54 protein-coding genes (1 of these 54 cut by a window edge) are annotated in these 49806 nt (G+C 74.7%); 29 read left to right on the forward strand and 25 right to left on the reverse strand.

What is annotated here, in order from left to right:
• Nucleotides 1-380: the 3' portion of a DUF2079 domain-containing protein gene (locus M3148_RS05775; RefSeq protein ID WP_251303727.1), read on the forward strand. 1024 nt of this gene lie to the left of the window's left edge; only the last 380 of its 1404 coding nucleotides appear in the window; the start codon falls outside the window, past its left edge; the stop codon is at nucleotides 378-380.
• Nucleotides 381-401: 21 nt separating this feature from the next.
• Here M3148_RS05775 and M3148_RS05780 read toward each other — a convergent pair whose 3' ends face one another.
• On the reverse strand, nucleotides 402-773 hold the full coding sequence (locus M3148_RS05780; protein ID WP_251303728.1) for a fluoride efflux transporter FluC: 372 nt from the start codon (nucleotides 771-773) through the stop codon (nucleotides 402-404).
• Complete coding sequence (locus tag M3148_RS05785; protein WP_251303729.1) at nucleotides 770-1165, reverse strand: CrcB family protein; 396 nt, start codon at nucleotides 1163-1165, stop codon at nucleotides 770-772. Before M3148_RS05785 ends, M3148_RS05780 begins: the two co-directional genes overlap by 4 nt.
• Nucleotides 1166-1225: 60 nt before the next feature.
• Here M3148_RS05785 and M3148_RS05790 point away from each other — a divergent pair, with 60 nt between their 5' ends.
• Nucleotides 1226-1846 (forward strand): copper resistance CopC family protein, encoded by a 621-nt coding sequence (locus M3148_RS05790; RefSeq protein ID WP_251303730.1) that lies wholly within the window; start codon nucleotides 1226-1228, stop codon nucleotides 1844-1846.
• A 141-nt stretch (nucleotides 1847-1987) separates the two neighbouring features.
• The gene (locus tag M3148_RS05795; protein WP_251303731.1) at nucleotides 1988-2467 is read left to right on the forward strand and encodes a hypothetical protein; all 480 of its coding nucleotides are present in this window, start codon (nucleotides 1988-1990) and stop codon (nucleotides 2465-2467) included.
• On the opposite strand, the gene M3148_RS05800 is transcribed toward M3148_RS05795, so the two are convergent.
• The 5 genes from M3148_RS05800 to M3148_RS05825 all read right to left on the reverse strand — a co-directional run bounded on the left by M3148_RS05800 (nucleotide 2455) and on the right by M3148_RS05825 (nucleotide 10112).
• Entirely contained in the window at nucleotides 2455-3351 is an 897-nt protein-coding gene (locus M3148_RS05800; protein WP_251303732.1) for a hypothetical protein, read from the reverse strand. The two genes, M3148_RS05795 and M3148_RS05800, sit on opposite strands and share 13 nt — an antisense overlap.
• Nucleotides 3352-3489: 138 nt before the next feature.
• On the reverse strand, nucleotides 3490-4233 hold the full coding sequence (locus tag M3148_RS05805) for a 2,3-bisphosphoglycerate-dependent phosphoglycerate mutase (protein WP_251303733.1): 744 nt from the start codon (nucleotides 4231-4233) through the stop codon (nucleotides 3490-3492).
• Between the two features lie 17 nt (nucleotides 4234-4250).
• Nucleotides 4251-4880 (reverse strand): hypothetical protein, encoded by a 630-nt coding sequence (locus M3148_RS05810; protein WP_251303734.1) that lies wholly within the window; start codon nucleotides 4878-4880, stop codon nucleotides 4251-4253.
• A 93-nt stretch (nucleotides 4881-4973) separates the two neighbouring features.
• Nucleotides 4974-9110: a S8 family serine peptidase gene (locus M3148_RS17760; protein WP_285883301.1), complete on the reverse strand. Its 4137-nt coding sequence runs from the start codon at nucleotides 9108-9110 to the stop codon at nucleotides 4974-4976.
• A gap of 96 nt (nucleotides 9111-9206) precedes the next feature.
• Entirely contained in the window at nucleotides 9207-10112 is a 906-nt protein-coding gene (locus tag M3148_RS05825; RefSeq protein ID WP_251303735.1) for an EamA family transporter, read from the reverse strand.
• A gap of 166 nt (nucleotides 10113-10278) precedes the next feature.
• On the opposite strand from M3148_RS05825, the gene M3148_RS05830 reads away from it, so the two are divergent.
• The 4 genes from M3148_RS05830 (at nucleotide 10279) to M3148_RS05845 (ending at nucleotide 13222) form a co-directional block, all read left to right on the forward strand.
• On the forward strand, nucleotides 10279-10857 hold the full coding sequence (locus M3148_RS05830; RefSeq protein WP_251303736.1) for a winged helix-turn-helix domain-containing protein: 579 nt from the start codon (nucleotides 10279-10281) through the stop codon (nucleotides 10855-10857).
• A 146-nt stretch (nucleotides 10858-11003) separates the two neighbouring features.
• Nucleotides 11004-12248, forward strand: a complete 1245-nt coding sequence (locus tag M3148_RS05835; protein ID WP_251303737.1) for an MFS transporter — start codon at nucleotides 11004-11006, stop codon at nucleotides 12246-12248.
• A gap of 14 nt (nucleotides 12249-12262) precedes the next feature.
• Nucleotides 12263-12406 (forward strand): hypothetical protein, encoded by a 144-nt coding sequence (locus M3148_RS05840; protein ID WP_251303738.1) that lies wholly within the window; start codon nucleotides 12263-12265, stop codon nucleotides 12404-12406.
• Between the two features lie 138 nt (nucleotides 12407-12544).
• Complete coding sequence (locus tag M3148_RS05845; RefSeq protein WP_251303739.1) at nucleotides 12545-13222, forward strand: DedA family protein; 678 nt, start codon at nucleotides 12545-12547, stop codon at nucleotides 13220-13222.
• A 5-nt stretch (nucleotides 13223-13227) separates the two neighbouring features.
• On the opposite strand, the gene M3148_RS05850 is transcribed toward M3148_RS05845, so the two are convergent.
• Nucleotides 13228-13689, reverse strand: coding sequence for a GNAT family N-acetyltransferase (locus M3148_RS05850; RefSeq protein ID WP_251303740.1), 462 nt, complete (start codon nucleotides 13687-13689; stop codon nucleotides 13228-13230).
• Between the two features lie 81 nt (nucleotides 13690-13770).
• On the opposite strand from M3148_RS05850, the gene M3148_RS05855 reads away from it, so the two are divergent.
• Complete coding sequence (locus tag M3148_RS05855; protein WP_251303741.1) at nucleotides 13771-14271, forward strand: helix-turn-helix domain-containing protein; 501 nt, start codon at nucleotides 13771-13773, stop codon at nucleotides 14269-14271.
• Nucleotides 14272-14410: 139 nt separating this feature from the next.
• Here M3148_RS05855 and M3148_RS05860 read toward each other — a convergent pair whose 3' ends face one another.
• The 4 genes from M3148_RS05860 to M3148_RS05875 all read right to left on the reverse strand — a co-directional run bounded on the left by M3148_RS05860 (nucleotide 14411) and on the right by M3148_RS05875 (nucleotide 17662).
• Nucleotides 14411-15307 (reverse strand): D-hexose-6-phosphate mutarotase, encoded by an 897-nt coding sequence (locus M3148_RS05860; RefSeq protein WP_251303742.1) that lies wholly within the window; start codon nucleotides 15305-15307, stop codon nucleotides 14411-14413.
• A gap of 42 nt (nucleotides 15308-15349) precedes the next feature.
• Nucleotides 15350-15571 (reverse strand): CDGSH iron-sulfur domain-containing protein, encoded by a 222-nt coding sequence (locus M3148_RS05865; RefSeq protein WP_251303743.1) that lies wholly within the window; start codon nucleotides 15569-15571, stop codon nucleotides 15350-15352.
• Nucleotides 15568-16632, reverse strand: coding sequence for an iron-containing redox enzyme family protein (locus M3148_RS05870; protein ID WP_440136903.1), 1065 nt, complete (start codon nucleotides 16630-16632; stop codon nucleotides 15568-15570). The genes M3148_RS05865 and M3148_RS05870 overlap by 4 nt, the downstream gene beginning before the upstream one ends.
• 97 nt (nucleotides 16633-16729) lie before the next feature.
• Nucleotides 16730-17662, reverse strand: a complete 933-nt coding sequence (locus M3148_RS05875) for a PfkB family carbohydrate kinase (protein ID WP_251303745.1) — start codon at nucleotides 17660-17662, stop codon at nucleotides 16730-16732.
• A 182-nt stretch (nucleotides 17663-17844) separates the two neighbouring features.
• Between M3148_RS05875 and M3148_RS18120 the strand changes: the two genes are divergently transcribed.
• Nucleotides 17845-18213, forward strand: a complete 369-nt coding sequence (locus tag M3148_RS18120; protein ID WP_251303746.1) for a transferase — start codon at nucleotides 17845-17847, stop codon at nucleotides 18211-18213.
• A gap of 97 nt (nucleotides 18214-18310) precedes the next feature.
• Nucleotides 18311-19213 (forward strand): glycosyltransferase family 2 protein, encoded by a 903-nt coding sequence (locus M3148_RS05885; protein WP_251303747.1) that lies wholly within the window; start codon nucleotides 18311-18313, stop codon nucleotides 19211-19213.
• A 5-nt stretch (nucleotides 19214-19218) separates the two neighbouring features.
• Here M3148_RS05885 and M3148_RS05890 read toward each other — a convergent pair whose 3' ends face one another.
• Nucleotides 19219-20679 carry an aldehyde dehydrogenase family protein gene (locus M3148_RS05890; protein ID WP_251303748.1) on the reverse strand — a complete coding sequence of 487 codons (1461 nt, stop codon included), beginning with the start codon at nucleotides 20677-20679 and terminating at the stop codon, nucleotides 19219-19221.
• A 98-nt stretch (nucleotides 20680-20777) separates the two neighbouring features.
• Between M3148_RS05890 and M3148_RS05895 the strand changes: the two genes are divergently transcribed.
• The 8 genes from M3148_RS05895 to M3148_RS05935 are packed head-to-tail and all read left to right on the forward strand — an operon-like array spanning nucleotide 20778 to nucleotide 31069.
• A complete protein-coding gene (locus M3148_RS05895) occupies nucleotides 20778-22472 on the forward strand; it encodes a carbamoyltransferase family protein (protein ID WP_251303749.1) in 1695 nt (564 codons plus the stop codon).
• A complete protein-coding gene (locus tag M3148_RS18270) occupies nucleotides 22469-23983 on the forward strand; it encodes an HAD-IIIA family hydrolase (RefSeq protein WP_251303750.1) in 1515 nt (504 codons plus the stop codon). Before M3148_RS05895 ends, M3148_RS18270 begins: the two co-directional genes overlap by 4 nt.
• Complete coding sequence (locus M3148_RS05905) at nucleotides 23980-25125, forward strand: glycosyltransferase family 9 protein (protein WP_251303751.1); 1146 nt, start codon at nucleotides 23980-23982, stop codon at nucleotides 25123-25125. The genes M3148_RS18270 and M3148_RS05905 overlap by 4 nt, the downstream gene beginning before the upstream one ends.
• Nucleotides 25122-26081: a glycosyltransferase gene (locus M3148_RS05910; protein WP_251303752.1), complete on the forward strand. Its 960-nt coding sequence runs from the start codon at nucleotides 25122-25124 to the stop codon at nucleotides 26079-26081. The genes M3148_RS05905 and M3148_RS05910 overlap by 4 nt, the downstream gene beginning before the upstream one ends.
• Nucleotides 26078-27304 carry a glycosyltransferase gene (locus M3148_RS05915; RefSeq protein ID WP_251303753.1) on the forward strand — a complete coding sequence of 409 codons (1227 nt, stop codon included), beginning with the start codon at nucleotides 26078-26080 and terminating at the stop codon, nucleotides 27302-27304. The genes M3148_RS05910 and M3148_RS05915 overlap by 4 nt, the downstream gene beginning before the upstream one ends.
• On the forward strand, nucleotides 27301-29424 hold the full coding sequence (locus M3148_RS05925; RefSeq protein ID WP_306469902.1) for a PfkB family carbohydrate kinase: 2124 nt from the start codon (nucleotides 27301-27303) through the stop codon (nucleotides 29422-29424). Before M3148_RS05915 ends, M3148_RS05925 begins: the two co-directional genes overlap by 4 nt.
• The gene (locus tag M3148_RS05930) at nucleotides 29421-30113 is read left to right on the forward strand and encodes an SDR family oxidoreductase (RefSeq protein ID WP_251303754.1); all 693 of its coding nucleotides are present in this window, start codon (nucleotides 29421-29423) and stop codon (nucleotides 30111-30113) included. Before M3148_RS05925 ends, M3148_RS05930 begins: the two co-directional genes overlap by 4 nt.
• Entirely contained in the window at nucleotides 30104-31069 is a 966-nt protein-coding gene (locus tag M3148_RS05935; RefSeq protein WP_251303755.1) for a glycosyltransferase family 9 protein, read from the forward strand. Before M3148_RS05930 ends, M3148_RS05935 begins: the two co-directional genes overlap by 10 nt.
• Nucleotides 31070-31152: 83 nt before the next feature.
• On the opposite strand, the gene M3148_RS05940 is transcribed toward M3148_RS05935, so the two are convergent.
• The 3 genes from M3148_RS05940 to M3148_RS05950 all read right to left on the reverse strand — a co-directional run bounded on the left by M3148_RS05940 (nucleotide 31153) and on the right by M3148_RS05950 (nucleotide 34282).
• Nucleotides 31153-32115, reverse strand: coding sequence for a UDP-glucuronic acid decarboxylase family protein (locus tag M3148_RS05940; RefSeq protein ID WP_251303756.1), 963 nt, complete (start codon nucleotides 32113-32115; stop codon nucleotides 31153-31155).
• Entirely contained in the window at nucleotides 32112-33023 is a 912-nt protein-coding gene (locus M3148_RS05945) for a glycosyltransferase family 2 protein (protein ID WP_251303757.1), read from the reverse strand. The genes M3148_RS05940 and M3148_RS05945 overlap by 4 nt, the downstream gene beginning before the upstream one ends.
• Before the next feature lie 62 nt (nucleotides 33024-33085).
• Nucleotides 33086-34282, reverse strand: a complete 1197-nt coding sequence (locus M3148_RS05950) for an MFS transporter (protein ID WP_251303758.1) — start codon at nucleotides 34280-34282, stop codon at nucleotides 33086-33088.
• A gap of 101 nt (nucleotides 34283-34383) precedes the next feature.
• On the opposite strand from M3148_RS05950, the gene M3148_RS05955 reads away from it, so the two are divergent.
• The 3 genes from M3148_RS05955 (at nucleotide 34384) to M3148_RS05965 (ending at nucleotide 36545) form a co-directional block, all read left to right on the forward strand.
• Complete coding sequence (locus M3148_RS05955) at nucleotides 34384-34611, forward strand: LapA family protein (RefSeq protein WP_251303759.1); 228 nt, start codon at nucleotides 34384-34386, stop codon at nucleotides 34609-34611.
• A gap of 75 nt (nucleotides 34612-34686) precedes the next feature.
• Nucleotides 34687-35148, forward strand: a complete 462-nt coding sequence (locus M3148_RS05960; protein ID WP_251303760.1) for an SRPBCC family protein — start codon at nucleotides 34687-34689, stop codon at nucleotides 35146-35148.
• A gap of 425 nt (nucleotides 35149-35573) precedes the next feature.
• On the forward strand, nucleotides 35574-36545 hold the full coding sequence (locus tag M3148_RS05965; RefSeq protein ID WP_251303761.1) for an NAD(P)/FAD-dependent oxidoreductase: 972 nt from the start codon (nucleotides 35574-35576) through the stop codon (nucleotides 36543-36545).
• Here the strand turns inward: M3148_RS05965 and M3148_RS05970 are convergent.
• Entirely contained in the window at nucleotides 36530-37357 is an 828-nt protein-coding gene (locus tag M3148_RS05970) for a siderophore-interacting protein (RefSeq protein ID WP_251303762.1), read from the reverse strand. The genes M3148_RS05965 and M3148_RS05970 overlap by 16 nt on opposite strands.
• Nucleotides 37354-38400, reverse strand: a complete 1047-nt coding sequence (locus M3148_RS05975; protein WP_251303763.1) for an iron-siderophore ABC transporter substrate-binding protein — start codon at nucleotides 38398-38400, stop codon at nucleotides 37354-37356. Before M3148_RS05975 ends, M3148_RS05970 begins: the two co-directional genes overlap by 4 nt.
• A gap of 25 nt (nucleotides 38401-38425) precedes the next feature.
• On the opposite strand from M3148_RS05975, the gene M3148_RS05980 reads away from it, so the two are divergent.
• The 4 genes from M3148_RS05980 to M3148_RS05995 are packed head-to-tail and all read left to right on the forward strand — an operon-like array spanning nucleotide 38426 to nucleotide 41793.
• Nucleotides 38426-39475 carry a FecCD family ABC transporter permease gene (locus M3148_RS05980; RefSeq protein ID WP_251303764.1) on the forward strand — a complete coding sequence of 350 codons (1050 nt, stop codon included), beginning with the start codon at nucleotides 38426-38428 and terminating at the stop codon, nucleotides 39473-39475.
• Nucleotides 39472-40521: a FecCD family ABC transporter permease gene (locus M3148_RS05985; RefSeq protein WP_308203216.1), complete on the forward strand. Its 1050-nt coding sequence runs from the start codon at nucleotides 39472-39474 to the stop codon at nucleotides 40519-40521. The genes M3148_RS05980 and M3148_RS05985 overlap by 4 nt, the downstream gene beginning before the upstream one ends.
• Nucleotides 40518-41357: an ABC transporter ATP-binding protein gene (locus M3148_RS05990; protein ID WP_251303765.1), complete on the forward strand. Its 840-nt coding sequence runs from the start codon at nucleotides 40518-40520 to the stop codon at nucleotides 41355-41357. The genes M3148_RS05985 and M3148_RS05990 overlap by 4 nt, the downstream gene beginning before the upstream one ends.
• A gap of 31 nt (nucleotides 41358-41388) precedes the next feature.
• Nucleotides 41389-41793 carry a hypothetical protein gene (locus M3148_RS05995; RefSeq protein WP_251303766.1) on the forward strand — a complete coding sequence of 135 codons (405 nt, stop codon included), beginning with the start codon at nucleotides 41389-41391 and terminating at the stop codon, nucleotides 41791-41793.
• Between the two features lie 3 nt (nucleotides 41794-41796).
• Here the strand turns inward: M3148_RS05995 and M3148_RS17780 are convergent, their stop codons facing one another.
• The 6 genes from M3148_RS17780 to M3148_RS06020 all read right to left on the reverse strand — a co-directional run bounded on the left by M3148_RS17780 (nucleotide 41797) and on the right by M3148_RS06020 (nucleotide 45345).
• Complete coding sequence (locus M3148_RS17780) at nucleotides 41797-41931, reverse strand: hypothetical protein (RefSeq protein ID WP_285883312.1); 135 nt, start codon at nucleotides 41929-41931, stop codon at nucleotides 41797-41799.
• An 86-nt stretch (nucleotides 41932-42017) separates the two neighbouring features.
• Nucleotides 42018-42710 carry an NADPH-dependent F420 reductase gene (locus M3148_RS06000; RefSeq protein ID WP_251303767.1) on the reverse strand — a complete coding sequence of 231 codons (693 nt, stop codon included), beginning with the start codon at nucleotides 42708-42710 and terminating at the stop codon, nucleotides 42018-42020.
• 128 nt (nucleotides 42711-42838) lie between these two features.
• Nucleotides 42839-43276: a PH domain-containing protein gene (locus M3148_RS06005; protein WP_251303768.1), complete on the reverse strand. Its 438-nt coding sequence runs from the start codon at nucleotides 43274-43276 to the stop codon at nucleotides 42839-42841.
• A gap of 56 nt (nucleotides 43277-43332) precedes the next feature.
• Nucleotides 43333-43668 carry a 2-polyprenylphenol hydroxylase gene (locus M3148_RS06010; RefSeq protein ID WP_251303769.1) on the reverse strand — a complete coding sequence of 112 codons (336 nt, stop codon included), beginning with the start codon at nucleotides 43666-43668 and terminating at the stop codon, nucleotides 43333-43335.
• Nucleotides 43669-43705: 37 nt separating this feature from the next.
• Nucleotides 43706-44551 carry a hypothetical protein gene (locus M3148_RS06015; protein ID WP_251303770.1) on the reverse strand — a complete coding sequence of 282 codons (846 nt, stop codon included), beginning with the start codon at nucleotides 44549-44551 and terminating at the stop codon, nucleotides 43706-43708.
• Nucleotides 44548-45345 (reverse strand): ferritin-like domain-containing protein, encoded by a 798-nt coding sequence (locus tag M3148_RS06020; RefSeq protein ID WP_251303771.1) that lies wholly within the window; start codon nucleotides 45343-45345, stop codon nucleotides 44548-44550. Before M3148_RS06020 ends, M3148_RS06015 begins: the two co-directional genes overlap by 4 nt.
• 124 nt (nucleotides 45346-45469) lie before the next feature.
• Here M3148_RS06020 and M3148_RS06025 point away from each other — a divergent pair, with 124 nt between their 5' ends.
• Both M3148_RS06025 and M3148_RS06030 read left to right on the forward strand, forming a co-directional pair.
• On the forward strand, nucleotides 45470-46834 hold the full coding sequence (locus tag M3148_RS06025; RefSeq protein ID WP_251303772.1) for a cryptochrome/photolyase family protein: 1365 nt from the start codon (nucleotides 45470-45472) through the stop codon (nucleotides 46832-46834).
• A gap of 91 nt (nucleotides 46835-46925) precedes the next feature.
• Nucleotides 46926-47858: an aldo/keto reductase gene (locus M3148_RS06030; RefSeq protein WP_251303794.1), complete on the forward strand. Its 933-nt coding sequence runs from the start codon at nucleotides 46926-46928 to the stop codon at nucleotides 47856-47858.
• A gap of 169 nt (nucleotides 47859-48027) precedes the next feature.
• Here the strand turns inward: M3148_RS06030 and M3148_RS06035 are convergent, their stop codons facing one another.
• On the reverse strand, nucleotides 48028-48483 hold the full coding sequence (locus M3148_RS06035) for a hypothetical protein (RefSeq protein ID WP_251303773.1): 456 nt from the start codon (nucleotides 48481-48483) through the stop codon (nucleotides 48028-48030).
• Between the two features lie 506 nt (nucleotides 48484-48989).
• Here M3148_RS06035 and M3148_RS06040 point away from each other — a divergent pair.
• Together M3148_RS06040 and M3148_RS06045 are read left to right on the forward strand one after the other, a co-directional pair.
• On the forward strand, nucleotides 48990-49550 hold the full coding sequence (locus M3148_RS06040; protein ID WP_251303774.1) for a hypothetical protein: 561 nt from the start codon (nucleotides 48990-48992) through the stop codon (nucleotides 49548-49550).
• Nucleotides 49551-49613: 63 nt separating this feature from the next.
• Nucleotides 49614-49806: hypothetical protein (locus M3148_RS06045; protein ID WP_251303775.1), on the forward strand; the 193-nt coding region annotated here is incomplete at its 3' end.

The following is a 49806-nucleotide window of genomic DNA, read 5'->3' on the forward strand; positions in this document are numbered from 1 at the left end:
TCGCGCTCGGGGCCGCGGGCCTCGCCGTCGTCCTCACCGCGCCGGACCTGCCCGTCGTGCGCCTGGCGAGCCCGGACACGTGGCAGGCCTCGCCCCGCACGGAGGCGGCCCGGCAAGTGGTCGAGGCGGTGCCGGAGGGCGCCGTCGTCGCCAGCGACATCTCCCTGCTCGCGCGCCTCGTGCCGACGACGACGGCGCTGTGGTCCGGGACGGGCGACAACCCGGCCGCGGACTACGTCGTCATCGACCGCGAGGGCGGGGCGTGGCGCGGTAACGCGCCCGAGGACGCCGCGCGGTACGCGGAGGAGAAGCACCCGGGGACGGACTACGAGCTCGTCCTGGACCGCGAGGGCTACCAGGTGGCGCGCCGCGTCGGCTGAGCCGGCTGCCCCCGCGCGGGCTCAGCCGAGGAGCGCCCCGGTGGCCGCGGCGCCGAGGGCGGCCGCCGCCACGGTGCCGAGGAGGCTGCCCAGCGCGTACCCCGCCGCCCGCCAGGGACGGCCGCGCTGGAGGAGGCGGACGGCCTCGAGGGACGCCGTCGAGAAGGTCGTGTAGCCGCCGCAGAACCCCGCGAGGGCGACGACGTAGGCCCCCGGGTCCACGCAGCCGGCGGCGAGCGCGCCGACGAGGCAGCCCGCCAGCAGGCTGCCGCTGAGGTTGACGGCGGTCGTCCCGCGCGGCACCCGGTCCGGCCCGGCGGAGGGCAGCAGGGAGTCCAGCACGTAGCGGGCCGCGGCGCCGAGGGCGCCGCCGAGGGCGACGAGGAGGATCACCGCGCCGCCCTCCGCGCACCGACGAGGACGCCGGCCCCGCACGCGGCGAGCCCGGCGAGGACCGTGCCGAGCCCGTAGCCGGCGGCGCCCGCCCAGTGGCCGGCGTCGAGCCGGGCGAGGACCTCGACGGCGATGCCGGAGTAGGTGGTGAAGCCGCCCAGCGCGCCGGTGCCGAGGAGGAGCCGCAGACGGCGGCGGTGGCCCGTGTCGGGACCACCGCGGGTGAGCCGCTCGAGGAGGAGGCCGAGGAGGAAGGCGCCGGCCGCGTTGACGGCGAGCGTCGCCGCCCACCCGGACGAGCCGGCCGCACCGACGAGGAGGTGGCGGGCCACGGCGCCCGCCGCCCCGCCGGCGGCGACCGTGCCCACCGAGCGGACGTCCAGCTGCCTCATGAGCGCGATCGTACGGACACCCGCCGCGCCCGCGTCCCGGGTCTGCCTAGCATGGGCCCCATGATCACGACCGTTGCCGCTCGCCGTCCCGCCCGCGCTCTCACCCTCGCCCTGCTCGTCCTCCTCGGGACGCTCGGCCTCGGGACCGCGGCCCAGGCGCACGACATGCTCGTCGCCTCCGACCCTGCCGAGGGGGCGGTGCTCGACGCGCCGCCGGAGTTGATCACGCTGAGCTTCAACAACCCGCCGCTCGAGGTGGGCTCGGTGATCACCGTCGTCGACGCCGACGGCACGACCGTCGCCGAGGGCGAGGGGACCCTCGACGGGGCCGACGTCGTCCTCGCGCTCGACACCGAGCTGCCGGCCGGGCAGCTCGAGGTGCGCTGGCGCGTGGCCTCCAGCGACGGCCACCCGATCGACGGCGTCATCCCCTTCGAGGTCACCGCGCCCGCCGAGCCGACCGAGCCGGCCACCAGCGAGCCCGCCGCCGCCCCGGCCACCACCGAGCCCGCCGAGCCGACGAGCGAGCCCACGACGAGCGCGCCGGCGCAGACCGCCGAGGAGTCCGGGCCGTCCGGGCTGCCCACCGCCGCCAAGGTGGCCATCGCCGTCGCCGCGCTCGGCGCGGTCGCCGCGATCATCGTCCTCATCGTCCGGCGGCAGCGCACCGACCGCGTGTGAGGAACGTCTCCGGCCGTCCCGGCACGGCCGGAGCCGCGGTGCGCGGTGTCACGAAACCGCTCCAACGCGCGGAAAAACGAGCGGTAGCGCCTCATCCGTGGCCGCCCGGGCCGCCTCGCTCACAGGCTTAACGTGTCTGGCATGACACGTCGACTCATTCTTCCCGCAGTCCTCCTGCTCGGTCTCACCGCCTGCAGCTCCAGCACGTCCGACGACGAGTCCACCCCGGCGGCGTCCGCCTCGCAGAGCCCCGAGCAGGTCACCTGCGAGGGCTTCTACGAGGGCACGGGCACGCCGCTCGCCGAGCGCACCGAGAGCGCGCGCACCGCCCTGTCCGGTGGCGAGGTCGTGGACGACACCACCTACACCGAGGTCAACGCCCTCGAGCAGCGCCTCACCGAGCTGGGCCGCAACGCCCCGGCCGACCTCACCGCCCTCCTCGAGGACCTCAAAACCCCGTTCACCGAGGCTGTCGCCGCCGTCAACGAGGCCCGCGCCCAGGCCGACCCGGAGACCGGTGAGGTCACCTTCCCCGACCTCACGCAGATCGACGTCGCCGGCTCCGAGGCCGCGCAGGGCGAGATCGACAGCGCCTGCTCCGCCGCCGGCTACGAGGCCTGAGCCGCCTCGTCCGGACGCGCCGCTGCCGCCTCGAGGACGTCCTCCCGCAGCCCGTCGGGCTCGCCGGGGTGGGCGATCGTCCAGGCGGCAGCGGTGGCCGCGTGCTCCATCGCGGTGCGTGCGTCGCAGCCGCGCGCGAAGACGTAGTGCGCCAGGGTGGCGGCGTAGGTGGCTCCCACCCCCGGCGGCCGCGGCCCTCCGCCCAGCTGCCGGGCCGGCACGCGGAGGACCTCCTCGGAGTGGGGCACCATCCCCACGGCGCCACGCTCGCCGAGCGTGAGGACGACGAGCCGGGCGGCCGAGCGGCGCCGCCACGTCCGCAGGAGGTGCTCCTCGTCGTGCCCGCCGTAGCCCATGACGAGCAGCTCGGCGCCGAGGTAGGGCTGCTGCTCGAGGAGCGGCGGCTCCCGGACCGTGCCGAGCGCAGCGGCCACGGGAACGCCCGTCGCCTGCGCCGAGGCGATGAGTGCTGCCGTCGGGAGCACGCCGTCGACCATGACGAGCTCGGAGGTCGCCAGCGCCCCGAGGTCGAGGTCGACGCGCGCGGTGGGCGCCTCGCCGAGGTCGCGGCTCATCTGGCGCCGGCCGTCACACTCGAGGACGACGGCGCGGGGTGAGCGGGGCAGCGAGCGCGGGCACATCGCCGAGTTGACGCCGTAGCGGTAGGCGGCGACGTCCACGGCCACGCCCTCCGCGTCCTCCCCGAGCGGCGCGGCGAGGTAGACCTCGTCACCCAGCGCCGCGAGCGTGCGGGCCGCGGCGAAGCCCGACCCGCCGACGGAGGCGGAGATCGGCACGTCCCGCACCGCCCGGTACTCGACCGGGAAGGTGTCGACGGGCAGCGTGAGGACGGCGTAGGCCATGCCGACGACGACCACTCTCATCGCTTCCCCCTCACCGCGACCCTGCGGATCTCCAGCGAGCCTAACCGCCGCCTCCGCCGACGCACCTCGGGCGGAGAGACGATCGGGCAGCCCGGAGGGCGGACCGACGGGCACCGGGAGGCGGAGGGGCCGGTGGCCTCAGGTACCGCCCTGCGCGGCGATGGCCGCGGCCTCCGCGGCGGCCGGCCGGGGGTCGAGGTAGCGCCCGCCGCGCACGCGGGGCACGAGCCCGGGGCCGAGCTCGTACAGGAGCGGGCGGGCGTTGGGGAGGTTGAGCTCGCGCAGCTCGGCGGCGTCGAGGTCGTCGACGAGCGCGCACAGCGCGCGCAGGGAGTTGCCGTGGGCGACGACGAGGACGTGGCGGCCGGCGCGCAGCGCGTCACCGAGCTCGCCCTCCCACAGCGGGCGGACCCGCTCGACGACGTCGGCCAGCGACTCCGTGGGCGCCAGGGCCTCGGCGGGCAGCCCGGCGAAGGGTGGCAGGGAGCGCCACAGGGTGACGGTGTGCTCGGGCAGCGGATCGGGTCGGCCGTCGAGGGAGCGGCGCCAGTGGAGGAAGAGCTCCCGGCCGTACCGCTCGGCGACCTCACGCTTGCCGTACCCGCTGAGCGCGCCATAGCTGCGCTCGCCCAGCCGCCAGTGCCGCGTGACCTCTCCCCCGACCACCTCGGCGACGATGTCCGCGGTGTGCCAGGAACGGACGAGCTCCGAGGCGATGACGAGGTCGGGCCGCCAGCCGGTGTCGCGCAGCCGGGTGGCGGCGTCGTGGCAGGCCTGCTCACCGCGGGGGGTGAGCCCGACGTCCAGCACCCCGGTGAACAGGCCCAGGGCGTTGGCGGCGCTCTCGCCGTGACGGACGAGGACGAGGGACCCGGGAGCCATGGGCGACGGCGCGCGGGTCAGCTGGGCAGGCCGAGCTGGTTCGTGCCGAACTCGGTGAGGAAGCGCGGCCCGTCCGTCTCGAGCTCGCGGCCGTAGTCCGCGCTCCAGTGGCTGTACGGGCTGGTGGCGAGGGCGTCGTTGGCGAAGCGGGCGTCGTCGGTGACCTCGCTGCGGCAGAAGTCGGGGATGGCGAGGTCCGTGACGGGCCCGCCGCGCTCGCACTCCGCGACGACGAGCGGCTCGTTGCGGCCGAGGAAGGAGTCGACGACCCAGCCGTCGGCGCCCAGCCACAGCGAGTAGCGCAGCTTGGCCACGAGGTCGCCGCCGAGCCGGACCATCGCCAGGCCGGCGGTGACGTCCAGCTCCCGCTCGGCCTCGTAGCGGGTGCCGCCCACGTAGGGGCCCTTGGCGGTGAGCGCGCAGAAGGTGAAGGTGTCGGCCGCGGCCTCGAGGAGCTCTCGCTCGTCACCCCAGGTGGGCAGCGTCCCGGCCGGCGCCGCGCCCTGCAGCCGGATGCGCAGGGCGTAGCCGTCGGCGGCGAGGAAGTAGCTCTGCACGATGAGCACCGGGTGCGGCTCCCGCAGAGCCGCGGTCGGCAGCTCGGGGACGAAGAACTTTCGCTCGAACTCGAAGTCGCCGTCGCTCATGCCCTGACCGTAGCGCGCGCCACCTTCGGGGCGCCGCATTTGGCGTGGGGGCGCGGCAGTCGCCTGCCGCGCCCCCGCCCTCGTGCCGCCCGGTCAGCGCGGCGTGACGGTGGCCAGGTCGATGCCGGGCAGGTACCCGGCGTCGCCGCCGTAGGTGGCGGTGAGGATCGTGAGGAAGCGGACGGGCGGCAGCTGCACGGTCGCCCCTCCGTCCTCGTCGAGCTCGACCCGGTCGATGATGCGGAAGCCCGCGGTCACCGTCACCGAGCCCGTGGGCACCGGGGCGCCGCCCCGGCCCAGGACCTCGATGCCGACCTGGGGGGAGCTGCCCCTCGGCACCCGGGACTCGGCGTCGATATTGACCCGCGGCAGCGCCGGCAGCACGACGTAGGTCGCGGCGCGGCTCGTCGACCCGGCGACGTCGGCGCTGCCGGCGTACACCGCGGTGAGCCGGTGCCCGCCGGCGGCGAGGTCGCGGGGCAGGGTGACCGTGGCGGTGCCGCGGGTCCCGTCGCCGGCGAGCTCGCCGGTGGCGACGACCTCCCCGTCGCGGCGGAGCTCGACAGTGCCCGACGGCGCCGCCCCCGCGGCGTCGACCGTCACCGTCGCCGTCGTCTCGGTCCCGTACGTCGCGAGGCTGCGCGCGAGGCGCAGCGACGTCGTCGAGGCGGCCTGAGCCACCTCGACGGTGACGGGCACGGACACCGAGGCCTCCCACCGCGGGGCGTCCGGCGTGAAGGCGGCGCTCAGCGTGCGCGGGCCGGCGCCGAGGGTGACGGCGGCGCGGGCCGTGCCGTCCTCGACGGTCGCCGTGGCGAGCTCGGTGTCCCCGTCCCGGAAGCTCACGGTGCCGGTCGCCCCGGCCGGCTCCACGGTGGCGGTGAGGGTGACCTCGGAGCCGACGGCGGGCTCACCGCCGACGGTGAGGGTGGTCGTCGTCGGGACGGCGACGACCTCCGGGACGGTGACGTCCACGACCTGCGCCCGGGCGCCGTCGGCGTTGTGCGAGTGCAGGACGAGCAGCGGCCCGACGTCCGCGCCGGCCTCCGGCGAGCGGTGGACGGTGATGTCCGTGCCCGAGGGGTCGAAGACGTCGTTGAGCGCCCCGCCGCTGGTCCACAGGTCCGGGGCGAAGGGGTCGTAGGTGAAGGGCTCGACACCGTCGACGATGTTGAGGCCGTTCGGCGCGTACTCGGAGAACGTCCACACGCTGAAGGTCGGGACGACGCCCGGCTGGAACAGGCTCAGCGGGATCGGGGCGACGAGGACGTTGTTGTCGTAGACGGTCGTGTCGACGTCTCCCCAGGCACCGTTGACGGCGCTCTGCGAGTAGGGCTCGCCGGTCCAGTAGTCGTAGGTGTAGGCGATCGTCACGTCGAGCGACGGGTCGAGCTTCTGGACGGCTGTCTGGATGTCCGGGATGCCGTCGCCGGTGACGTCGGTGTCGATGACCGGGACGGTCTTTGTGCCGAGCGTGGGCCACTCTCCCTGCACGGCGATGCCGATGCCGAGGTAGCCGAGGGCCGGGTCGTAGCCGGCCTCCACCAGGCGCGGCGCCGTCGACATCGCGCCGACGTACCGGATGTCACCGGCGGCCACCTGGCTGGGCGAGGTGAGGTCTGCGCCGGCGTCCTCCAGACGCGGGCTCGTGGCGACGAGCTCGAGCACCGAGGTCAGCGAGGACCAGCCGCCGGAGTCGACGTGACGCCCGGTCAGCTCCAGCGGCGCGGTGAGCGCGTCCACCGAGGCGAAGTCCACGGGCTGGGCCTCGAGGTCGGAGACGAGACGCGGGGCCGCGTGCACCGGGACGTGGAGGGTGGGTCCGGTGCCCGGCCGCGGCGGCTGGAGGACGAGCTGGCCGGACAGTGCCGCGACGTACTCGCGTGGCACGCCGACGCCGGAGTCGGCCGACTGCGTGGGGTCGATGTCCCGGGACAGGGTCTTGGGGTCCGCCGTGAGCGTGACCGTGACGGTCCTGCTGCGGCCCGGCGGGACGGTGATGGACGACGGCGACGTCGTGATCGTCGCGCCACCGGTGGTCGTGGCCGCCTCGAAGGTGGGACGGAGGACGACAGGTCCGCGGTTCTCAAGGTTCTCCACGGTCACCGTGCGGCGCAGGGTGACCGTCTCGGCACCGACGTCGACGACGCCAAAGGCCACCGAGACGCCGTCCGGCGCGCTGGAGTCGTAGGCGATGACGCCGGTGCTCACGGCGGCGACCGCGTCGACACGTCCCGCACCCACCCGCTCCGGGCCGTAGACCGGGCCACCGGGGCCCGGCTGGGAGTAAACGGGGTTGGTGGCGGTGTTCATGATGCCGGCCTTGACCTCCTGGGGACTCCAGCCCGGGTTGGCGGCCCGTACGAGGGCGGCGATGCCGGCGACGTGAGGGGAGGCCATCGAGGTGCCGGACAGCGTGTGCGCCATGGTGCCCGCGCCCGCCGCGGCGGAGGAGATGCGGGTGCCGGGTGCCGCGACGTCGGGCTTGACGACGCCGAGCGAGCCGTGGGCGCCGCGCGAGGAGCCGGCGTTGAGGATGTCGGCGACGGACTCGTCGGTGACGAAGGTGGCGTCACGGTAGGACGGACCAAGGCGCACGCTCAGCGTGCCGGCCTGGATTTCGGGCAGGAGCAGGTCGGTGGCGGCGGCGGTGAGCTGGGCGCCGGGGGTCTCGGCGTCACCGGCGATGCCGGCGGTGAAGATCGCGTTCTCGGTGCCGATGAGGACGCCGGCCGCGCCCGCGGCCGTCGCGTTCGCCCAGCGGGCGCCGCTGCCGCACGCGCGCGTGTTGTCGTTGTCGTCCCAGTGCAGCCACACGATGGCGCCGTCGATCTGCTCGGCGTACTCGGTGAGAGGCTGGCAGCCGTCGACGCCCTCGCCGAGGTAGACGACGGGGCCCTCGGCGTCCTCACTCCCCGCGTAGGAGACGGTGTTCTGGGCGGCGTGGCGGCCGAGGAGGGACTCGTCCGCGGCTCCGGTGACCTCGACGGCGTCGTAGGTCATCGTGTCGGAGACGGAGTTGGCGACGGACAGCGCGGTGCTCGCGTTGCCGGGCGAGCCGCCGACGTCGGTGACGTCGCCGGCGTTGCCCGCGGCCATGACCGAGAGGGTGCCGAGGTCGCTGAGCCGGTCGACGAAGAGGTTCTCGGGGTCGTCGACCGGGGCGGCGTCGCCGCCGAGGGAGAGGTTGACGATGTCGAGGCGGTCGCTGAAGTCGAGGTCGCCGTCGGGGTCGGCCGCCCACTCCAGCGCGTTGATCGTCACGCCGGTGGAGCCGCCGTAGTCGCCGAAGACCTTGAGCGCGTAGATGCCGGCCTCCGGGGCGGCGCCGGGCCCGACCTTCCAGTCGCTGATGTCCTCGAGGTCGCCGTAGTCGCCGCGGAAGGTCTCGCCCTCGGCGGTGACGCCGTAGCCGGCGGCGCTGCCGGCGACGTGCGTGCCGTGGCCGCCGTGGTCGCGGGTGTAGAGGCCGTCGATGGGGTTCGGGTCGGGCTGCGGCACGGTGGTGGAGCCCGGCAGGCGACCGGCGGCGTCGTAGTAGGTGCCGGCGAAGTCGTAGCCGCCGAGGAACTTGGCGCCGTCGAAGGTGCCCTCGGGCACGGGGGCGGCGCCGTCCTCGCCGTAGGCGGTGGCGTAGGCCTCCGCGGTGCCGGGCCCGCCGAAGTCCGCGTGGGTGTAGTCGACGCCGGTGTCGATGATGCCGATGCGGACGCCCTCGCCCGTCTCGCCGTAGGACTCCCAGACCTCGGCCGCGCGGGTGAAGAAGTCGACGCCCTTGTTCCTCGGCTCCTTGAGCGGGACGAGCGCCACGGAGACGACGTCGTCGGACTCCGCGAGCTCACGTACCTCGGTGGCGTCACCGGTGACGATGGTGCCGGCGACGAGGGTGCTCGTCACCGAGACCCGCTGCGGACCGGCGCTGCGGGCGCGGGCCCCGGCCTCGGCCGGGACGACGTCCTCGGCGAGGCTCTCGACGTCCTCGACCGCCTCGCCGGCGTCGGAGGCGGAGCCGCCGGACTCGACGACGTCGAGCGCCGACGGCGCGTCGAGCCGGACGAAAGCGGTGACGGTGCCCTCGGCCGCCCTGAGCGTCTCGCCCACCTTGTCGGGGAGGTCGAGGCTCGGCAGCGGCTCGGGGGCCGCGGGGTCGGCGCCCGCGGGGACCGCCCCCAGGACCCCGACCGCGCCGAGGACGAGGGCACTGGTGGCGGCGGTCAACGATCGACGCATCGACAGTCTCATTTCGTCGTAACCATCCGCGACGACACCGTCACGGGGGCACCGGGGTGGTGGCGTGGGACACGCTAGCGCCCGGCGCCGACATCGTCACCCAGCGGCCGGTGGGGCGGGCGGGCCGTCCTCGCTCGGACGCGGTGTCACGGCACGCGCCCCGCTCGTCGCCCCGGCGGTCGCGACGGCGACAAGCGCGATGCCCACCAGCTCGATCCGGCCGAGCCGCTGACCGAGGACGAGCCAGCCCGCCAGGGCCGCGATGACCGGGTAGAGGCTCATCATCACCGCGAAGCTCCCCGCCGTGACCCGTCGCATCGCGGCCATCTCCAGGGAGTAGGGGATGACCGAGGAGAGCAGCGCGACGGCCGCGCCGAGCGCGAGGACCCGCGGGTCGAGGAGCGCATCTCCCGCGGTGCCCAAGCCGAGGGGGACGGCGACGACGGCGCCCACCGCGAGGGCCAGGGCCAGCCCCTGCGCGCCGGTGAAGGCACGGGCCAACCGCGCCCCGACGGCGATGTAGGCGGCCCACGCGGCGGCCGCGCCCAGGGCAAGGAGGACACCGACCGGGTCGAGCCCCGCGACGCTCCCCCCGCCGAGCGCGGCGACCCCGACGAGCGCGAGGACCGCCCACAGGAGGTTGCGCAGGCGGCGGCCGAGGACGACGTACAGGGTGAGCGGGCCGAGCACCTCCAGCGTCACCGCCGGGCCCAGGGGGATCTTGTCGATCGCGTGGTAGAGCAGGCTGTTCATCGCGACGAGCGCGAGCCCGAAGGCGACGACGAGCGCCCAGTCCCGCCGGGTGCGGCCGCGCAGCGAGGGACGCAGGACGGCGAGGAGGACGAGGGCCGCGAAGGCCAGACGGAGGGCGACGACGCCGGAGGGCCCCGCCGCGGGGAACACGAGAGCCGCCACGGCCGAGCCGAACTGCACCGACACGGCGGCCCCGAGCACGAGCGGGGCGGCCGGCCCGGGCACGAGAGGACCGCGCGACTCGCTCACCGCTGCACCGTACCCCTCGCGCGCCGCGTCCCCTCGTCCTGCCACCCGTCAGCACCACCCCGGGCGTGCCTGCGCCGACCCTGGCCGCCGTCGCCCTCGCCGCCCGCTGACGGGAGCGACGGCGGTGGCACAAGGTTCCTTGCGCACGGCCGCCTAAGGTGGCCGCATGGCAGCGCGCGAGCAGCAGCTCATCAACGAGCCCGAGCGCATCCGCGCACTCTCCCACCCCCTGCGGCTGCGGCTGCTCGACCTCCTCGGGGAGCGCAGCGAGCTCACCGCCACCGAGTGCGCCGAGCTCACCGGGGAGTCCGTGGCGAGCTGCTCCTTCCACCTGCGGATGCTCGAGAAGTACGGCTTCATCGAGCGCGCGGAGGCGCGCGGCCGGGAGAAGCCCTGGCGGACCGTCTCCCGCGGCGGCTACGCCACGGAGATCGACCCGGAGGTGCCGGGCTCGGTCCAGGCGACCGCCGAGCTGGCCCGCCTCACCTTCGAGCAGCGCGCCCAGGGGCTGTGGGCGGCGGTGGAGCGGCTCGGCGATGAGCCCGAGGAGTGGATCGACGCGACCCGGCTCATGGGCGGGAGCTTCTGGGCCACCGCGGCCGAGGCCGCGGAGGTGGCGGACCAGATCCAGGAGCTGCTCGCGCGCTTCGAGGAGCGCGACGATCCTGCGCTGCGCCCCGAGGGTGCGCGTCGTGTGCGCGTCATGTCGACGATCTTCTCCGAGCCGCCCACGCCGCAGGCCTGAGGGCCTCGCTCCGGCCGCCGCCGCACGCGGCGGGAGCTGTGGCGCGTCCCTGGGACGCTCTCGAAACACTCGTTGCGCAAGGTGTCTTGTGCAAGCATTCTTTAGCGTTTACTCTCGGAGCCATCAGCCGAGAGAAGGACGGACCGATGGCCCAGCTCGACACCGCCCCGCAGCGTCGTCGCGGTCCGGCCGCGCTGGACCGGCGCGGGTTCCGGCAGCTCACGGTCGCGTGGGTCTTCACCAACGCCGCCGACAGCGCCCTGTGGCTCATGCTCGCCGTCTGGGTCAAAGACCTCACCGGCTCCGACGGCGCCGCCGCCGCCGTCTTCGTCGCCCTCGGTCTGCCGACCCTCCTCGCCCCCTTCATCGGCCACCTCGCCGACCGGGTGTCCCGCAGGTCGCTGCTTGCCGCGGGCAACGCCGTCATGGTGCCCGCGGTCCTCGCCCTCGTCCTCGTCCGGGACGCCGACGACGTCTGGCTCGTCTACGCCGTCACCTTCGTCTACGGCGCGATGGGCTACGTCACCGCGTCGGCACAGTCCGGCCTCGTGCGCGACCTCCTGGACGACGACGAGCTGCCCGGCGGCAACGGTCTCCTCTCGACGGTGGACCAGGCCTTCCGCCTGGTCTCCCCGCTCCTCGGCACGGCGCTGTACGTGGCGGCCGGCCCGCTCGCCGTCATCGCGCTGACCGGGGCGTGCTTCGCGACCACCGCCGCGCTCCTCACCCGGGTCGAGGTCCTCGAGACACCACCCGAGCCGTCGACGGGCGCCCGCTTCTGGTCCGAGCTGTCCCTGGGGCTGCGCCACCTGCTCACCACCGCACCGCTCGGCGCGCTCACCGTGGCCCTCGCCGTCGCCACCGGGGCCACGGGCCTCGTCAACGTCGCCGTCTTCCCGCTCATGGAGCAGGGACTGGGCGTGGACCCGGCGCTGCTCGGCGTATTCGTCAGCCTCCAGGGCGTCGGAGCCGTCGTCGGCGGGCTCACCGCCGCCCGGGTCCTCGGCCGCCTCGGCGAGCCGCTGGCCGTCGCCCTCGGGCTCGGCACGATGGCGGTGGGGATGCTGCCCCTGCTCCTCGTCGGCGTTCTCGACGCCCCCGCAGCCGTCACCCTCCCCCTTGCCGCGACGGGCCTCGCCGTCCTCGGGCTGGGCGTGCCGTGGGCGATCGTCGCCTTCATCACCCTGCGTCAGCGGCTGACCCCGGCCCGGCTGCAGGGTCGGGTGTCCGCGGCGACGAACATCGCGCTCAACCTGCCCCAGACCCTCGTCACGCTCGCCGCGGCGGCGGTCGTCGGCGTCCTCGACTACCGCGTCCTCGTCGCCGTCACCATCGCCGGCGTCCTCGCCGCCGGTGCGCTCGCCCTGCGCGCCGGCCGCCCGACCCACTGAGAGGAGGAACCGTCATGGAACCGCACCTGCTCCACGACCTCGCCGCCCACAGCTCGGGGCGCACGATGGCCGACTTCGCCCTCGTCCAGCACCTGCCCCCGAGCCGGCCCCGTAAGCCGCGTACGACCATCGGCTGGCCCGGCCGCCGGCGCCGCTGACGAAAATCCGTTGTCCGCCCGTCGCGCCGCCCGCCAGGCTGGGCACGCGGCCCTGACCACGCCCCTGAGGGCACTCCAGGGTCGGACCAGGGTCACCCCGGATACCGACGACCCACCCACTCACGATCTGCTGGGACCATGGTGGACCTCATCACCGCGCTGCCCGAGGCCTTCAGCCCCGTGCTCCTCGCCCTCACCGCCCTGCTCGCGCTGGCCGAGTCCGCTCTCGGCCTGGGCGTGCTGGTGCCGGGCGAGCTCGCGGTGCTCGTGCTCGGAGCGGCCGCGCAGACCCCGGTCCAGGTGGCCCTCGCGCTCGTCGTCGTCACGGTCGCGGCCTCGACGGCCGACCACATCGGCTACGTCGTCGGGCGCCGCTACGGCGCCCAGCTCCGCGGATCGCGCGTGGTGCGCCGGATGGGCACCGCGCACTGGGACGGTGCGGCGCGGCTTGCCCGACGGCGCGGCGCGACCGCGCTCGTCGTCAGCCGGCTGCTCCCCCTCGTCCGCACCCTCATGCCGGCCGCTGCCGGCGCCGCCCGGATGCGCTACGGCCGCTTCCTCGCCGGCTCGGTCGCGGGCAGCCTGCTGTGGGCCGCGCTCTGGCTCGCCGCCGGCGGGCTGGCCGGCCAGGCACTGCCGGTCGTGGCGGGCTCGCTCGGCCGCGCGGGCTGGGTCGTGCTCGCGGCCGTCGTCCTCACCGCCGGGCTGCTCGTGCTGCACCGCCGCGCCAGGGCCCGCACCGCGGCCCTCGCCGCGCCCGAGCCGTGCCCCGCCGAGCAGCTGCGGACCGAGCGGGTGCTCGAGGGCGCCCGCTGAGCCAGTCAGCCGCGCAGCACGCGCAGGAGAAGCAGCCCCGTCCCGCCGTCGAGGGACCGCAGCGCACCGGTGTCGCGGTAGCCGAGCCGCTCGTAGAGGCGGCGGGCGTCCCGGTTGTCCTCCGCGACGACGATCGCGGCCGCGGCGGCCCCGCGCTCGCGCACCCGCTGCTCGGCCGCGGCGACGAGGAGGCTCCCGATGCCCTCCCCGCGCCGTGCCGGCACGACCTCGAGCGAGCCGATTTCCGGGACGGCCCCGTGGCCCTCGACGAGCACCCCGGTCCACCGGAGGACGACGGTCCCCACCGGCTCCTCGCCGCACCAGGCGGCGAGGAAGCTGCGCCGGCCCGCGGCGGCGTTGGCGAGCTGCTGGGCGTGGTTCCCGGGCACCGTGGCCTCGAGCAGCGGCAGCGCGTCAGCCGTCGCCTCGCGCACCTCCGCGCGTGCCTCGCTTCCCCGCTCCCTCACAGGGGCAAGTGTGCACACCCCTGTCCCCATGTGCGTGCCCGGGCCACCGACGCCAGCCGACAGGCGGGGCACCGTGGCGGCATGCGAGAGTACGAGCGCCCCGCGGAGGCTGTCCCCGTCGACGAGCAAGTCGGCCTTGCCCTCCGGGCCTACCGGCGCGAGCACAGGCTGAGCCAACGGGCTCTGGCGGAGCTGGTGAGCGTCCCTCAGGCGACGATCGCGCGGGTCGAACGCTCAGCGCTGTCGTCCACGTTCGTCACCGTCGTGAGCCTGCTCGCCAGGACCCCGTACTCGCTCGCAGTCGTCGACGCCGACGGGCATCCGGTCACGGCATGGGACGCCACTGACCTGCGGGCTCGCGACCGCTCGGGCCGCCGCTTCCCCGCGAACCGGGAGGTTCAGAAACTCCGCGTGGTCGCCGCCGGCGGCCCACAGTGGTGGGTGTTTCACGAGTTCCTCGGCACCGGGCCCTGCGGCCCCCAGCCCGAGTGGACTGCCGAGGGCTTCGTCGCCCCGGCCGGCACACGATACGGGCGCAAGCCGCGACCCAGAGCGCCAGGTGAGAAGCGGGGCTGGCTGTGAAGCGGCCGATCCGCCCGGGAAGGGGACGTGTTCGCGAGACGTTAGATTGATCCGCCTGGTGGATCAATCTAACGTCCCCCGACAGAGTCTCCCTTCCCGCCACCGGGGGTGGGTACCGGCCCGGCGGGAGGCGAGCCGCCTACCGCGTGACGGCGTAGCGGGCGGTCATCGTGTGCCGCGCGCCGGGCGCGAGGGAGATCGCGGCGTCGAGGGCGTTGGCGGTCTCGACGCACACCATCGAGGGCCACTCGTCGTCGCCGTAGTCCGGCATGGCAGCGGCCTTGTCCACCCACGGGTTCCACACGACGGTGTTCGCGGAGCCGTCCTTGTCGATCCCGATCCGGCGGCCGGCGGACTCGTCGACGACGACGACGGTCCCGGTGCTGCCGTAGACGCGGTCCGTCTCGGCGGTGAAGGCGACGTCCCCTCGCTGAGTGACGTGGTCCGGCGCCCCGCCTGGGGCCTTGTCGAGGTAGGTGGCGCCGTCGAGGCCCTGGACCGTCGTCGTGCGGGCGTCGGCGACGGCGAGGTAGGTGTGGAGCGCCTCCTCGTAGGAGATCTCGCCCTCGCCGGTGTTCTCCACGGTCAGCGCCAGGGTGAGCTCGCGACCGAACGTGACGGTGTAGGTGGCGGTGAAGGCGTGCGGCCAGGCCTGCGCGGCGGGCACGTCGGCGACGTCGGCGTCGGTGAGCTCGAGGGTGAGGGTGACCGCGCCGCCGTCGTCCTCCTCGGCGGCGACGAGCCGCCACGGTGCCAGCCGCGCGAAGCCGTGCGGGGGCGGGGCGAGGCCCGGTTCGCGGCCGGCCCCGAACCAGGGGAAGCAGATCGGCACGCCGCCACGGATCGCCTCGCCCGGGACGAAGCGGGAGGCGTTGCTCACCCACAGGACGGGGTCGGCCCCCGCGGGCGTCCACGCGGTGACGTGCGCGCCGTGGAGGTAGACCTCCCCGGTGGCGAGGGCGGTGGCCACCCGCAGGACGGGCAGGCCACCCTCCCCCTCGGCGGCGGTGACGGAGTCGGGCAGCGCGGTGCTCATGGCCCGACGCTACCGGCGTCCCGCTGCCGCCCGCTCGTGTTGTCAGGACTTGCCCGCGGGCTCCTCCGTGCAGAAGCCCACGAGCTTGTGGCTGCCGTCGCACAGCGGCTTGATCGTCGAGGCCCCGCAGCGGCAGAGGGCCACCGTCTTGCGGGTGCGGGGCATCGCCCGGCCCTCGACGTCGAGGATCGTCACGTCCCCACGCACGATGAGCGGGCCGTTGGGGTAGGCGGTGATCGTCACGCCCTCGTCCCGGTCGGTCATGCGGCGCCCTCGACGGTCAGCGGGCGGACGAGGGAGGAGGTCCCGGCCTTCCACGCCTGGAGGATGCGGTCGCCCATCGCGCCGTCGACGGCGAGGCACGCGGCCGCGCCGAACATGATGTCGGCGGTGAGCTCGGGGCGGTCCTCGGCCAGCGCGCCGGCGAGGTCACGGGCGGCGATCTGCTCGTGGACGGCGTCGGCCTCGACGTGCTCGTCGAAGTAGTGGGTGACCTCCTCGGGGATGCCGTGGCGGCGCATCCCGTCGGCGTAGAGGCGGCAGGGGATCGAGGCGGTCATCTCGTAGGCGGTGAGGTGCCCGACGATCGCGCCGAGGAAGCGGCGGCTGAGCCCGAACATCGACATGACGTTGAAGGAGGCGAGGGTGATCGCGGGGACGTGGTCGACGTAGGTGCCGTACTCCGCGCTCAGCCCCATCCCGCGCAGGGTGGCGGCATAGATCGACTGGTGGACGCGGTCGGGGTGGCCACCGCCGTACTCGTCGGCCTGGATCTCCACGAGCGCGGCCTTGGCACGGCCGGTGAGGCGCGGGATCGCCCAGGTGTGGGGGTCCGCCTCGCGCAGCGTGTAGACGCTGCGCTGGACAAGCATCTCGACGATCTGCTCGTAGCTCGCCTTCTTGGCCACGAACTTGGCCAGCGACGGGCCGCTCGGCTGAGCCGTGAGGGCGAAGAGCGCGTCGGCGACGGCGGAGACCCGCGGCTCCGGGGTGGGCGGCACGGGCACCTGCTCGCGCAGGGCGGCCTCGAACGCGTCCTCGAGGTCGGTACGCAGCCGCACGAGCTCGGGGGTCCACTCGTGCTCGGCGCCGAGCTGGTCGAAGGTGCCGTAGCTGAGGGCGTAGAGGAGGAAGAGGCTGAGCTGGATGTCGTCGTCGCGCACGGCGTCGGTGGTGCGGGTGGCCGCCGCGCGACCGAGGTTCTCCAGCGTCTCCGGGTCCGCCCCGCGGAGCAGCACGTCGAGGAGCGTCGCGCTCACCTCGCCGCGTGGCGTCACGGGCAGCGCCGGCGCTCCCCTGCCGGGCTCGGTCGGGGCGTACGACATCACGGCGCTGCTCAACGGGCGTTCTCCTTCGGGCTCCCGGGGCCCTCCCCGGTCGCACGAGAGTGCCACCGCTCCCACCGGCCCGCACGTCGGGCCGTCAGCCCGCGGCGGCGCGCTCCGCCTCCCGGGCGACCGTCGCGGCGTCGAGGTCCGGGCGCCCGCCGAGCCTCGTCACGGTGAGCGCGGCGGCGGCCGATGCCCACCACCCCGCGGTCTCCGGGTCCGCGCCGTCGAGCAGGCCACGCACGAGCCCGACGACGAAGGCGTCACCGCCACCGGTCACGTCGACGGGGTCCTGCCCGAGCAGCGGGAAGACGCGCGCCCCGCCACGCCAGGCGACGACGTTGCCGGCCTCCCCCGCGCCGAGGGCGACGACGCCGGGCCCTGTCGCGACGAGCTCCCGGGCCGCGTCGAGGACGGCGTCGGCCCCGTCGGGGACGCTGCCGACGTAGGCGGCGAGCTCGTCGTCGTCGGCGCGCAGGACCGAGACCCCGCCCCAGACGTCGGCGAGCGCGCCGGGCTCGTCCGGTGCGCCGTCGAGGACGACGAGGGCGCCGGCCGCGGCACCGAGGCGGACCGTCTCGGCGACGGCGTCGTCGGGCTGCTGGAGGTCGGCGACGACGGCGCGGGCGGCGCCGAGGAGCCGGGCACCGGCGCGGACGTCCGCCGGGGTGAGCAGCGACCCGTCCGGCACGTGCTCGAGCAGCCGGTGGGTGGAGTCGGCCTCGACGACGCCGACGACGAGCGGCGTCGTGCCACGGCGGACGACGGCGGAGACGTCGATCCCGTCCCGCTGCGCCTGGCGCAGGACGAGGTCTGCCGCTGCGTCCTGGCCGACCACCCCCAGGAGCCCGGCGGACAGTCCGAGCTGCCGCGCGCCGACGGCCTGGTTCGCAGCGCCCCCGAGCGTCTCGATGCGCCTCCTCACCGGGACGGACCCGCTCTCCGGCAGCTTCTCCACAGCGACGACGAGGTCCCGGCAGACCAGCCCCACGACGACGACGTCGACCATCGCTCCTCCTCGTCCCACGCGGGCGACGGTGCGCCGCCCGACCCGGCCAGGGTGCGGCACCCCGAACGGGTCCGCCAGCCGCGAGCCGGAGCGAAGAAAAGCGACCGATCTCACACCGCTGCGCGGCTCCGACCCGGAATCGGCACGCCCGGCCGGTCGTTGACCTGGCTGACACCAGACGTACATCCGGGAGGAGAACCGTGTCCCGCCGCAAGCAGGTCGAGTTCGAGGACGACGAGGGGACCACGCTGCGCTACGTCCAGCACCCTAACGGTGGCGGGCTCGTCGAGCGCAGCGCCAAGGTGCACCCGACCGCCTGGGTCTCCCCTACCGCTTACGTCGACCCCGGTGCCCGCGTCGGTGCCGAGGCGCACCTGGACGGCGGGGCCTGGGTGGACCGTGAGGCCGTCGTGGCCGCCCGGGCCCGGGTGGGCAAGAACGTCCATGTCGGCCCGCGTGCCGTCATCGGGCGCGGAGCCCGGCTGCGTGAGGGCGTCAAGGTCGCCCGGGGCGTGCGCGTGCCCGACTTCGCCGTCGTCGAGCCCGACGCCGTCGTCCGCGCCGCCTGACGCCCTGCCTGCCCCCGCCCGCAGCGAACCTCACGCCCGCGAACCGGCCCGCGGTGCGCGTCGTGCGAGGAGCGGGACGGCAGGCTCAAATAGGGCTATGACCACCTCCGAGCAGGACCCGCGCGTCGGCGTCGTCGTCATCACCCACAACCGGCGCACCGAGCTGGACCGCACCCTGCGCCTGCTGCGTGAGCTGCCCGAGGCGCCGCCGGTCGTCGTCGTCGACAACGGCTCGAGCGACGGGACGGCGCAGGCGGTGCGCCGCGACCACCCGTGGGTGACGCTCCTCGAGAGTCGCCGCAACCTCGGTGCGGTGGGCCGCAACCTCGGCGTCCAGCTCCTCGACACCCCCTACGTCGCCTTCTGCGACGACGACACGTGGTGGGACCCGGGCAGCCTCACGGCCGCGGCGGACGCCCTCGACGCCCATCCGGACGTCGCCGTCCTCACCGCGCGGATCGTCGTCGAGCCCGCCGGGACGGAGGACCCCATCGTCGCCGAGCTGCGCGACTCCCCGGTCGAGGGACGCCCTGGTCTGCCCGGGCCGGCGCTCGGCAGCTTCCTCGCGGGCGCGTCCGTCGTGCGGCGCACCGCGTTCCTCGGCGTCGGCGGCTTCCACCCCCGCCTGTGGCTCGGCGGGGAGGAGGAGCTCCTCGCCGCCGACCTGGCCGCCGTCGGGTGGGAGCTGTGCTACCTGTCCACCGCCACCGTCCACCACCACGCCTCGACGGTGCGAGACACGACCAAGCGACTACGCGACGGCGTGCGCAACACGCTGTGGTTCACCTGGCTGCGGCGGCCGCTGCCCGCCGCCCTGCGCCGCACCGTCGTGGTGCTCGGCCAGCTGCGCTCACGCCCCGCGCTCGAGGGCGTGCTCGCCGCGCTCCGCGGGGCACCCTGGGTGCTGACCGAGCGGCGGGTGCTGCCCGCGCACGCCGAGGCACGCTTCCGGGCCCTCGAGCGCTCCCAGGCCGAGTCGACGGCGCGCAGCTACGGCTGACCGGGTCAGGCGCCGGGGGCCTCGAGGTGCACCGTCTTGAGGACGGTCATCTCGGTGAGCAGGTCCGGGCCGTAGCCGGCGCCGGTGCCGCTGTCGCGGCGCGGGTCGGCCGAGCCGCCCGGCGCGCCACCGAAGACGCCGTTGACCTTGACCGTGCCCACCTCCAGCTCTTCCGCGGCGTGCAGCGCGCGACCGAGGTCCGGGGTGAGGACGGTCGCGGCCAGCCCGTACCGGCTCTCGCCCGCGAGCGCGAGCGCCGTGTCGAAGTCCGGCACACGCACGATCGCGGCCACCGGCCCGAAGGTCTCCTCGGCGACGGCGTCCACCTCCGGCGCGCAGTGGTCGAGGACCGTGGGCGGGTAGAAGCTGCCCGGCCGGTCCAGGGGCGCGCCGCCGGTGATGCACCGGGCGCCGGCGTCCAGCGCCGCACGCACGTGACCGTCGACGACGGCGAGCTGCTCGGCGTCGACGAGGGGACCGAGCGTCGTGGCCAGGTCGGCCGGGTCCCCGACGACGAGCTCGCGCGCGACGTCGGCGAGCTGGGAGACGACGGCGTCGGCGACGTCGTCGTGGACGTACACGCGCTCGACGGAGGTGCAGATCTGCCCGGTGTTGGTGAAGGCGCCGGTCGCGATCTGCTCGGCCGCCCACCGCGGGTCGACGCCGGAGTCGACGACGATGGCGTCCGCGCCGCCGTTCTCGAGGAGCACCTTCGCCCCGCGCGCCCCGGCAACGGCGGCGATGCGCCGGCCGGCCACCGTCGAGCCCACGTGCGCGACCAGGGCCACGCGCTCGTCGGCGACGAGCGCGGCACCGGTCTCGCCGTCACCGTTGACGATGTTGAGGACCCCGGCGGGCAGCGCGTCGGCGATGAGCCGGGCCATCTCCCAGCCCGGCGCTGCCGAGCGCTCCGAGGGCTTGTGCACCACGGTGTTGCCGGTGACGAGCGCGGCGGCCAGCAGGCCTGCCGCGGCCGGGAACGGGTCGTTCCAGGGGGTGATGACGGCGACGACGCCGCGCGGCTCGCGGCGCACGACGTCCAGCGCCGCCGTGGCCCCGGCGAGCGTGCGGCCGGCCGGGCCGAGGCCCGTCGTCGCCGCCTCCTCCAGGAGGTCGGCGGCCACGGTGGCCGACTCGACCGTCTGGCCGAGCAACCGGCCGGTCGCCGCGGTGAGCAGCGCGCCGAGCCGGTCGGCATCGGCGCGGACGGCGGCCGCAGCCGCGCGTAGCGCTGCCGCGCGCTCCGCCGGTGCCGTACGGCGCCAGTCGGAGCGTGCCCGCCAGGCGGCGTCGACCGCGGTGGACACCTCCTCCGCCGTCGCCGGCACGAGCGTCGTCACCGCTCCCGAGCCGCTCGGGTCCTCGCGGCGCAGGCGCCGCGACCCGGTGGCCTCCGCGACCCGTCCATCCACCAGGTGGACGGCAAGCTCTGCGGTGCGGACGGGGGCGGTCTCGGTCGTCGTCACGGGTGGGGTCTCCTTGTCGAAGTGCGAGAAGTGCTTCTCTCGGGCAGCGTGAGCAGCGAATCACCTATAGGTGACTCCGACCAGCCAGGAGGCCACGTATGCGAGTTCTCGGCGTCAACGCGCTGTTCCACGACCCTTCAGCCACTCTCGTCATCGACGGCAAGGTCGTCGCCGCGGCAGAGGAGGAGCGCTTCAGCAGGCGCAAGCACGGCAAGCGTCCGGTGCCGTTCTCGGCGTGGGAGCTGCCCGAGCTGTCGATGCGCTGGTGCCTCGAGCAGGCCGGCCTGGAGCCCAAGGACCTCGACGCCGTCGCCTACTCCTTCGACCCCTCCCTCGCGCGGCCCGCGCACGAGATGGGCCTGGACGACCCGTGGGACCACCTGCGCCTCACCTACGCCGAGCGCGCCCCGCAGTTCCTCGCCGCCGCGCTGCCGGGGCTCGACCCCGACAAGGTCGTCTTCGTCCCCCACCACGTGGCCCACGCCGCCTCCGGCGCCCTCGCCTCCCCGCACGCGAGCTCCAGCGTCCTCGTCCTCGACGGCCGCGGCGAGCACGCCTCCCACCTCGCCGGCCGCTACACCAAGGGCAAGCTGGAGACCCTCGCCGGGCAGCAGCTGCCCCACTCCCTGGGCCTGCTGTACGAGTCGCTCACCGAGCACCTCGGCTTCCTGCGCTCCTCCGACGAGTACAAGGTCATGGCCCTGGCCTCCTACGGCCGGCCCCGCTTCCTCGAGGAGCTGCGCGAGACCATCCACGCCACCGAGGACGGCGGCTTCCAGGCCCCCGTCCCGGACTGGTCGCGGTGGGTGGAGCCGCGCGTCGATGACGGCACCTGGGGTGGCCCTCACGCCGACCTCGCCTGCTCGGTCCAGGCACGCCTGGAGGAGGTCCTCGTCGACCTCGCGACCTGGCTCCACGAGCAGACCGGCGACACCGCGCTGACGATGGCGGGCGGCACCGCGCTCAACTGCGTGGCCAACTCCCGCATCTGGCGCGAGACCCCCTTCGAGGACGTGTGGGTGCAGCCCGCTGCCGGCGACGCCGGCACCTCGCTGGGCGCCGCCCTGCAGGTGGCCGCGGACCGCGGGTCCGAGCCGCGCCCGATCGCCGGCGCGGACCTGGGCCGCGGATGGAGCGACGACGAGCTCGCCGAGTGGCTCACGACGGCGAAGGTCCCCTTCACCACCCCCGACGACCTCCCCGAGCAGGTGGCCGAGGTGCTCGCCGGCAACGGCGTCATCGCCTGGTTCGACGGCCGCAGCGAGTTCGGCCCGCGCGCGCTCGGCCACCGCTCCCTGCTCGCCCACCCGGGCCTGGAGGAGAACCTCGAGCGCATCAACGACGTCAAGGGCCGCGAGCAGTTCCGTCCCGTCGCGCCCATGGTCCTCGCCGACCGCGCCGAGGAGATCTTCACCGACGGCCCCATCCCCAGCCCCTACATGCTCTTCGTCCACTCCGTGCGCCCGGAGTGGCGCGACCGGATCCCCGCGGCCGTCCACGTCGATGGCACCGCGCGCATCCAGACCGTCGACCCCGAGCGCCAGCCCCGCCTCGGTGCGACGATCGCGGCCTTCGCCGAGCGCACCGGCCTGCCGGTCGTCATCAACACAAGTCTCAACACGGCCGGACGGCCCATGGTGGACGACCCCCGCGACGCGCTGGAGCTCTTCGGCTCCGCGCCGGTCGACCTCCTCGTCCTCGGCCCCCACGTCGTCCGCCGCTCCGAGCTCTTCGCCGCCCACGAGGCGGCCGGGGCGGCGGTGACGGACGACGCCGCGATGGCTGTCGCGTGAGCGACTACACCGTCGTCCTGCCGACAGTCGGCCGCCCATCACTCCGGGAGGTGCTCACCGACCTCCTCGGCCAGGACGGGCCCGCCCCTGGACGCGTCGTGCTCGTCGACGACCGTCCCCTCGACCAGGCCGAGCCCCTGGACCTGCCCGAGGGTGAGGTCCCGCTCGACGTCATCCGTTCCGGTGGCCGCGGCCCCGCCGCCGCCCGCAACGCGGGCTGGCGGGCCGCCACCACCGAGTGGGTCGCCTTCCTCGACGACGACGTGCGCCTCCCCGCCGGCTGGGCCACCCGCCTGGCCGCGGACCTCGCGGCTGCCGGGCCGCGGGTGGGCGCCACGCAGGGCCGGATCACCGTCCCGCTGCCCGAGCACCGCCGTCCGACCGACTGGGAGCGCAACACCGCGGGTCTGGAGACGGCGCTGTGGGCGACGGCGGACATGGCCTACCGCCGCGCCGCCCTCGCCGCGGTCCACGGCTTCGACGAGCGCTTCCCCCGCGCCTACCGGGAGGACGCCGACCTCGCCCTGCGCGTGACCCAGGCCGGCTGGGAGCTGGTCCGCGGGGAGCGCGAGATCCTCCACCCGGTCCGTCCCGCGGACGACGCCGTGAGCCTGCGGATGCAGGCGGGCTCGGGCTCCGACGCGCTCATGCGGGCGCTGCACGGCCCCACCTGGCGTGAGATCGGCGGGACCGGGCGCGGCCGGTTCCGGTGGCACGTCGCCACCGTGGCTGCGGGAAGCGCCTCCGCCCTCCTCGCGGCAGCCGGTCGCCGTCGCGCCGCCACCGTGGCCGCCGCGACGTGGGCGGCGCTCACCGCCGACTTCGCCGCGCGCCGCGTCGCGCCCGGGCCCCGTCCGGGCGAGGAGGGCTGGGCCGCGGAGTGGCGGCGCATGGCCTGGACGAGCGTGGCCATCCCGTGGTCCGCGGTGTGGCACCGGCTGCACGGGACGGTCCGCTTCCGCGACGTGCCCGCGTGGCCACCACCGGTGCGCGCCGCCCTGCTCGACCGCGACGGCACGATCGTCGAGGACGTCCCCTACAACGGAGACCCGGCCAAGGTCCGCACCGTGGCCGGTGCCGCGGAGTCGCTGCGCCGGTTGCGCGCGGGCGGGCTGCTCATCGGGATGGTGACCAACCAGTCGGGCATCGCCCGCGGCCTCATCGCGCCCGAGGACGTCGGGCGGGTCAACGAGCGCGTCCAGGACCTCCTGGGCTCCTTCGACGTCGTCGAGCACTGCCCGCACGGTCCCGAGGACGGGTGCACCTGCCGCAAGCCCGGCCCGGGCATGGTGCTGCGCGCCGCGCGTGCGCTGGGCGTCGAGCCGCACGAGTGCGTCGTCGTCGGGGACATCGGCGCCGACGTCGGTGCCGCCCGAGCCGCCGGCGCCCGCTCCGTCCTCGTCCCCACACCGGTCACCCGGGAGGAGGAGGTCGAGCAGGCCGAGCACGTCGCCGCGGACCTCTCCTCCGCCGTCGACCTCGTCCTCGCCCTGGCGGGTGAGGGCCGGTGACGACCCTGGCCGTGCGCCTCGACAACGACGGCGACGTCCTCCTCACGGGGCCCGCCGTCCGCGCCCTCGCCGCCCACGACGACGTCGACCTCCTGGCCGCCCCGTCCGGGGCCGCGGCCGCGCGGCTGCTGCCGGGGGTGCGGGACGTGCTCGTCGTCGCGGCCCCCTGGTCCGGCTACCGCCCGCCGGCGGTCGACCCGGCAGCGATCGAGGAGCTCGTCGCGACCCTCGCGGAGCGCCGCTACGACCGGGCGGTCATCTTCACCTCCTTCCACCAGAGCCCGCTGCCGATGGCGCTCCTGGCGAAGCTGGCGGGGATCGGGCACGTCGCCGCGACGAGCGTCGACTACCCCGGATCGCTGCTCGAGGTGCGCCACCAGCGCCCCGAGGGTCTCCACGAGGCCGAGGCCGCCCTCGACCTCGCCCGTGCCGCCGGCGCGGAGCTCCCAGGCGGCGACGACGGGCGCCTCGCCGTCCGCCGCCCCCTCCCCGACGTCCGCCCCCTCCTCCCCGACAGCGCACTTACCGCCGACAGCCGGATCTCTCCCCACGAGGAATCCCGCTCCCGGCGAGAAGGGGGCGCGACCCCCGCGGAGGAGTCCGGCTCTCGGCGAGAGAGCGGTGGGCGCTCTCGGCGAGCGGGGAGCGACCACGCGCGGCCGTACGTCGTGCTGCACCCGGGGGCCTCGGTGCCGGCGCGGGCCATCGCACCGGAGCACGCCGGCGCGATCGCGGCCGCGCTGGCGGCGGCGGGGTGGGACGTGGTCGTCACTGGTGGGCCTGGCGAGACGCCCCTGCCCGCCGGCCCGGGCGTCCACGACCTCACCGGCCGGACCGACCTGCCCCAGCTCGCGGCGGTGCTCGACGGCGCCGCGTGCGTCGTCGTCGGCAACACCGGCCCCGCCCACCTGGCGGCCGCCGTCGGCACGCCCGTCGTCTCCCTCTTCTCCCCGGTGGTGCCCGCCGAGCGGTGGGCACCGTACGGGGTGCCGACCGTCGTCCTTGGCGACCAGCACGCCGCCTGCGCCGGCACCCGCGCCCGGGAGTGCCCGGTACCCGGCCACCCGTGCCTCAGCGGCATCAGTCCCCACCACGTCGTGGACGCCGTCGCGTCCCTCGTCCCCCAGGAGGTCATGGCGTGAAGGTCGCCATCTGGCACGTCCACGGGTCCTGGCTGACCCCCTTCGTCACCGGCCCCGACGAGTACCTCGTCCCGGTGCTCCCCGACCGCGGGCCGGACGGTCAGGGCCGGGCGCGCACGTGGGACTGGCCCCCGAACGCCCGCGAGCTCAGCCCCGCCCAGCTGCGGGAGGAGGGCTGCGACGTCGTCGTCCTCCAGCGGCCCCACGAGGTCACGCTCTTCGAGGAGTGGACCGGACTGCGCCCGGGCAGGGACGTGCCGGCCGTGTACGTCGAGCACAACACCCCGAACGGCGACGCCGTGCGCACCCGCCACCCGCTCGCGGACCGCGGCGACATCCCGATCGTCCACGTCACCCACTTCAACGCGCTCGTGTGGGACTGCGGCCGCGCGCCGACGACGGTCATCGACCACGGCGTCCTCGACCCCGGGTACCTGTACACGGGCGAGGAGGAGCGGGTCGGCGTCGTCGTCAACGAGCCGGTGCGCCGGTGGCGGGTGGCGGGCACCGACGTCGTGCTCGACCTGTCGCGGACCGTCCCGCTCGCCGTGTACGGGATGGGGATGGCGGCCCTCGAGGAGCACGCCCCGCACCTGGCGGGGCACCTGCACGAGGACGTCCGCCAGTCCGAGATGCACCCGCTGCTCGGCCGGCAGCGCGCCTACCTGCACCCCTACCGGTGGACCTCGCTCGGGCTCTCGCTCATCGAGGCGATGATGATCGGCCTGCCGGTCCTCGCCCTGGCGACGACGGCGGCTCCCGAGGCCGTCCCCGCGGACGCCGGCGTCGTGTCCGCGGACCCGCGGGTGCTCGAGGAGGCGGCGCTGCGCTGGCTCGCCGACCCCGCCGAGGCACGGGAGCGCGGGCAGGCCGCCCGCCGCCACGCCACCGAGGCTTTCTCCGCCGTCCGCTTCCTCGCGGACTGGCAGTCGTTGCTGAAGGAGGTCGTCCGATGAGGATCGCGATGGTGTCGGAGCACGCCAGCCCGCTGGCGGCGCTCGGTGGTGAGGACGCCGGCGGGCAGAACGTCCACGTGGCAGCCCTCGCTGCCGCGCTCGCCCGGCGGGGCCACGACGTCGCCGTCTACACCCGCCGGGACGACCCCGACCTGCCCGAGCAGGTGGAGATGCTGCCCGGTGTGCGGGTGGTCCACGTCCCCGCCGGTCCGGCGCGCGTGCTGCCCAAGGACCACCTGCTGCCCTACATGCCCGAGCTCGGCCGGTGGCTGGCCCGCCGCTGGGCGGACGGTGATCGGCCCGACGTCGTCCACTCCCACTTCTGGATGTCCGGGCTCGCCGCGCTCGAGGCAGCCGCGCAGGTGCCCGTACCGGTCGTCCACACCTTCCACGCCCTGGGCACCGTCAAGCGCCGCCACCAGGGCGCCAAGGACACGAGCCCCGCCGGCCGGGTCGAGGCGGAGGCACGCGTGGCCACCGAGGCGGACCTCGTCGTCGCGACGTGCAGCGACGAGGTCGCCGAGCTCGAGGCGATGGGCGTGGACCGGTCACGGGCGCGCGTCGTGCCCTGCGGGGTTGACGTCCAGCTCTTCAGCCCCGACGGCGAGGTCCACCCCCCGCGCGGCGACCACCCCTTCCGGCTGCTCTCGATCGGGCGGCTCGTCGAGCGCAAGGGCGTGGAGACCGTCGTCGCCGCCCTGCCGCTGCTGCCCGACGTCGAGCTGCTCGTCGCGGGCGGTCCCGACCAGTCCCAGATCCCCACCGACCCCGAGGCCCGGCGCCTGCACGCCCTCGCGGAGGAGCTCGGGGTCGCCGATCGGGTGTATTTCGTCGGCTCCGCGTCACGCACCGAGGTGCCGGCGCTCATCCGCTCCGCGGACATCGTCGTCGCGACCCCCTGGTACGAGCCCTTCGGGATCGTGCCGCTCGAGGCGGCCGCCTGCGGGCGCCCGCTCGTGGGCAGCGCCGTCGGCGGGCTGCTCGACTCGGTCGAGGACGGCCGCACCGGCACCCTTGTCCCCCCGCGCGACCCCGACGCGCTCGCCGCGGCGATCACCCGCCTCCTCGTCGACCCGGAGCTGCGTGCCCGCTACGGCGAGGCCGCCCGCGCGCGGGCCGAGGAGCGCTTCAGCTGGGAGCGCGTGGCAGCGGCGACCGAGGCCGCATACGCCGAGGTCCGCGCCGCCCGCACCACGACGTCCCGGAAGGCGGCGACCGCATGAGCGCCCAGGACTGGATCGACGAGCACCGGGCCGAGCTCGAGACGGCCCTCGACTTCCTCCGGGACCACGCCGGCACGTTGGAGCAGTGGGCCACTGTGCTCGCCGAGCGGCTGCCCGGCGGCGCGCGCCTGCTCGCGGCGGGCAACGGCGGCAGCGCCGCGGAGGCCCAGCATCTCACCTCCGAGCTCGTCGGCCGCTTCCTCCACGACCGCCGCTCCTTCTCGGCGATCTCGCTGTGCGCGGAGTCCTCGAGCGTCAGCGCGATCGTCAACGACTACGGCGCCGAGGAGATGTTCGCGCGGCAGGTCGAGGGGCACGGCCGTGCCGGCGACGTCCTCGTGCTCCTGTCGACCTCCGGCAAGAGCCCCAACGTGCTCCGCGCCGCCGAGCGCGCCCGCGAGCTCGGGCTCACCGTCTGGGGGCTCACCGGCCCGGCGCCCAACCCGCTCGCCGAGCTGTGCAACGACGCGCTGTGCGTCGACGCGCCCTCGACGGCGGCGGTCCAGGAGGGCCATCTCGTCGCCATCCACGCCCTGTGCGCCACCCTCGACCGCCATCTCGGCGTGGGGGAGGCGGAGGAATCCGGCTCTCGGCGCGAGGACGGGCCCGAGGAATCTGGCTCTCGGCGCGAGGAGGAGGCACCGCGCGAAGGGGTAACCCTGCGCCGACAGTCGGATTCCTCCGCCCCGCACGTCGTCGTGGTCGGGGACGTCGTCCTCGACGCGGACGTCGACGGCCAGGTCACGCGCCTGTCCCCCGACGCCCCCGTCCCGGTCCTCGACGTGAGCGCCACCCGTCACAGCCCGGGCGGCGCCGGCCTCGCGGCGCTCCTGTGCACCGGCCGCGTCACCCTCGTCGCACCCATCGCCGACGACGAGCACGGTGACCGCCTCGTCGCCGAGCTCGAGGAGCACCTCACAGTCCTGCGCCTGCCCCACGAGGGCGGCACCCGTCGCAAGACGCGCATCCGCAGCGGCGGCCAGTCCCTCGTCCGCGTTGACGACGGCGGCCCCGGCACCCCTGGCGAGGGCCTCCCGCTCGAGGAGGTGGCCCAGGTGCTCGCGAGCGCCGACGCCGTCCTCGTCTCCGACTACGGCGCCGGCACCACCCACCACCCCGGGCTGCGGCAGCTGCTGGCAGACGCCGCCCGCCGCACGCGGCTCGTGTGGGACCCCCATCCCCGGGGCGGCGCCCCGGTGCCCGGCGCGGCCCTCGTCACCCCCAACCTCAGCGAGGCGCGCGCCGCCGCCGAGCGCCCCGACGCGCCGGCCGACGTCGCCGCCGCCGCGCTGCGCACCACGTGGCAGGCACGCGGGGTGTGCGTGACGGCCGGCGCGGACGGCGCGTTCCTCGCCGCGCACGATGACGAGACGAGCTACGTCCCCGCCGTCGCCACCCACGGCGGTGACCCCTGCGGTGCGGGCGACCGCTTCGCCGCGAGCGCCGCCAGCGCGCTGGCGTCCGGCGCGCTGCTGTCCGAGGCGGTCGAGTCTGCCGTCGCGGACGCCTCGGCCTGGGTGGCGGCAGGTGGGGCCGAGGGCTTCCGCGGCCGCCGCCAGCCCGCCGGCGACCCCGTCCAGACCCCCGAGGCGCCCACCGGGCGCGGCGGCGTCCTCAGGGCCGAGCCGCACGCGCTGCGCGAGCTGGCGACCCGCCTGCGCGGGGACGGGGCGACGGTCGTCGCAACCGGTGGCTGCTTCGACATCGTCCACGCCGGCCACGTCGCCACGCTGCAGGCGGCGCGCCGGCTCGGTGACAGGCTCGTCGTCCTCATGAACTCCGACGCCTCGGTCACGCGCCTCAAGGGGCCGGGCCGGCCGGTCGTGCCCGCGGCCGACCGCGCCAAGGTGCTCGAGGCGCTGGACTGCGTGGACGCCGTCGTCGTCTTCGACGACGACGACCCCCGCGGCACGCTCACCCACCTGCGGCCCGACATCTGGGCCAAGGGCGGGGACTACGGCGGCAGACCGCTGCCGGAGACGGAGGTCGTGCAGGAGCACGGCGGCCGGGTCGTCCTGCTGCCCTACCTGGGTGGCCGGTCGACGACATCCATCATCAACCGCTCCGAGCAGGCCGCCCAGGCCGCGGAGCACACACGGTCAACGGGAGGAGCAGGGTGAACGCACGCGAGGTAGGAACGGTCTACGTCACCGGAGGGGCAGGAGGCCTGGGGGCCGCCGTCGTCGAGGCGGTGAGGGCGGCGGGTGGCCGCCCGGCCGTCATCGACCGGGTCGCGCCCGCCGGGGACGTGCCGCACGTCGTGGCGGACCTCAGCGACTGGGACGCGGCGACGGCCGCAGTCGCCTCGCTCGTCGAGCAGGTGGGGCCGCCGACGGCGGTCGTCACGGCGGCGGGGACCGACGCGTGCGGGCCGATCCTGGACATCGACCCCGCGGACTGGCGGCGGGTCATCGACGTCAACCTCCTCGGGACGGTCGCCGTCGTACGCGCCGCCCTGCCCCACCTCGAGGCGAGCCGCGGCACCGTCGTCACCGTCTCCTCGACGCTCGGCCTCAAGGGCGCCGACGCGGCGACGGCCTACTCCGCCTCGAAGTTCGCGATCCGCGGCTTCTCGCAGGCGCTGGCCGCCGAGTACGCCGGGCGGGTGGGCGTCACGTGCCTCGTGCCGGGCGGGATGCGCACTGCCTTCTTCGACGGGCGCGACGAGCGCTTCAAGCCCGGCCCGAACCAGGACCTCAACGACCCGGCCAGCACCGCCGGTGCCGTCCTCATGGCGCTGCAGCAGCCGGTGGGGAGCGAAATCCGCGAGATGCTCGTCATGGCCTCCGGCGAGCCGTCGTGGCCTTAGCCGGTCTGGGGCCCGGCGACGTCCTCGTCCTGCGCGCGCTCGGCCTCGGTGACGCGCTCACCGGGGTCGCGGCGCTGCGCGGGGTGCGGCGGGCGTGGCCGGGCCGGCGCGTCGTGCTGGCCGGCCCCGAGGGGATCGGCGGGTGGTTCGTCCGGCTCGGGCTCGTCGACGCCGTCGTCCCCACCGTGGGGCTCGACCAGCCGCTGGCCGTGGGCGGGGCGGGCAGTCACGTGGCCGTCAACCTCCACGGCCGGGGGCCGCAGAGCCACCGGCTGCTCGGGGCGACGGGCCCGTCCCGGCTCGTCGCCTTCGCCAGCCCGGAGGCCGGCCACCCCGCCTCCGCCGACGACGTCGCCCCGGAGTTCCGCGCCGACGAGCACGAGGTGGCGCGCTGGTGCCGGCTGCTCACCGCCGCGGGCGGCGGGTGCGGGCCGGAGGACCTGCGCCTGCCCGTCGAGCCGGCGGAGGGCGTCGCGGACGCGGTGCTGCTCCACCCGGGCGCGGCGTCCGGGTCGCGCCGCTGGCCTGCCGAGCGCTGGCATGAGCTGGCTCAGCGGTTGAGCGGCGCCGGGCACCGGGTGCTGGTGACCGGTTCGGCCGGGGAGGCGGAGCTGTGCGCGGAGGTGGCCGGCGACGTCGGCCGGTCGGTGGCCGGCGAGCACGACGTCCCGGGCCTGGCCGCCCTCGTGGCCGGTGCGCGGCTGCTCGTGTGCGGGGACACCGGGGTGGCGCACGTGGCCACGGGCGTCGGCACGCCCTCGGTGCTCCTCTTCGGCCCCACCCCGCCGACGACCTGGGGGCCGGCGATCGACACCGAGCGGCACCTCGTCCTGTGGCACGGCGACGGCACGGGCGACCCGCACGCCGCGGAGCTCGACCCGGCCCTGGCCGCGATCACGGTCGACGAGGTGGAGGAAGCGGCCGCCGCGCTCCTCATCCTCCAGCCCGCCCACTGACCTCCCCGCTTCTCCTCCGACCTCCCCCCTCGCACCACGTGGGAGCGAGGAGAACCGGGGAGGTCACCGGCGGAGATCGAGTCTCAGGCGGACCTGCTCAGCGCATGGGCGAACCAGTCGACCGTCCGCCGCAGCCCGTCCTCCCACGAGACCTTCGGCTCCCAGCCCAGCTCCGCGCGGGCAAGCGTGGTGTCCGGGCGGCGCACTTCCGGGTCGTCCACCGGCCGCTCGACGAAGTCGATGCGCGAGCGCCCGCCCGTGGCCGCGACGACCGCCTCGGCGATCTCGAGCACCGTGCGCTCCTGGGGGTTGCCGATGTTGACGGGCCCGGGGTGGCCGCTGCGGGCGAGGGCGAGGATGCCGGCGACGAGGTCGTCGACGTAGCAGACGGAGCGGGTCTGGTTCCCGTCGCCGGCCACGGTCAGCGGCTCACCGGCGAGGCCCTGGCGGATGAAGGTGGGGATGGCGCGGCCGTCGTAGGGGCGCATCCGAGGGCCGTAGGTGTTGAAGATCCGCACGATGCCGGTGTCCACGCCGTGGGCGCCGCGGTAGGCGGTGACGAGGGCCTCGGCGTAGCGTTTGGCCTCGTCGTAGACCCCGCGCGGCCCGATCGGGTTGACGTGGCCCCAGTAGGTCTCCGGCTGCGGGTGGACCTGCGGGTCGCCGTAGACCTCGGAGGTCGAGGCCTGGACGAACCGGGCGCCCTTGTCCCGGGCCAGGCGCAGGGCCCGCTCGGTGCCCACGGACCCCACCCGCAGCGTCTCGATGGGCAGCTCGAGGTAGTCCACGGGCGAGGCGGGGGAGGCAAAGTGCAGGACGAGGTCGACGTCGCCGCGCACGTACATATTCTCGGTGACGTCGCAGTGGACGAGCTCGAAGCCGGGCCGCTGCGCCAGGTGCGCGACGTTCCCCGGCGCTCCGGTGAGGAAGTTGTCCAGTGCCACGACCTGCCAGCCGTCGTCGAGCAGGGCCTCGCACAGGTGGCTGCCGAGGAACCCCGCCCCTCCGGTCACAACCGCACGGCCGCTGCGCTGCACTGCCCTCATCGCTGTCCTTCCTCTCGGTGTCCTGGTCTGGCCGGCACGGGTGCGCGGCGGAGCATCTCCGCCTGCGCGGCCACCCGGTCCGGCACCGGGCGACGACGGCGCAGCGCAGCCGGCAGGTCCGCGAGCGCGTCCCTTGCCCCGGCCCGCTGGACGGCGCCGGCGGCCACCGTCCGCCGGACCCGCGCGAGCGCGTCGCGCCGGGGCAGCCGCATCGCGCCGGTGAGGACCGCGGAGCGGGCGAGCGCACGACGGCGGGCGTCGGCCGAGCCGCGGACGGGCGAGGGGTGGTGGTGGGCGACGACGTCGTCGAGGTAGCTGAGGTGCCAGCCATGGCCGGCGAGGTCGAGGGCCAGGCGTTCCTCCTCGCCGGGGAAGCGGACGACGTCGTCGAAGCCGCCCGCCTCGACAAAGGCCTCCACCCGTACCAGCGCGCCGCAGGCGATGAAGCCGAGAAGCGGGGCGCCGGGTACGTCCGGGTCACCGGGCAGCGGCGAGGCGGCCATCTCCGCGCAGGTCGGGTCCAGCCGCTCCTCGGTACCGACGAGGATGCGTGCCTGAAGGAGCCCGAGCCGCGGGTGCGCCGCGAAGTGCGCGGCCGCGGTGGCGAGCGCCCCGGGCGCCCACCACGAGTCGTCGTCGGCGAAGGCGACGATCGGCGTGCGGGCGCGCCGCACGCCGATGGTGCGCCCGTAGGCGCCGGCGTTGCGGGCCAGGCGGACGACATCGACGTCCGGGAAGCGCTCGCTGACGGCGTCGGCGCTGCCGTCGGTGGAGGCGTTGTCGACGTAGACGACCGGGGCCCGGTGCCGGGCGAGGGACTGCAGCAGCTCCTCGCGTCGGTTGTGGCTCACGACGACGACGCTCACGCGCTCGTCCTCGATCTCAGGCCCGGTGGTTGCCTGCGTCACGCCTTCTCCTCTCGACGCCCCTCAGCATGCGGTGGGTGGGAGAGGCACGCACGCCGAGCGGCTCAGCCCTCCCCCGTACCGCGGCGCAGCAGCGCCAGCGGCAGGGTGAGGAGGGACACGGCCCCCGCGACGAGCAGGGCCGTGGTGAAGGAGCTCCACGCCGCCACCATCCCGACGACGACGGCGCCCAGTCCCGTCCCGGCGTCGAAGCCGATGTTCCACACCGCGCTGGCCGAGCCGTAGTGCGGGCGGCTCACCGTGCGGAAGGACAGGACGAGCGTGAGGTTCTGCAGACCGCCGTAGCTGATGCCGACGACGGCGGCACCCAGGAGGAGCGGGACGACGGCGGTGGCCTGCGGGTCGCGCACCGCCCAGGCGATCATCGCCATGCCGGCGCCGGTGAGGAGGACGAGGGGCCCCAGGAACGGCCGGGGTCCGAACCGGTCGGCCAGGGCGCCCACCCGCCAGCGCGCGACCGCGGCCGCCACGGTGAGGAGGAGCAGCGCCACAGTGCTGAGGGCGGCGCTGCTGCTCATCTGGGCCATGAAGGTGATGAGCGCGCCGCCGGCGAGCGTGACGGCGAGGAGCAGGGCCATCGGGCGCAGCAGCCGCAGGTAGGGCACACGCCCCGTCGCCTCCGGGACGTGCTCGAGCCGCCGCGCGAGGAGGACGGCGGGCACCGCGCCGAGAGCGGGCAGCACGCCGAGTGCGAAGACCAGCCCGTAGCCGAGCTGCTCGACGATCCACGGCCCGGCGGACAGGAGGAGCACCTGCGGTCCGGCGATCGCCAGCCCGTAGGCGCCGATGGCCGCGCCCCGGCGCGCCGGCGCCACGAGCTCGGCGACGAGCGCGCTGCCCGTCACCGTGACGACGCCGAAGCCGATCCCGCGCACCGCGGAGACCGCCAGCACGGGCAGCAGGCCGTCGCTGAGCCCGAGCGTCGCCGAGGGCAGCCCGAGCAGGAGCATCCCGGCCGCGAGCACCGGTCCCCACCCCAGGCGCCGCAGCGCGGTCGGCACGACAAGCTGGGTGAGGACCGTGACGAGCATGAGGACGCCGTTGACGAGCCCCGCACCGACGGATCCAGCCCCGCCGTGGACCGCCCACAGCGGGGCGACGGGCAGCAGGGCGGCGTAGCCGGAGAAGGCGAGCACGGTCATCGCGACGAGCAGCGGCATCCCCGGTACGCGCCACACCGAGCCGCTCACCGGCCCCTGCGGGGACGGGGACGGGGACGGCGCGGCAGGCGGGGTGGACATGCTCGCAGGCTAACCGCGCCGCCGCGCCGCCCCGGTGCCCGCTCGCCGAGCGGTTCGGCACCGGGCACAGTGAGGACTCTCGCCGAGCGGAAGGACCGACCATGCGGAGCACCGAGACCGAGCGGACCGGGCGCGTGGAGCCCTCGACCTGGGTCGGCCTGGCCCTGGCCGTCCTCGCGATCGCCTTCGTCGTGCAGAACCGCGGAGAGGTGCGCATCGAGCTGTTCTGGCTCAGCGTCGGCGCACCGATGTGGCTCGTGCTGCTCCTCATCTTCCTCGTCGGCTGGGCCGTGGGCGCCCTCGTGCGCCGTCGCCGCGCTCGCCGCTGACGCCGTCCGGTGGCAGGCCGCCCCGGCCGCTGGTAGGCAGGACCTCCACCGTCACCGACTTTCAGGAGGCACGAGATGAGCCAGGTACAAGAGTCGATCGACGTCGACGTCCCGGTCAGCACCGCCTACAACCAGTGGACGCAGTTCGAGTCCTTCCCGCAGTTCATGGAGGGCGTCGAGTCGATCACCCAGGTGACCGACACCCTCAACCGCTGGGTGACGACCGTGGGTGGGCAGCGGCGCGAGTTCAACACCGAGATCACCGAGCAGCACCCGGACGAGCGGATCGCGTGGCGCAGCGTGGGCGGCGACGTCAAGCAGGCTGGTGTCGTCACCTTCCACCGGCTCAGCGACACGACGACCCGCGTGATGATCCAGATCGACTGGGAGCCGTCCGACGCCAAGGAGAAGGTCGGCTCCGCGCTCGGCTTCGACACTCGGCAGGTCAAGGCGGACGCCGCCCGCTTCAAGGAGTTCATCGAGAAGCGCGGCGTCGAGAGCGGCGGCTGGCGCGGCGACGTCGAGAACCCCAGCTAGCCCCCGTCCCCCTACCGCCGACAGCCGGATTCCTCCGGGAGGAATCCGGCTGTCGGCGCATGGGCCGGGAGGAAACCGGCTGTCGGCGCATGGGGCCGGGAGCTACGCCGCGTTCACGGCCTCGGTGAGCGCGGCGTCGGCGTGGGCGAGTCCTCGCGGTCGTAGGTGGACGTCGAGACCATGACCTCGTCGGCCCCGGTCCGCCCGGCGCCGCGTGGTGCTCGGCCACCCGGAACCGGTGGTAGCCCAACTCCTCGGCCCGCTGCGCCCGCCCAACCGTGGCCCGCAGCGCCGCCGCGTGCTCCTCACCGGCGCGGGTGCGGGAGCGGTCGAGCAGGGAGAGGCGCAGGGGGGGTCACCACCGAGGCTAGGGTGGGCGGCCGTCGCCGGATGCCGCCCGCCGCGACGGGTCGCACAGTAGGGGGATGGATGACGCCTCCACCGATCCTCACTCCCGCGACGTCGTCGTCATCGGTGCGGGGCCGGCGGGCCTGTCCGCCGCCCTCGTCCTGGGCCGCGCCCGCCGCTCCGTCACGGTCGTGGACGCCGGCAGTCCGCGCAACGCGTGCTCCGCGGCCCTCCACGGGTTCCTCACCCGGGACGGCGCCGCGCCGGCGGACTTCCTCGCCGTCGCCCGCCGTGAGGTGAGCGGCTACGGGGTGGAGATCGTCGCGGACGAGGCGAGCGCCGTCGTCGTCGAGGACGCCGCGGGCCCGAGGCTCCGGGTGAAGCTGGCCGGTGGCCGGCGTCTACGGGCGCGCCGGGTGGTCGTTGCGAGCGGGATCGCCGACGAGCTGCCCGACGTCGCCGGCCTGGCCGAGCGGTGGGGTTCCGACGTCCTGCACTGTCCCTACTGCCACGGCTACGAGGTGCGTGACCGGCCCCTCGTCGTCCTCGCGGAGAGCACGGAGGGCGCGGTCCACCAGGCGCTGCTGCTGCGGCAGTGGTCCCAGGACGTCACCGTCGTCACCCACGACGCCGGCCCCATGGACGACGACGCCGCCACGCTCCTCGCCGCCCGTGACGTCCGGGTGGTGCCGAGCAGGGCGCGTGAGCTGGACGACGGCCAGGATGGCACTCTCGCCGTCGTGCTCGACGACGGCACCCGGGTGGCGTGCGGGGCCGTCTTTATCGCCCCGCGGTTCCGGCTCAACAGCGCCGCGCTCACCGGGCTGGGCGCCCGCACCGTCACGAGCGACATGGGCACCGCCCTCGAGACGGACGGCGAGGGCCGCACCTCGGTGCCCGGGGTGTGGGCGGCCGGCAACGTCGTCGACCTGTCCTGCCAGGTGCTCGGCGCCGCCGAGCTTGGCTCACGGGCGGGGATCGGCATCAATGGCGAGCTCGCGCTGGCCGACGCGCACGCCGCCCGGGAGTCGGCTCAGCGCCGCCAGTAGGAGCAGAAGTCCACCCGCGACTTCGGCAGACCGGCCCCCTGCGCCCAGCGGCGCGCACCGAGCGCGAGCGCCTTCTCACCGACCGCGTAGACGTAGTCGTCCGGCTCCAGCCGCTCCTCACGCAGGAGGCTGAGGGCCGCGTCCCCGGGCTGGGCGCCGGGCTCGCGCACGGCCCACCGCACCCGGGTGCTGGCGAAGCTCGGCAGCGGGCGGCGGTCCTCGGGATGGGCCACCTCGACGATGAACACGGCGCGCTCGTCGTCGGGCAGGGAACGGGCGATCCCCTCCGCCGCGGGCAGCCCGCTCTCGTCGACGACGACGACGGACTTCCCGCGGACCGGCTCGGTCGCGTAGAACCTGCCCTGGTCGAGGACGCCGACGACGTCGCCGGGCTTGGCGGCGAGCGCCCAGGCTGCCGCCACACCGGCGACCTCACCGGTGGCGGGGTCGGTGTGGACGACGAAGTCGATGTCGATCTCCCAGCCGCCCCCGGGCACCGGGCGGGCGGCGCGGACGGTGTAGTTGCGCACCGAGCCGCGGATCTCAGGGTCGATCCCGGTCCAGCGGCTGTACCAGCCCTCGGGTCCGCCGTCGGGCAGGACGGGAAGCTCGTGACCGGGGGCGGCGAGGAAGAGCCGCAGCCACTGGTCGTAGCCCATGGGCACGAAGGTGCGGTCCAGGGTGTCGTCGGCGCCGATGAGGACGACGCGCACGAAGCTCGGGCACACGCGCTCGGTGCGCACGACGCGGGCGTAGGTGGCGCGGGCGGAGGCCGGACGGACGGCCTTGGTCCGCTGGAGCACCTGGGTCATGTGAGCGCCTCCTCGAGCATGGGCACGATCTGCTCGATCGCGTACTGCTGGGACAGGACCGTGCCGAGGGAGTAGGCCGAGGCGAGGTCCCCGTCGATGACGACGGCGCGGCCGTCCGCCACGGCGGGGAGCTGCTGGAACATCGGGTCCTCGGTGATCTCGCTCGTCTCGATGAAGATGGGGAAGGCGACGACGAGGTCTGCGTCCAGGGCGTCGAGGCGCTCGGCCGACAGGGAGACGGAGAAGCCGGACGCGTCCGCCTCCAGCTCCGCGATCTTCGGGTTCTGCACGAAGCCGAGCTTCTCGAGGAAGTCCACCCGCTCGCTGCCCTCGACGTTGGCGCCCCAGCCCTCGGACGTGAGGGTGGCCGCGGTGGCGGTCCGCCCCTCCCAGTCGGGGTGGTCGTCGCGGGCCTGGGCGAAGGTGTCCTCGAGCTCGGTGAGGAGCTGCTCGCCCTCCTCCTGCTTGCCGAGCGCCGCGGCGATCATCTCGAGCTGCTGCTCGGTGGTCGTGAGGTAGCTCTCGCCGCCCTCGGGCACGCCGATCGTCGGCGCGATCGAGGCGAGGCGGTCGTAGCGGGCCTGGTCGCCCGAGCTCTTGACGTCGAGGATGAGGTCCGGCTCGAGGGCGGCGATCGCCTCGAAGGAAGGCTCCATGGTCTCGATGATCTCCGGGGCGTCGTCGTACCGGCCCTGCGCCCACGGGCCCACGCCCTCGCCGCCGAAGCCGAGCCAGTCCGAGGCGCCGACCGGCTGCACGTCCAGGGCCAGCGCCGTCTCGGCGTCCCCCCAGCCGAGCGCGACGACCCGCTGCGGCGCCTCCTCCACGGTGACGTCCCCGAACGTCGTCTCGACGACGACGGGAAAAGCGCCGTCCGTCGTCGCCGGCTCCGCCTGGTCCTCCGGCTCCTGCGAGCCGCCGTCGTCCCCGCACGCGGCGAGGGTGAGGGACAGGAGGACCGTCGCGGTCAGGGCTCGCGCGGCAGGGCGGCGTCGGGGCATGGTGGCCTCTCGGAGGAAGTCGCCCGGTGGTCCACCGGGCACGTAGGTGAGGCTAACCTAAGTACTCGTGCGGACCTTGGTCAAGAGCCCGGCAGCGCAGGACCCCGGTCGGGCCCGGCGCGGACGCACCCGCGCCCTGTGGCTGCTCGTTGTCCTCGCGGTCCTCCTGCTGGCTCTCGTGGCGAGCATGGCCGTCGGCTCCCGGGCCATCGCACCGGCCGACGTCCTCGGGGCGCTGCTCGGCACCAACCCCGACCCGGTGGAGACGACCGTCGTCCTCGACGGGCGGCTGCCGCGCACCGGGATCGCACTGGCCGCCGGTGCCGCGCTCGGAGTGGCGGGGGCGCTCATCCAGGCCCTGACCCGCAACCCGCTCGCCGACCCGGGCATCCTCGGCGTCAACGCCGGCGCGGCCTTCGCCGTCGCGATCGCCGTCGGGGTGCTCGGCGTGACGAGCGTGTGGGGCTACCTGTGGTTCGCCTTCGGCGGTGCCTTTGCGGCGGCGGTGCTCGTCTACGCCGTCGGCTCCTCGCTGCGGAGCGGCGCCCGCCCGGTGACGCTCACGCTCGCCGGCGTCGCGCTGGGGGCGGTGCTGAGTGGGATCACCTCGGCGATGGTGCTCGCGGACCCGGCGAGCTTCCAGGCGATGCGGTCCTGGGAGTCCGGCTCCCTCGCGGGGCGGGACGCGACGGCGCTCACCGCGCTCGCCCCCTTCCTCGTGGCCGCCCTCGTCCTCGCGCTCGCGCTGGCCCCCTCCCTCAACGCCGTCGCGCTCGGGGACGACCTCGCGCGCTCGCTCGGGGCGCGGCTGCCGCTCGTGCGGGTGCTGTCGGTCCTCGTCATCACCGTGCTGGCGGGCGGGGCGACGGCGATCGCCGGGCCGATCGCGTTCGTCGGCCTCATGGTCCCGCACGTGGCGCGGTGGATCGCGGGCCCGGACCAGCGGTGGATCATGGCCTACACGATGGTCCTCGCCCCGATCCTCCTCCTGTCCGCCGACGTCGTCGGGCGCGTCGTCCTGCTGCCCGGGGAGCTGCCCGCCGGGATCGTCACCGCCGTGCTCGGCGCCCCGGTACTCATCGCGCTCGTGCGCCGCCGGGGGGTGAGCGGGCTGTGAGCGTGTCGGCGCCGCGGGCGGCGCACCGCGCGCGGACCGTGGGGGTGCCCGGCAGCGCCCGCCGGGTGCCGCGCCGCCAGGTCGCCGTCACCGCCGTGCTGGCCGGGGTCACCGTCCTCCTCGCGCTGCTCGCCCTCGGGCTGGGCGACTACCCGCTCTCACCGGTCGAGGTGGTGCGGGCGGCCCTCGACCCGGCGAGCGGCTTCGCCCACGAGGTCGTCGTCGAGTGGCGCCTGCCGCGGGTGCTCAGCGCCGTCGTCTTCGGCGGGGCGCTCGGCGTCTCGGGGGCCGTCTTCCAGTCGCTCACCCGCAACCCGCTCGGCTCCCCGGACATCATCGGCTTCGTCACCGGCTCCTACACCGGCGCTCTCCTCGTGCTCACGGTCGCGGGGACCGCCGCCCTGTCCACGACGATCGGTGCGCTGCTGGGCGGGCTGGGCACCGCCGTCGTCGTCTACCTCCTCGCCTACCGGGGTGGGATCCTCGGCTTCCGGCTCATCATCGTCGGCATCGCCGTGACGGCGGCGCTGCACGCCGTCAACACCTACCTCCTGCTGCGGGCGGAGACCGAGGTGGCGATGGCGGCGGCGATCTGGGGCGCCGGGTCGATCTCGCTCGTCGGCTGGGACGAGGCGGTCCCGGCCTTCCTTGCTCTCGCGCTCCTCACGCCGCTCGGGCTGCTCGCCCCGGCCCTGCGCCAGCTCGAGCTCGGCGACGACGCCGCCCGCGCCCACGGCCTGCGCGTGGAGCCCGCGCGGCTGCTGCTCGTCCTCGGCGGCGTCGCGCTCACCGCCGTCGTCACGGCCACGGCCGGCCCCATCGCCTTTGTCGCGCTCGCCGCGCCGCAGATCGCGCGGCGGCTCACCGGCAGCGCCGGCCTGCCCCTCCTGCCGGCGGCCGTGACCGGCTCGCTCGTCATGCTCGGCGCCGACGTCGTCGCCCAGCACGCGCTGCCCGGCGGTGACGTCCCGGTCGGGATCGTCACGGTGGTGGGCGGCGGCATCTATCTCCTGGCACTACTCATGATCGAGGCGCGACGACGGTGACCGACCTTCCCTGCGCGCGGCTCGCCGCCCGCGACCTCACCCTCGCCTACGAGCGACGGACCGTGTCCACCGACCTGTCCGTCGCCGTCCCCGACGGGTCGTTCACGGCGATCATCGGGCCCAACGCGTGCGGGAAGTCGACCCTGCTACGGGCCCTGGCGCGCGTGCTGCGGCCCCGGGCCGGGGAGGTCGTGCTCGACGGCCGCGCGCTCGCGGAGTACCGGTCCAAGGAGGTGGCCCGCGTCGTCGGGCTGCTGCCGCAGAGCAGTGAGGCACCGGACGGCATCACCGTCTCCGACCTCGTCTCCCGCGGCCGCTTCCCGCACCAGCGGATCGTGCGGCAGTGGACGGCGGAGGACGACGACGCCGTGTGGCATGCCCTGGAGGCGACCAGCACCGAGTCGCTGGCCGACCGTCTCGTCGCCGAGCTCTCCGGCGGGCAGCGGCAGCGGGTGTGGGTGGCGATGGCCCTGGCCCAGCAGGCCGAGATCCTCCTCCTCGACGAGCCGACGACCTTCCTCGACATCGCCCACCAGATCGAGCTCCTCGACCTGTTCACCCAGCTCCACCGGCAGGGACGCACGATCGTCGCCGTCCTCCACGACCTCAACCACGCGGCGCGGTACGCGACCCACCTCGTCGTCATGAAGGACGGGGAGGTGGTGGCGAGCGGTGCGCCGTCGTCGATCATGACGGCGGAGCTCGTCCGGGAGGTCTTCGGCCTGCCCTGCGTCGTCATCGACGACCCCGTCTCGCACACGCCGCTCGTCGTCCCCGCGACGGGCGACTGGGACCGTGGCCCGGGTGGCGGGAAGGCGCATACTACGGTGGAATAGCGGGCACTTCCGTGGAGGGAGTGGGAGTGCCATGCCGCGCTACGTCATCGGTGCCGATGTCGCGCTCGAGCTCGGCCTCGGAGCTGTCAGGCCGGGCAGGGGGGCGCAGTTGCTGGCGCCGACGCTCCTGCGCTCGGAGCTGCTCTCGCTCCTGTACCGCTGCACTCGCGCCGGGCAGGTGAGCCGCGAGGAGGCGCAGGCCTGCTTCGACCACGTCCGCAGCCTGCGGATCCGGGTGCTGGGGGACCGGGTGCTGCTGCGGGCGGCGTGGGACGTGGCCGAGCGGATGTCGTGGGAGGACACGGGGACGGCGGAGTACGTCGCGCTGACCCGGCTGCAGGCCGACGCCTTCGTCACGCTCGACGCAGAGGTGGCGCGGCAAGCCGCCCAGGAGGTGCGGGTCGCGACCCTCGAGGAGCTGCTCGGCGCCCGCTGAGGTCTACAGGTGCTCCTCCACGTCCTCCGTGAGGAGCACCCGGAGCCGCGCCTGGTCGGTCTCGTACTGCGCGAAGACCTTGTCCCGCCAGGAGCTGGGACGCTGCGCCGGGGCCTGCTGGTCCACCGTTGCGGTCACGCCGCCACCTCCGTCCGGTCCGCCGGCGGTCTGCCGGCTGATGTCCATGACCATCGGCCGGACCGGACCGGATGTGAGGAGTGGGGCTACATCTCCCGGTAGCGCCGCGCGGCTGCGAGCGCCTCCTCGACGACGGCGGCCGGCGCGGGCTGCGCGGTCCAGTCGGGGTAGGTGGTCCCGGGGGTCACGTAGACCGTCCCGTAGGCCGCGGTGTCACGCTGGTAGCGCCAGCCCTCGGCGAGCGGCCCGGCGTCGACGACGTCGTAGCCGATCGAGTCGACGAACGCGGTGACCTGCTCCTTGGCGGCGGCGTCGTCCCCGGCGATGGGGATGGCGGAGCGCTCGGGGCTGCCGGCCGGGCGCGGGAGCTCGGCGAGGTGGGCGAAGTTGATGTTGTTGAAGGCCTTGACGACCTTGGACCCGCGCAGGTGCTCCTGGAGCAGCTCGCTCACCGTCGTCGACTCGTCGTCGAGCTCGGAGATGTGGCCGTCACGCTCGTGGTAGTAGTTGTTCGTGTCGATGACGACCTTGCCGCGCAGCGGCTCGACCGGCACCTTCCGGTAGGCGGTGAACGGGACCGTCACGACGACGATCTCGCCGGCCGCGGCCGCCTCCTGCGCCGTCGCCGCCCGGGCGAGCGGGCCGAGCTCCGCGACAAGGTCGGAGAGCGTCTCCGGCCCGCGGCTGTTGCTCAGCACCACCTCGTGCCCCGCGGCGACCGCGAGACGCGCGAGGGCGCTGCCGATGTGTCCACTGCCGATGAGTCCGATCGTTGTCATGGGCGCTGCAACCGGATCGGCGGCGCTGGCATTCCACGGCGGTGACGCTGGGCCGATCCGAAGTCCGCCGCCGGGGCTACTGGGCGACAGGTGTCCCGGCGTGTCGCGCGCGTGTCGCGGACTTCGGATCAGCTCGGCGACAGGCGCTCGGAGATCAGTTCGTGGACGAGGGTGAGCGGCTCGCGGGTGGAGGGCACCGCGACGCTGCGCCCGTCGCGCAGCTCGACCGAGAGGCGGGTGCTCCAGTCGATCCGGCTGGGGATGTCGCCGCGGACGGCCACGATCTCCTCGTACGGGACGCGCCGGGTGCGCACGGCGGAACGCAGCACGAGCTCGGTGTCGCGCAGCTCGACCCGCTTGGGCCGCAGCAGCGTGAGGACGAAGATCGCGAAGAAGACGGTGCTCGGCAGCATCGGCAGGAGGCTGCCCGACCGGTTCCTGGTCACGATCCACCACACGACGGCGAACGCGGCGACCACCAGCACCGCCAGCATCACCCACTCCCAGCGCCGCACCTCTTGACGCAGGAGGACGCGCGGCTGCTCCTCGCGCCGGTCGCTCCCCATGGCCGCAGCCTGTCAGGCGGCCCGGTGCCGTGTCTGTCCGTTGGCGGCCGGGGCGGTCAGTCGTCGAGCTCGTCGAGCCGGGCGAGGGCCGTCGCCCAGCGCCGGCACCGCTCGGCGTCGTCCTGCTCCCACCACGGGGTGCCGCGCTCGCCGAGGCCGTGCTTGGCCAGGCCCACGCGCTCCCGGGCAGGGGCCGGGTCCTGCCCGGCCTTCTTCAGCGCCCGGACGGCGGAGCGCCCCCGACCGAGGTGGGACAGCAACCGGTGGGCGACCTCCGGCGGGAGGGTGGGGTCCTGCCGGCGCCACCGGCGCCTGTCGAGGACGAGCCACCGCTCGTCGTCGGTCGTGGAGTCGTCCTCAGCGTTCCGCGGAGCCGCCCGCGATCCCGTCATGATCGCCTCCTTGCACCACCCGCCGGTCCTCAGCACCCTAGACACCCGCCGGCTCGGGCGCGCGGCGGCTTCCGCCGAGCAGGGCGCACAGCCCAGCCTCGATCGGGCGGGACGTGCCGAGGCCGGGGAACGCGGCAAAACTCGCGTCCAGGGCCCGCACCTCCTCGATCCCCCCGTGCCGGCCGAGGAGCTGACGGGCGACCTCTCTGGCGGGTCCCGGGTCCACGTACCGGGTCCCGGGCCATCTCCAGGCAGCAGCAGCACGCCGCCCGTGCCGGCGCGCGCCGGAGACGGAGCCGGCGCGGCCCAGTGCGGCCAAGGACGACGGGCCGATGCTCAGCCGCCAGTCGAGCTCCGCGGCGAAGAACTCCAGGTGGCGCGCCTTGAGCGCGTGAACCAGCCGCGACAGCTCCGCGAGCCGAGGGTCCAGCTCGGCGAGACGACGGTGGAGCAGTCCGGTCGTCGCCGCGTCGAGCCAGCCGGCGGACAGCTGCCCGCTCGTGACATCCGCGCCGAGAAGGTTGCTGCGCACGGCTCCGACCGTCGGGGCCACCCGCTCGTCCCACACTCGTCGCGCGCGGCCCTGCCGCGAGTCCGGCGGCGGCACGGCGGCGCGCCCGTTGACCGCAAGCACGCCGGCCAGGCGGTCGGCGAGGGCGTGCTGCTCGAAGGTCCACGTGATGAGGAAGGCGGTGACCCGGGCGTCGGCATGGGTCGGCGTCACGAGGACGTCACGGACCCGGTCGAGTGCGGCCCCCTCGACCGACCAGAGGTAGGCGACCGCGTCGAGGGCGGCCGGCCGGAGCCCGGACGGCCCAGGCGTCCCTGACTCGCGCAGGTCGAGCGGGTCCCGCGTGTACGCCCGCACGTCGAACGCGCTCATGCCGCCACCATCCCGCGCGCGTCGACCGCGTCCGACACCAGACGCAGCCCGTCCAGGCCGGGCAGCCGGGAGAGGTGCCGGTCGATGGCCTCGACCTCCTTGCGGCCGTCCGGGCCCGAGAACAGGTGGGAGAGGACGAAGTTGACGTCCTCCTCACGCGAGATGCCCGACCCGACGGGCTCCCACGCCGTCCGCAGCGCCAGCCGCACGAGGCGCTGGGCCTTGAGGTTGCCCTCGAGCCTCGCCCTTGCCTGCGTCGTGTAGAACGCGATGTGCTTGCTCTCCTGCGCGGCGATGCGGCGCAGGAGCGTCTCGAGCACGGGGTGGGGCGTGAGAGCAGCGAGGCGCTTGTACCCAGCCGCGGTGGACCACTCGTTGAGGGCGCCCCAGGTCATGTGGACCGCGATAAAGTCCTTCCCGACGATGTTCGACAGCACCGACTGCCTCACGGGCGCGAGCCGGTCGCGCCAGCCGACCTTGATCCGCCGCGCCTTCACCTCGTCGAACTCGATGGTGATCCCGTGGAGCGCGAGCACGCGGGACAGGGCCTCCCCGTGCCAGAACTCCTCCCGGTTCCAGATCGTCATGAAGGTGCTCACCTCCCCGTCGCGGCGTGACGGGGTCACGAGCATGTCGCGGAGGTAGCACACCGTGTGGAACTCGACGTCGCACATGTACCGCAGCACCCGCAGGGTCTCGGGCGGGAGCGGGTCCCGCCGGAAGGCGTCCAGGTCGAGGTCCTCCCAGCGCAGGGCTTGTGACTCGCGGGCGTAGCGGTCGATGTCGAAGGCCATGGCCTCTCCCTCCGGTCGGTCGGGCGGCCGGTGCCACCACGCCCGTGGTTCGGAGCTGGACGCCCGGCGGATGGGTCGGCACACCAGCGGGCGTCACCGCGGGCCGCGCCGGATGATGGCGCCCATGACTGCTCTGCTGTGGCTGCGCCGCGACCTGCGCCTGCACGACCTGCCGGCCCTGCTCGCCGCCCACGAGGCGGGCGGTGAGGTGCTGCCCGTGTTCGTCGCAGACCCGGCGCTCCTCGCGTCGGCGGGGGCGGTGCGCCGCGCCCACCTCGCCGCCGCCCTCGCCGAGCTCGACGAGTCCTACGACGGCGCCGTCGTCGTCCGCGTCGGACGGCCGGAGGAGGAGATCCCGCGGCTCGTGCGCGAGGTTGGTGCCGGCAGCGTCCACGTCAGCCGGGAGACCACCCCGTACGGCCGCGACCGCGACGAGCGGGTCGACCGCGCCCTGGACGAGGTGCCGCTCGTCGCGACCGGCACGCCCTATGCCGTCGGGCCGGGGCTCGTGCGCAAGGCCGACGGCAGACCCTTCCAGGTCTTCACCCCGTTCTCCCGCGCCTGGCACGAGCACGGCTGGCCACGACCCGCGCCGCTGCCCGACGGCCTGCGCTGGCACCGCGGCGTCGAGTCCTCACCCCTCCCCTGGGACGCGGAGGCGGACGTCAGCTGCGGCGAGGCGTCGGCACACGCCCGCTGGGAGGAGTTCCTCGAGGAGGACCTCGAGGACTACGGCGACGGCCGCGACCGGCCCGACCTCGACGTGACCTCCCGGATGTCGGTGCACCTCAAGTACGGCACCATCCACCCGCGCACGATGCTCGCCGACATCGCCGCGCACCCCGCCGGGCGCACGGAGGGCGCGCAGCGCTACGTCACCGAGCTGTGCTGGCGCGAGTTCTACGCCGACGTCCTGTGGCACCGGCCCGAGTCCGCCTGGTCGGACCTGCGCGAGGACCTGCGCGGCATGGCGTACGCGGACCCCGGCGGCAAGGCCGCGGACCACGTGCGGGCCTGGCAGGAGGGGCGGACGGGCTTCCCCTTCGTCGACGCGGGCATGCGGCAGCTGCTCGCCGAGGGGTGGATGCACAACCGGGTGCGGATGGTCGTCGCGAGCTTCCTCGTCAAGGACCTGCACGTGTGGTGGGGCCACGGGGCGCGGTACTTCCTCGAGCACCTGCGCGACGGCGACATCGCCTCCAACAACCACGGCTGGCAGTGGGTCGCGGGGACCGGGACCGACGCCGCCCCGTACTTCCGTGTCTTCAACCCCGTCACACAGGGGGAGCGCTTCGACCCCGACGGCGCGTACGTCCGCCGCTACGTGCCCGAGCTCGCGCACGTTCCCGGCGCCGCCGTGCACCAGCCGTGGAAGGTGCCCGACGGCCTCGCCCACGGTTATCCCGAGCGCATCGTCGACCACGCCGCGGAGCGGGTCGAGGCGCTGCGCCGCTACGAGGAGGCCAAGGGCAGCCGCTCCGGCAGGTGACATGACCCCACGCGAGATCCACGTGCAGCCCGTAGCGTTGCCCCGACACCGACACCGCCCTGTGAGGGCAGAGGAAGAGGACACCGTGACGATGCGCAGCGTGCCCCTGGGACCGACCGACACCCTCGTCCCCAACGTCGTCGCCGGGATGATGCGGATCCGCGACAAGTCCGACGACGAGATCCGCAGCCTCTACCGCGCCGCCCGCGAGGCGGAAGTCTCCTTCTTCGACCACGCCGACATCTACGGCGGGCAGATGCACGCCTGCGAGGACCGGTTCGGCTCGGCGCTCGGCCTGAGCCCGTCGGAGCGCGCGGAGGTCATCCTCCAGACGAAGACCGGCATCGTGCCCGCGGAGGGGTCCTACGACTTCTCCTACGACCACATCGTCTCCTCGGTGGAGGGCTCCCTGCGGGCGCTGCGCACCGACTACGTCGACGTCCTGCTCCTCCACCGCCCCGACGCCCTCGTCGAGCCGGACGAGGTGGCCCGCGCCTTCGACCAGCTCGAGCAGTCCGGCAAGGTCCGCGCGTTCGGGGTCTCCAACCACACGCCCCGCCAGATCGATCTCCTCCGCACGGCCGTGCGTCAGCCGATCGTCGCGAACCAGCTCCAGCTGTCCCTCTCGCACTCGGAGATCGTCACCCAGGGCCTGGCCGCCAACATGACGGCGGACGGCGCCGTCGTCCGCGACGGCGGTGGGGTTCTCGACTACTGCCGCATCCACGGCATCACCGTCCAGGCGTGGTCGCCGTTCCAGAAGCGCGACGGCAGCGGCGTCTTCCTCGGGGCGGAGGACCACCCCGAGCTCAACGCCGAGCTCGACCGCCTCGCGGCACACTACGACGTCACGCCCCTCGCGATCGCGACGGCGTGGATCACGCGGCACCCCGCCGGCATGCAGGTGGTCCTGGGGACGACGACGCCGGAGCGCGTCACGGCCGCGAGTGCCGGGTCGGACATCCCGCTCACGCGGGCCGAGTGGTACGGCCTGGTCTGCGCCGCGGGGCACGCCGTCCCCTGACCGACGTGCCACTCTCCGGCCGCTCACCGACTCGTCGGATGGACCCGCTCCAGTCCTACGTGCGCGCCTGGCGCCGGGCCCGCTCCCGCTCGTCTGCGCGAGGCCCGCGAGCGTGGCGAGCACCGTGACGACCCCGTGTGCCCGCGGCACACCCGCGGGCGGTACAGGGTCACCCGCCGGTGAACATCGATATGGCGAGCGGCGTGCCGAGCTCGTCGCAGGCGGCACCCAGGGCCTCCTCGGCGGCGTACCACTCCGGGGAACGGACCCCCTCCGGGGCCCGGCCAAAGCCCGAGGGCACGGCCGGCGCAGCTTCCTTAAGGTCAGTGACGGCCGAGCGCACGGGCCCGTCCCCGCTGGACGGGAGGCGGTCGAGGACGCGCGTGGCGAGCTTGTGCCAGCCCTGATGCTCCTGCGGCTCCATGCGACCGTCGTCGAGCGCGATGTCGGCGTTCTCGAGAATGGTGAGGACGTCGCCGTAGGCGGTGCAGATGTCGGCGTCCTCGGCCGGTGACGGCGCCGGCGCCGGGGCTGAGGACGCGACCACGGGCTCGGGCAGCGGCGCCACCCCGGCATCCGCGCTCTCGGCGCAGCCACTCATCGCCGCGGCTGCGAAGACCGCCACCACTAGACCAGTTCTCGGCCGCATCGGTGCGCGCCCTCCCGTCGACAGCTGACGTGTGCACGCTATCGAAGTTCCGAGCCGTGCGGAGCACTCCCAGCCCGGCACCCAGACTCTCTCGGCAGCTTGCCGAGAGCACGCCATTCCTGCACAACACGCCGCCATTGGCGGTTCTATTGCACGCCCGTTGAGCCCAGTTGACCGGCACAGCGCGCTGCTCCCGCCCACTAGGACATCACCCGTCATTCACCGCCCCATCCCCGGACACATCACAGGGCGGGTCTTGCGGGACGGTCGGACTGGAGCGCAGAGGTAGGCGCACGCCCCGCGGAGGGCGGTCTCCGTGGTGGGTTACTCTTGGGACGCTCTGGAGTGGTGGTCTCTGGACACTCGTTGATTGCGGCGGAGAACAACTGCGGTCGTCGGGGCATCGCCGCGTCGGCCTCGTGGGAACTCTCCCGTTCGCGCCCTGCGGCTTTTCAGTGGACGAGAGGTGCGATCATGTCGACATGTCGGACCGCACCTCGCGCGGGATGCCAGGCGCCACGATGAATGTCCTCGAGACAGCGCCCGCGATCACGCAGATCACCCACTACAGCGGATGGTTTCGGCTGAAGGAGTCGGTAGAGGAGCACGTCTTTCAGGACTGGCTTGTCGATGGAGTGTCGCTGCGTCAGGTGGTCGCACAGCGGTCCGGCTGGCCGGAAGATGCGGGGCTTCCTTCTGATCACCCGCCGTTCCGCTCAGACGACTTCTGGCCAGAGCTGGCAGTGAGTAGCCTGCGGAGCCTCCTTGGCGAGCTTCCGGGGGAGCTACCCGGTGGCCGCGTGGTCCTGCTTCGCTGTCCGGTATGCGCAGACGTCAGCTGCGGTGCGGTGACTGCTGAGCTTGTTCTCCACGACGACGTGGTCGAGTGGCGTGACGTCGGCTGGCAGTCCGAGGACGACTTTGACGTCTCGAGCGATGGATTCCCCACACCGCTCACGCTTCAGTTCTCCCGCTTGCCATACGTGAATCTTTTACGCCGACTGCTCAACGAGTACACGACGCTCGTGAACACAGTGCAATGAGACCCCCTGACTGCGGTATAGCGCCCCGAAGCCGTCGCTGATAGAGACTGAGCATTACGCCACATGGCCGGCGTAATCATCGACGTCATGCTCGTGTTGCGTGCCGTGCCACTGAGCGATCCCTTTGCGGGCTCTTCGGACTTCTGGTGGGGAGCGGGACTCGCGGCGGTAGTTGAGGGCGGGTATGGGTCGAGGTCCTCGATGATCGGTAGCGACCAAGCAACCGTTCGTTCCGAGGACCTCGACGTTGACCAAC

This window comes from Georgenia satyanarayanai, from assembly GCF_023715365.1.
In the GTDB taxonomy this organism is placed as follows: Bacteria; Actinomycetota; Actinomycetes; order Actinomycetales; family Actinomycetaceae; genus Oceanitalea; species Oceanitalea satyanarayanai_B.

Coding starts and splice junctions, on each gene's coding strand:
- M3148_RS05915 (WP_251303753.1), top strand. CDS start 26,078: ATGAGGATCGCGATGGTGTCGGAGCACGCCAGCCCGCTGGCGGCGCTC.
- M3148_RS05960 (WP_251303760.1), top strand. CDS start 34,687: ATGAGCCAGGTACAAGAGTCGATCGACGTCGACGTCCCGGTCAGCACC.
- M3148_RS05830 (WP_251303736.1), top strand. CDS start 10,279: ATGGCAGCGCGCGAGCAGCAGCTCATCAACGAGCCCGAGCGCATCCGC.
- M3148_RS06025 (WP_251303772.1), top strand. CDS start 45,470: ATGACTGCTCTGCTGTGGCTGCGCCGCGACCTGCGCCTGCACGACCTG.
- M3148_RS05885 (WP_251303747.1), top strand. CDS start 18,311: ATGACCACCTCCGAGCAGGACCCGCGCGTCGGCGTCGTCGTCATCACC.
- M3148_RS05995 (WP_251303766.1), top strand. CDS start 41,389: ATGCCGCGCTACGTCATCGGTGCCGATGTCGCGCTCGAGCTCGGCCTC.
- M3148_RS05955 (WP_251303759.1), top strand. CDS start 34,384: ATGCGGAGCACCGAGACCGAGCGGACCGGGCGCGTGGAGCCCTCGACC.
- M3148_RS06040 (WP_251303774.1), top strand. CDS start 48,990: ATGTCGGACCGCACCTCGCGCGGGATGCCAGGCGCCACGATGAATGTC.
- M3148_RS06000 (WP_251303767.1), bottom strand. CDS start 42,710: ATGACAACGATCGGACTCATCGGCAGTGGACACATCGGCAGCGCCCTC.
- M3148_RS06015 (WP_251303770.1), bottom strand. CDS start 44,551: ATGAGCGCGTTCGACGTGCGGGCGTACACGCGGGACCCGCTCGACCTG.
- M3148_RS17760 (WP_285883301.1), bottom strand. CDS start 9,110: ATGCGTCGATCGTTGACCGCCGCCACCAGTGCCCTCGTCCTCGGCGCG.
- M3148_RS05940 (WP_251303756.1), bottom strand. CDS start 32,115: ATGAGGGCAGTGCAGCGCAGCGGCCGTGCGGTTGTGACCGGAGGGGCG.
- M3148_RS05970 (WP_251303762.1), bottom strand. CDS start 37,357: ATGACCCAGGTGCTCCAGCGGACCAAGGCCGTCCGTCCGGCCTCCGCC.
- M3148_RS05790 (WP_251303730.1), top strand. CDS start 1,226: ATGATCACGACCGTTGCCGCTCGCCGTCCCGCCCGCGCTCTCACCCTC.
- M3148_RS06020 (WP_251303771.1), bottom strand. CDS start 45,345: ATGGCCTTCGACATCGACCGCTACGCCCGCGAGTCACAAGCCCTGCGC.
- M3148_RS06010 (WP_251303769.1), bottom strand. CDS start 43,668: ATGACGGGATCGCGGGCGGCTCCGCGGAACGCTGAGGACGACTCCACG.
- M3148_RS06005 (WP_251303768.1), bottom strand. CDS start 43,276: ATGGGGAGCGACCGGCGCGAGGAGCAGCCGCGCGTCCTCCTGCGTCAA.
- M3148_RS05860 (WP_251303742.1), bottom strand. CDS start 15,307: ATGAGCACCGCGCTGCCCGACTCCGTCACCGCCGCCGAGGGGGAGGGT.
- M3148_RS05865 (WP_251303743.1), bottom strand. CDS start 15,571: ATGACCGACCGGGACGAGGGCGTGACGATCACCGCCTACCCCAACGGC.
- M3148_RS05965 (WP_251303761.1), top strand. CDS start 35,574: ATGGATGACGCCTCCACCGATCCTCACTCCCGCGACGTCGTCGTCATC.
- M3148_RS05785 (WP_251303729.1), bottom strand. CDS start 1,165: ATGAGGCAGCTGGACGTCCGCTCGGTGGGCACGGTCGCCGCCGGCGGG.
- M3148_RS05805 (WP_251303733.1), bottom strand. CDS start 4,233: ATGGCTCCCGGGTCCCTCGTCCTCGTCCGTCACGGCGAGAGCGCCGCC.
- M3148_RS05840 (WP_251303738.1), top strand. CDS start 12,263: ATGGAACCGCACCTGCTCCACGACCTCGCCGCCCACAGCTCGGGGCGC.
- M3148_RS05835 (WP_251303737.1), top strand. CDS start 11,004: ATGGCCCAGCTCGACACCGCCCCGCAGCGTCGTCGCGGTCCGGCCGCG.
- M3148_RS05895 (WP_251303749.1), top strand. CDS start 20,778: ATGCGAGTTCTCGGCGTCAACGCGCTGTTCCACGACCCTTCAGCCACT.
- M3148_RS05870 (WP_440136903.1), bottom strand. CDS start 16,632: ATGTCGTACGCCCCGACCGAGCCCGGCAGGGGAGCGCCGGCGCTGCCC.
- M3148_RS05800 (WP_251303732.1), bottom strand. CDS start 3,351: ATGAGAGTGGTCGTCGTCGGCATGGCCTACGCCGTCCTCACGCTGCCC.
- M3148_RS05950 (WP_251303758.1), bottom strand. CDS start 34,282: ATGTCCACCCCGCCTGCCGCGCCGTCCCCGTCCCCGTCCCCGCAGGGG.
- M3148_RS06030 (WP_251303794.1), top strand. CDS start 46,926: ATGCGCAGCGTGCCCCTGGGACCGACCGACACCCTCGTCCCCAACGTC.
- M3148_RS05795 (WP_251303731.1), top strand. CDS start 1,988: ATGACACGTCGACTCATTCTTCCCGCAGTCCTCCTGCTCGGTCTCACC.
- M3148_RS05855 (WP_251303741.1), top strand. CDS start 13,771: ATGCGAGAGTACGAGCGCCCCGCGGAGGCTGTCCCCGTCGACGAGCAA.
- M3148_RS05845 (WP_251303739.1), top strand. CDS start 12,545: ATGGTGGACCTCATCACCGCGCTGCCCGAGGCCTTCAGCCCCGTGCTC.
- M3148_RS05925 (WP_306469902.1), top strand. CDS start 27,301: ATGAGCGCCCAGGACTGGATCGACGAGCACCGGGCCGAGCTCGAGACG.
- M3148_RS05810 (WP_251303734.1), bottom strand. CDS start 4,880: ATGAGCGACGGCGACTTCGAGTTCGAGCGAAAGTTCTTCGTCCCCGAG.